Below are 54,652 nucleotides of genomic sequence, written 5' to 3' on the forward strand. Positions count from 1 at the left end.
CGGCGCCCGCGCCCGCGCCGCAGGCAGCGGTCCCGGCCAACGCCCCGCAGCCGGTGACGGGTCAACACCTCGTCCCGCGTGCCGAACCGACGGCGCCTCCGTCCCCCGCCCGCTCGCACCATGGCCCGCTAGCGATAGCGCTGGCCGTGCTCGCCATCGCGCTGGGCGCCCTCCGGGAATGGCGTCGGGCGCGGCGCGTGGCCTTGCCGGCTGTCGATGGACAGCCACCCCACATCTCTTTATCCTGATCGCCTTCAAGCGACCCGCCCCCGCTCATCCACTGGATTTCCGCATGCAAACCTCCAAGATCCCCGCCACCATCGTCACCGGCTTTCTCGGCAGCGGCAAGACCACCTTGCTGCGCCACATCCTCGACAACGCCAACGGCCGCCGCATCGCGGTGATCGTCAACGAATTCGGGGAGCTGGGCATCGACGGCGAGATCCTGCAGGGCTGCGGCATTGGCTGCGATGACAACGGCGAGCCCACTGGCCAGCTCTACGAACTGGCCAACGGCTGCCTGTGCTGCACGGTACAGGAGGAGTTCTTCCCGGTGATGGAGCAGTTGCTGGAGCGGCGCGGGAAGATTGACCACGTGCTGATCGAGACCTCGGGCCTGGCGCTGCCCAAGCCGCTGGTGCAGGCGTTTCACTGGCCGAGCATCCGCAACGCCTTCACGGTAGATGCCGTGGTGACCGTGGTCGACGGCCCGGCCGCCGCCGCCGGCCAGTTCGCCGCCAACCCGGTGGCCGTGGACGCCCAGCGCCGCGCCGACCCGAATCTGGACCACGAATCGCCGCTGCACGAGCTGTTCGAGGACCAGCTGGCCAGTGCCGACCTCGTGATCCTGAACAAGACCGACCTGATGGACCCGGCGCAGATCGCCGCCGTGGAGGCGCTGGTGCGCCCGGAGATCCCGGCCGAGGTCAAGATCGTGCCGGCGCAGGCCGGCAAGCTGGACGTGGCGATGCTGCTGGGCCTGCAACGCGCTTCGGAGGAGACCATCCATCTGCGCGTCGATCATCACGGCAATGCCGAAGACCCCGACCATGCCGACCATCATCACGATGAATTCGATTCCGTGGTGGTGGAAGCGGGCACCGTGGAGCGCGACCAGCTGATCGGCGCCCTCCAGCAACTGGTGGCAGCCAATACGATCTACCGCATCAAGGGCTTTGCCGCGCTGCCGGGCAAGGCGATGCGGCTGGTGCTGCACGGGGTTGGCCAGCGCTTCGACAGCTATTTCGACCGCGCCTGGCGCGCCGCCGAGCCACAGGGTACGCGCGTGGTGCTGATCGGGCAGGATCTCGACCGCGCCGCGCTGCAGGCGTCGCTGGACGCTGCGCTGGACGCTGCACTGCCGGCCCGCTGACCCCATGCACCTGCTGTCCACCCGGCCCGGCGGCTTTGTCGAGGACAGCGCTGTCGTGCTGCGCATCGTGCAGACGCCGGGGGAGATCGTCGTCCTGAGCGCGGCGGACACCACGCTGTCGCTGCTGGCCGGCGCGGTGCCGCGCCTCGGCCCCGGTTACCCGTCCGTGCGGCTGGCCAACCAGATGTACCTGCGCCAGCCGGCCTCGCTCGACCTCTATATCGACGAAGTGCTCCAGCACGCGCGCGTGGTGGTGGTGGACCATCTGGGCGGCGTCAACGACTGGGCCTACGGGCTGGAGCGGCTGCCGGAGCTGGCCCGCGCGCGCGGCCAGCTGCTGGTGATGGGTTCCGGCGACCTGGCCGAGGACGACAACCTCGCCCGGCACGGCAATGCGCCCGCCGCGCTGTCCCACCAGTTGTGGCACTACCTGCGCGAAGGCGGCGCCGGCAACGCCGAGCAGTTCTTCCGCTGCCTGGCGCACCATGCCTTCGGCTGGGGCGCGCCCGCGCTGCCGCCGCAGGTGCTGCCCGAGGCCGCCATCTATCACCCGGAGAGGACGGTCGCCACCGTCGAGGACTGGGCCGCGCGCTGGGCCGCGCACGGGCTGGCCGACCACGCCCCCGTGGTGGCGCTGCTGTTCTACCGCTCGCACCTGCAGGCCGGCAACACGGCCGTCTTCGACGCCATCGCCGATGCCTTGCTCGATGCCGGCCTGCGCCCGCTGCCGCTGGCGGTGACGTCCCTGAAGGCGCCGCTTTGCCGCGAAGTGCTCCAGCGCCTGTGCGATGCGCACGAGGTGGCGCTTGTCCTCAACACCACCGCGTTCGCCGTGGCGTCGCTCGACAGCGAAGGCGGGGAAGGGGATGCCCCGCTCGCCAACGATGCCCCGGTACTCCAGGTGATCCTCAGCGGCGGCAACCGGGAGGACTGGCTGGCCGACAACCAGGGGCTCGGCACGCGTGACGTGGCGATGCACATCGCGCTGCCCGAAGTCGATGGGCGGATCATCACGCGCGCGGTCAGCTTCAAGGGGCTGGCCTACCGCTGCCCGCACACCGAGGCGGACATCGTGCAATACCAGCCGGACGCCGAGCGCGTGCGCTTTGTGGCGGAACTGGCGCGCCGCTGGTGCCGCCTCCGCACGCTGCCCAACGCCGGGAAGCGCGTGGCGCTGGTGCTGGCCAACTATCCGGCCAGCGAAGGGCGCATCGGCAACGGCGTGGGGCTCGATACACCGGCGTCGGTCGTGCGGATCCTGGCCGCCCTCCATGCCGAGGGGTACGCCATCGACGCGCTGCCCGAGAACAGCGATGCGCTGATGCAGGGCCTGACGCGCGGCATCACCAACGACCTGGATCAGCACGCCGTGCGGCCCGCGTTCCAGAGCGTGACGGTGGAGGACTACCGGCGCTGGCTGGCGGCACTGCCGGCGGCGCTTCAGGACGCCATTGCGGCGCGCTGGGGTGCGCCCGAGGCCGACCCGATGGTGCGGCAGGGCCGCTTCATGATCGCCGGCGTGCGCACCGGGCGGGTGTTCGTCGGCATCCAGCCGGCGCGCGCCTATGGCTTGGACGGCTACGCCAGCTATCACGATGCCGAACTCGTGCCGCCGCACGGCTACCTCGCGTTCTACTTCTGGCTGCGCCACGTGTTCGGCATCGACGCCATCGTGCATGTGGGCAAGCACGGCAACCTCGAATGGCTGCCGGGCAAGAGCGTGGCGCTGTCCGACGCCTGCTGGCCGGACGCCATCCTCGGCCCGCTGCCGCATCTGTACCCGTTTATCGTCAACGACCCGGGCGAGGGCGCGCAGGCCAAGCGCCGCACGCAGGCCGTGATCATCGACCACCTGATGCCGCCGCTCACGCGCGCCGAGAACTACGGGCCGCTGCAGGACCTGGAGCGGCAGGTGGACGAGTACTACGAGGCGCTCACCGTGGACCCGCGCCGCGCCCGGCTGCTGCGCAAGGAGATCCTGGCGTCGATTGTCGGCCAGCAGTTGCACACGGAACTGGGGCTGGCGGCGCCCACCGGCGGCGAGGAGGAAGACGCGCTGCTGAATCGCACCGATGCGTGGCTGTGCGAACTCAAGGAGTCACAGATCCGCGACGGCCTGCACGTGTTCGGCCAGTCCCCGGCTGGCGTGCAGCGCCGGGACACGCTGGCGGCGCTCGCGCGTTTTCCGGTGGGCGATGGCCGGGACGCCCGGGCGGGGCTGCTGACGGCGCTGGCCGCCGACCTGTCATTGGGCGACGACTTCGACCCGCTCGACGCCGACTGGGCCGCGCAATGGCTGGGGCCGCGTCCGACGCTGCTGGCGGACATCGACGCCGGCCCGTGGCGCCACCACGGCGACACGCGCGAGCGGCTGGAAATGCTGGCGCTGCGCTTGCTCGATGGGGGACTGGACGCCGAAGCAATGCTGCCGCACACCGCGCAGGTCCTCGCCCGGCTGCGCCAGGACGTGGCGCCACGGCTGGACGCCTGCGGCGCACAGGAACTGACGCAGCTAATGCGCGGCCTCGCCGGGCGCTTCGTGCCGCCCGGCCCGAGCGGGGCGCCGTCGCGCGGCCGGCCGGACGTGCTGCCCACCGGCCGCAACTTCTATTCGGTGGATACCCGCGCGGTGCCCACGCGCACGGCGTGGACGCTTGGCCTGCGCGCGGCCAACCTGCTGATCGAACGGCATGTGCAGGAGCATGGCGAGTATCCGCGCGCGGTGGGCCTGTCCGTGTGGGGCACGGCGACCATGCGCACCGGCGGTGACGACATCGCCCAGGCCATGGCCCTGCTGGGCGTGCGGCCCAAGTGGGCGCAGGGCAGTCATCGCGTGGTGGACTTCGAGATCCTGCCGATGGCCAACTTCGGCCGCCCGCGCGTGGACGTGACGCTGCGCGTGTCCGGCTTCTTCCGCGATGCCTTCGCCAGCCTCGTGGCGCTGTTCGACGCCGCCGTGCGCGCCGTGGCAGACGTGGACGAGCCGGCGGACGTCAACCCGATCCGCGCGCGCGTGCTGGCAGAGCAGGCGCGGCTGCAAGCCGGGGGCGCCGCGCCGGACGATGCGCGCGAACGTGCTGCCTGGCGCGTCTTCGGCGCCCGGCCCGGCGACTACGGCACCGGCCTCCAGGCCCTGATCGACGGCCGCCAGTGGCAGGACGACGCGGACCTGGCCCACGCCTACCTGCACGCGGGCGGCTACGCCTACGGGCAGCGCGCCGATGGCATCGACGCGCGCGACGCCTTCGCCACCCGGCTGGCCGAGATCGACGCCGTGGTGCAGAACCAGGACAACCACGAGCACGACCTGCTCGACGCCAACGACTACTACCAGTTCCAGGGCGGCATGGTGGCCGCCGTGCGGCATCTGGCAGGCGAGCAGCCGGCGATCTATCACGGCGACCACGCCAACCCGGCCGCGCCGCGCGTGCGCACGCTGGGCGAGGAAATCGCCCGCGTGATCCGGGCGCGGGTGGTCAATCCCAAGTGGATCGACGGCGCGCGCCGGCACGGCTACAAGGGCGCGTTCGAGATGGCCGCCACCGTGGACTACCTGTTCGGCTACGATGCCACGACCCGCGTGGTGGGCGACCACCAGTACGCGCTGGTGGCGGACGCCTACGTCAACGACCCCGCCAATCGCGCATTCCTTGCCCGGCACAATCCGCGCGCGCTGCAAGGCATCTGCGAGCGGCTGCTGGAGGCCATGGAGCGCGGACTCTGGCAACAACCGGGCGCCCAGCGCGGCCGGATCGAACAACATCTGCTCGACAACGAGCAGCGCATCGAAGGTTCTTCCGAAGGTTAATGCTCATGAGCCCCGTCACCGTGGTGCGTCATCCGTTTCCGTTCAGCGCCCTGGTCGGCCAGGCGCGGCTGCAACAGGCGCTGCTGCTGGCTGCCGTCGATCCCGGCATCGGCGGCGTGCTGGTCACCGGGCCGCGCGGCACCGCCAAGTCCACGGCGGCGCGTGCGCTGGCGGAACTGCTGCCGCACGGCCACTTCGTCACGCTGCCGCTAGGCGCCAGCGAGGAGCAGCTGACCGGCACGCTGGACCTGAGCCACGTGCTGCAACAGGGCGAGGTGCGCTTCGCGCCGGGCCTGCTGGCGCGCGCGCACGAGGGCGTGTTGTATGTGGATGAAGTCAACCTGCTGCCGGACCCGCTGGTGGACCAGTTGCTCGACGTGGCGGCCAGCGGTGTGAACGTGGTGGAGCGCGATGGCGTGTCCCACCAGCACGCGGCGCGCTTCGTGCTCGTCGGCACGATGAATCCGGAGGAGGGCGAGCTGCGCCCGCAACTGCTGGACCGCTTCGGCCTTGCGCTGGCGCTCGACAACTACGCCGACCCGGTCACGCGGCAGGCCATCGTGCGCGCCCGGCTGGCCTTCGATACCGACCCGGAGGCGTTCCGCGCCGCCATGGCGACGGCCCAGCAGGCGCTGGCGGCGCAGGTCGTGCAGGCGCGCGGGGCGCTCGGCGGGCTGGATTTCTCCGATGCCGTGCACGCCCATGTCAGCGCGCTGTGCCTGGCGGCGGCGGTGGATGGCGTGCGGGCGGATCTCGTCATGCTGCGCGCCGCGCGCGCGCTGGCCGCGTGGGACGGTGCCCCGGCGGTGACCGTGGCGCATGTGGATGCCGTGGCGGAACTGGTGCTCCATCATCGTCGCCATGCGGGTTCGCCGGCATCCCCCGAGGCTGGCGACGCGGAATCGGCCGGGGAGCGTGCCACGGCGCCCGCGCCGCAGGACAACCCGTGGGGTGCCATGCCGCCGCCGGCTGACACGGTCGCCGGCATCGCCAGCATCAAGCCGCTGCGCGCCTTCGGGAATCGTCCGCCAAAAAAAGCCTGAGCCACCGGCAGGCCGCCGGGCCGGTCCGGCAAGGCGGCAACCGGTGGCAGCCCCCTCGCTCTATGCCACGTTCTATGCCACGTCCGGCCACGCCGGGCGCGGGCGTGCCCGGGGCCCGCATCCACTGGCCGCGCACGCTGGCGGCCAAGCGGCAGGCGCGGCTGGCCGCCGAGCATCTGCGCCACCGGCGTGCCGACGCGCGCGCCGGGGTGCTGCATTGCGTGGCGCTCGATTGTTCCGGCTCGATGACCCAGGGCGAGCAACTCGCGCTGGCCAAGGGCGTGCTCGTGCGGCTGCTGGAACGCGCCTACCAGTCCCGTGCAGATGTGGCGCTGGTCTGCTTTGCCGGGCGGCAGGCCGAGATCCGGCTAGCGCCGTCGCGCGCACGCTACTGGAACGCCGACTGGATCCGCCCGATTGCCGGCGGCGGCGGCACCCCGCTGGCGCTGGGCGTGGCGCGCGCCGGCCAGTTGCTGGCGGCGCAGGCCCGACACCGGCCGATGCAGCGGCGCTGGCTCTGGCTGCTGACCGATGGCCGCAGCAGCGAGCTGCCGCCCCGGCCCGCCTGGGCCGATCACGTGGTGGTGGTGGACGTGGAGCGCCGCGCCGTGGCGCTGGGCCGCTGCCGCACGCTGGCCTTGGCGTGGAGCGCCGACTATCGCGATGCCGCCGCGTTGATCGAATAAAAGTAACGCCCGCGCCACATCCCCCTTCCGTAGGGCATGTCCGGCCTAAAGTCTCGCGCCTGCCTGACCGTTAGCCCATCGATAGCCCCGGCACGCAGCAACGAAACAGCGGGGCATTACGAGGAGCGGACGGCATCATGGCTTGGGACAACTTGAGTATGCGCACGCGGCTGGGCGCGGCGTTTGGCGTGGTCGTGCTGTTGGTGGCGGTCATGATGACACTGGCGCTCGAGCGTATTGGCGAGCTGGAGCAGCGCGCGGCGGCCGTGCCGGACAAGCCGGCGGCTACCGCCCAGGCTGTACCCCTGACTGGCGACAACACCCGTACCTGGATCTGGGGCCTGGGCGGCGCGGTGCTGCTGGCCAGCGTGGTGTGCTGGTTCCGTCTCACGCGCGCCATCGAGATCCCGCTCAAGGAGGCCGAGTTCATCGCCGAAACCGTGGCGGCGGGCGACCTCAGCAAGGAATTCGAGACCGAGCGGGGCGGCGATTTCGGCCGCCTGCTGGGCGGGCTGGGCGAGATGGAGGACATGCTGACGGACCTGGTCACGCGCATCAAGGCGTCTAGCGATTCGATCTCGTCGGCGTCGCACCAGATTGCCGCTGGCAATACCGACCTGTCCCAGCGCACCGAGGAACAGGCCGCCACGCTTGAGGAAACGGCATCGAGCATGAGCGAGCTGACCGCCATGGTGAAGCAGAACACCGAACGCGCGCGCACCGCCAACGGGCTGGCGGCGTCCGCGTCGGGCGTGGCCGAGCGCGGCGGCGCCATCGTCGGCAATGTCGTGGAGACCATGCAGGCCATCAGCGCCAGCTCCCGCAAGGTGACGGACATCATCGCCGTGATCGAGGGCATCGCCTTCCAGACCAATATCCTGGCGCTGAACGCCGCCGTGGAAGCGGCCCGGGCCGGCGAGCAGGGGCGCGGCTTCGCTGTGGTGGCGGGCGAGGTGCGCACGCTGGCCCAGCGCAGCGCGGCGGCGGCCAAGGAAATCAACGTGCTGATCAACGATTCGGCGCGGCAGGTGGAGTCGGGCTCCTCGCTGGTGGGGCAGGCCGGCCAGACCATGGCGGAAATCGTGCAGTCGGTGCGGCATGTGACCCAGATCCTGGGCGAGATCGCCGAGGCGTCCGAGCACCAGAGCGGCGGCATCGAGCAGGTCAACGAGGCCGTGGCGCAGATGGACGAGGTAACGCAGCAGAACGCCGCGCTGGTGGAAGAGGCCGCCGCGGCATCGGCGGCGCTGGCCGAGCAGGCCCAGCAGCTCCAGCAGGTGGTAGGCGAGTTCAAGCTCGACGACGACGAGCCTGCCCGCCCGGCGGCGCGCCAGTCGCTGGGCTTCCAGGCCAGGCTGGCCCGCGCCTGACTAATATCTAAGCGGGCGGACGGACGATGTCCGGTGCGGCGGCCACGCCCAGGTCGCCGCTCTGGAGATAGGCGATCACCGGCGCCCAGAACGCCTGCGCGTGCGCAGGTTCGATGGCGGCGTTGTGGGGCAGGTCCTCGAAGATCTCGAGCCGGCTCGGCGCGCGGGCCATCCGCGCCAGATACTCGCCATGACTGAACGGGATGGTCTGGTCCTGCCGGCTGTGGATCAGCAGCAGCGGCATGCGCAGCTTGCGGATGCGCGCGGCGTTGTTCCACGGCTCCGGCAGCATCCACGCCAGCCACGCGGGCACCCGCCCCGTGACCACCGCCGCCGCGCGCGCGGAGCGGAAACCGGCGCCAATCACGGCGCCGTCCGGGCTGGGCCGCAGCCGGCCAATCACATCGAGCAGAATCCCACTTCCCAGCGAATAGCCCATCACGTGGCGCCGCGCCGCAGCCGGCGTGGCGGCGATGAACTGGAGATAGCCGGCCAGCGCGTCCTGACGCAGGTTGCGCACCGAGGGCCGCCCGGTACTCGCGCCATAGCCGCTGTAGTCGAACACGAAGGAGCCGATGCCGGCCGCGTGGAGCATGGCTTGCACGGGCGCCCAGTCGGTCAGGCATTCCGAATCGCCATGGAACACGCACAGCGCCGGGCCGGTTGGGTCAGGCGCGGCAACGAATGAGGCATGCAGTGTGCGGTCCCCGCTGGCGAAGGTGTACTGGCGGGACGGCACGCCGAGGTGGTCGGGGGTGACGTCTCCGACCGGGATGGTGACGAAAGCATCACGTTCCATCGCCCGGAAGACCAGCCATCGGCCCAGCCCAGCGGCCACGGCAACGCCAGCAACGCCGGCCGCGCCGGCAAGCCAGCGTTTCAGGGGACGGGAGGCGGCAGCGGGCGGGGTGGACAGCGGAGCGGACATGGCGGGCCGGGGCGCGGGGGATGTGATAAGCCTAGCACCCGATTGGGCAGGGCGCCGGTCGCAAGAGAGTCAGGCTATCGGCCTCATAAATAAGTTTTCGGCGCGATCGGCAGATTCGCCTTGCTTGTCTATCTACCAGTAGATATTATCCAGCCCATGGACTCGCCGCACAAACCGAGCGGTGGTCTGAGCAAGACCTCGAACGGGGCCTTTCAGAGCCAAGATATCTATCTAGTGGTAGATAGCATCGGAAGATAACCCCGGCAAACGCAGCCAATACAAGGAGCTTCACCATGAACGCCAAGACCATCCTCAGTGCCGCCGCTCTCGCCGCCGCCTTCGTGACGGGCGCCGCCCAGGCCGCTCCCGCCAGCAACCAGACCGGTGAAGCCTACGGCTACGGTTACCGCGTGAACGACGCACGCAACCCGTACAGCGACGGTGCCCGCGACGTACATCGCCCCCGCAACCCGTTCGTGGACGGCGCCCGCGTGAATGACGCACGCAGCCCGTTCTCCGATGGCGCCCGCGCCGGCAAGTTCGACCCGTACACCGACGGCGCCCGCACCGTGGCCGGCCGCGACCGCACCGGCGTCTCCGCCGAACCGGGCCGCACCGCTGATACGGCTGTTGAAACTGCCTAAATTATCGCTCCGCCGCGGATCGCGGCATGCGGTACCGGCCGGCGCCCCAAAAAGGTGCCGGCCGCCTTTGCGTTGACATCGGGGTAATCCCGGTTGAGTATCTATCTTCGTGTAGATAAACTTTGCCCCATGAAAACCCAACCCGTCCGTGAGCAGCTGCTCGAACACACGCTGGTACTGATTCGCCGCCGTGGTTTCAATGGCTTCAGTTATCGCGATCTGGCCGAGCTGGTGGGGGTCAAGACCTCCAGCATCCACTATTACTTTCCGTCGAAGGACGACCTCGTCCTGGAAGCGGTGAAGGAATACAGCGCGCGCATCGTCGAGCGCCTGCGCAATATCGACCCCGAACTGCCGGTGCTGGAACAGGCCCGCCAGTACCTGGAGCCGCTGCGCGCTACCTGCGGATCTGACCAGATCTGCCTGGCCGGCATGCTCTCTACCGAGGTGCTGTCGCTGCCCGAGCCTGTGCACAACGTGCTCAAGGATTTCTATCACATGAACGAGGCCTGGCTCGCCAAGCTGCTCGAGCGCGGGCAGCAACAACGCGAGACCCTGTACCCCGTGCCGCCCGAAATGCTCGCGCAAGTGCTGTATGGTGCGCTCCAGAACGGCCTGATCGCCGCGCGGCTGTTTGGCACGCAGGAGCGCCTGGAAGCCGCCGCCGAAACCCTGCTCGGCGCCCTGTGCAACAAGCGCGCCGCCGCACTGTTGGGCAAGACCTGCGCCTGACGTAGACGCTGCATAAAAAACCGCCGGATGGCCGCAAGGTCTCCGGCGGTTTTTCTTTGTCAGATTGTTAAATCGGCGTGCGATCTGATGGGGCTCAATTTTGTCGGGAAAAGATCACGTTACATCTGTGCTTCCAGAGGCAGCGGGGCCGTGTGACCGTTGTGCACGGAACTGCCTTGGTATAAAATTTTGTACAGATGGGGCAGCATGGATCGTGAAAGAGAAATCCGTTGGGTAGGGTCAGCCTATGCAGATCTGCTTTTGTTTCCCGACGACGCCAGACGGCAGGCGGGCTTTCAACTCGCCAAGGTGCAGGCGGGGCTAGATCCCACCGACTGGAAACCGTTTGGCGACATCGGGCCCGGCACGCGCGAACTGAGAATTCGTGAGGCGAGTGGGATCTATCGGGTGATGTACGTCGCACGATTCGACGACGCGGTCTACGTACTGCATTGCTTTCAGAAGAAGACCCAGGCCACCAGCCTGGGGGACCGTGCGATTGCACGCGCGCGCTATCGGGCGCTGGATATAGGATGGAAACACTAGTCATGACGATCGATACCAAGATCCGACACGTCACCAAGCCGGGTGCGAACCTGTTTCTCGAGCTGGGATTTGCCCCGGACGAGGCCGAACGGCTCCATGCCGTTTCCCAGAAGGAGATTAACGACACCCGTCTGCTCAAGCAGCAACTGATGCGCGAGATCAGCGGCTGGATCGACGAACACAACCTGCGGCAGGCGGATGCTGCCGAGATCCTGATGGTGTCTCGCCCCCGCGTGTCCGACGTCGTGAATCAGAAAACCGCGAAGTTCACGCTCGACACGCTGGTGGAGATGCTGAGTCGCATCGGCAAGCCGGTGACGATCGCGGTGGGCTAGGCAGTCGCATCCCCTGACGCAAGGCCAGACCCGGCCACCACCCCGCACAACCACCCCCCATCGTCATGCGGCAGGTCATGTCCTGCCCACGGATGGCGCAGGTGCCGCGCCCCCCAGGCCGCTGCGATGCGGACCGAGCAGACCGGGTTGACGAGGCGGTCGGCGTCCGAGGAGAGGATCAGCGTGGGGCAGGGCGGGGCGGAGGGGGCGGCGCGGTAGCGGGCGGCGGCCAGCAGTTGGCGGAGGGCCGCCGCGCGGGTGACCGGGGCGGTTTGGCCGATGGTGACCCACGCCGCCAGGTCGGCGTCCCGCGTATCCATCCGCTCGCAGGTCAGGCGGTGGACCGTGCGCTCGCAGCGGGCGCGGTCGTGCCAATGGTTGGCCATGCCGATGAGCGCGGCCCAGTTCTGGGGGCGCAGGCGCTGCGGCAGGGTGTTGAAAGGGCGCATGCTGGTGTTGATCAGCACCAGTCCGGCCACTTCCCCGGGGTAGCGTTGGGCCCATTCGGTGGCGACCATGGCGCCGAGCGACATCGCCAGGATGCGGCATGGCGCGGCCACCCCATCGGCGCGGGCCGTGGCGCGCACCGCTTCCATGATGCCGTGCACGTCGACGGGCACCGTCGCGTGGTGGGCCGTGCCGTTGCCGGGCAGGTCGATCAGGGTCGGGCGCCCCAGGCCGCGGGCGGTCCACAGCGCGGGCAGGTCGCCCCAGTGGCGCGACTCGCGGGTCAGGCCGCGCAGGAAGATCCACGGGCTCATGGCGCAGGTTTCCGGTCTTGCCAGTGCGCGCGCGCCTGCGCCAGCAACTGCTGCCGATGGACGCCCTCGGGCAGCCATCGCTCCGGAGCGAAGGCGGTGCGGCCGAGGAAGTCGAACAGGCTCACGTGCCGGCGCAGCACGCGCGCCGTGCGATGGGCCTTGATCGGATTGAAAATGCCCGCGCGCGAGAAGAGCTGGCGCGGATTCTTCTTGATCCACAGCCACGAGCCCAGTTCCAGCGTCATCGGCAGGAACAGCGTGCCCGCCGGCGCGCGGTCGTAGGCGTAGTCCCACAGGTCGCCGTGCAGCAGGTACTGGTGGCTCTGCGGCTCGAAGGCGTAGCCGTGGTGCGGGTGGGCCTGCTCGAACATGGTCTTGAGCAGGTACATCTCCGGCAGGTGCGCCATGGGCGTGTGGGTGCGCGCGTAGGGAAACCAGATGCTGTCGCGCCAGCCATAGCCGGAATGGCAATCGACCGCGAAACTGAGGGGCCGGCCCAGCAGTTCTTCCTCCACCACGCGCAGCAGCGCGGCGGCCTCGGGCTCCATCGGCGCACCGGCGCGGCCGCGATACCACGGCAGCCACGCGCCGAGGCGCTGCCCGCCGGCCAGGAAGGGCACGCGCGCATCGGCGTTCTGCGGCGCGTTGCGCATCAGATCCACGCCCCGGGGGTTGGCGCGCGTGGCCGCATGCATGCCGCCCGGGTTGACGATCGGCATGAAGACCAGCTTCACGGCCTGCAACTCGCGGTGGAGCAGCTCGTCCCATTGCAGGCGGCACAGCAGCGAGCGCATGTAGTCGAGCACCAGCTGGGTGCCGATCCGTTCGAGCCCGTGAATGCCGCCGAAGATGCCGATGGCCGGCGCATCGGGCGCGTCCGTGCCCAGCGCCGCCACATGCACCCCGAACGAGCGGCCGTCCACGGCTACCTCGCACGCCACGCGCGACCGGAACCACGGGGCGCCCAATTCCAGCAGCGCCAGCAGCTGGTCGTACTCGGGAAAGCTGGGGCGGCCCGGGTCGGTCATCGGCGGAGGGGGTCCTTGGGGGCGGTGCGGTGGGGGCGCGAGGCTCAGGTCAACTCAGTTCAATATAGGTGCAGGTTGCGGAACCTCGCAATGCCGCTGCGCGGCGCTGCCCGGCAGCACCAGGCAGTCCAGCAGCGCGCGCACCAGCCGCGTCCCGCTGCGAATCTTGAGGCTGTAGAGATATTCGTGGATGACCGGCGCCTGGCTGGCGAACGGCACCACGCAGAGCGCGGGGTCGCGCGGCACCTCGCCCACGGGCATCACGCTGGCGCCAAGGTTGTGCCGGATCGCCTCGCAGATGGCTTCGCGGCTGCCGATCACGGTATGCGGCGGGAGGTCGATGCCCACCGCGCCCAGCGCGGCCTCGGTGGCCTCGCGGGTCATCGACCCTTGTTCGCGCACGATCAGGTGGCAGGTGGCCAGTTCGGCCACCTCCACGCGCGGGCGGCGCGCCAGCGGGTGGAGCGGATGGGCGACCAGCACCATCGGGTCGGCGGCGAGCATGACGCGGGAGAGCCGGTCGTCGTCCACCGCGTGCGACGACACCGCGGCATCGATCCGGTATTCGAACAGCGCGTCGAGCATCTGCCGCGAATTGCCGATCTCGATGCTGACCGCCACGGCCGGGTAGCGTTCCCGGAACGCGGCCACGCTGCGCAGGATGTAGTAGGGGCCGGTGGCGCCAATCCGCAGGCTGCCCAGCCGCAGGTTGCCGGCGTTGCGGAGCAGGAAATCGGCCTCGCCCTCCTGCTGCATCATCTGTTCGGCCAGCGGCATCAGGGCCACGCCGACGTCGCTGAGGTCAAGCCGGCTGGCGCGGCGGTGGAACAGTTCCACGCCGTAGAGCACTTCCAGCTGGCGGATGCGGCCGGTGACAGTGGGCTGGCTGAGCCGCAGTTGCCGGGCCGCGCTCGTGATGCTGCCTTGCCGCGCCACTTCATAGAACGTCATCAGCAGATCGCCAAGCATGGGGCTCCCATCGAATTCAGGACGAACCCGCGAGCGTAGCCTGGCAATGTGACAGTGGTGGGTACGGCGGCGCCCCTCTCCCAAGGGGACAGGGGCGCCGACCAGGCCCAGGCGGGCTTAGCTCCCCATCGCCGGATCGGACACCGTGTGGGTGCCGTTCTCCACGCGGCCGGCAAAGCGCCGCGAGAAGCCGCCCTGCGTGGTGGTCACCGTGAAGTCATACCAGTTGCCCTGCGACTTCACCGGGAAGGGCTGGTCGAGTTCCTTGCCGGCGGGCAACTCGAAGGTCCACGGGCCGTCCGTGCGGTAGGCGTTGGGCACCACCGTGAACGTGCAGGCTGCCTTGCCACGGTTGATCAGCGTCAGCCAGACCTTGGGCTCGTCGGATTCCTCGTAGCACACGCGGATCTCCGGCGCGGCGCCGCCGCCGGCTTCCTGCTGGGCGCTCACGTCGCCGATGAAGGCGCGATGGTAGCCGTTCGGGCCCAGTACCCAGAGGTCGTAGCGGCCGCTGTCGGTGGCGTAGACATCCCAGGTGGCGTCGATGTCCTTGCCCGGCTCCACCGCGTAGCGGCGCGGCACGCTGCCCAGGTGCAGGCGGTCGTAGACATGGAACACCGCCGCCTGGGTGCCGTCATTGCGGAACTTCAGGATCATGGCGCGGTTGACCGGATCTTCCAGGCCGCTGGTGTGCAGCGTGTACGGCAGCGCGCGCGAGGGCCGCGTGCCGCTGGCCTGCGTCGGCATGGTCTGCGCCGCCACGGTCGGGGTGGGAATCTGGGCCAGCGCCTCCTGCTGGGTGCGCTGGGTGTCCGCGCCGGTCTTGTCGATCCCGGCGAAAGAGATCGACGTGGTGCCGTTCGGGTTGACGAAGTCGAACGCAGTCATCATGTCGCCCATCACCGCGCGGCGATAGGGGCTGATGTTGGTCTCCTGCACGCCGAAACGCTGCTCGAGGAAGCGCAGCACCGAGGTGTGGTCGAACACCTGCGAGTTGACCCAGCCGCCACGGCTCCACGGCGATACCACGTACATCGGCACGCGCGGGCCGGGGCCGAACGGCGTCTTGTCCACGCTGTAGTACTCGGCGGCGGCGTCCATCGTGGTGGCGCCGACGGGCTTGCCCGCGCCATCCAGCGCCGGGGCGCAGGGCGGCGGCACGTGGTCGAAGAAGCCGTCGTTTTCGTCGAAATTGATCAGCAGGACGGTCTTGCTCCAGATGTCCGGGTTGGCCGTCAGCGCGTTGAGCACCTCCTGGGTGTACCAGGCGCCCTGCACCGGGCTCGACGGCCCCGGGTGCTCCGAGTACGTGGCCGGGGCCACGATCCACGATACCTGCGGCAGCGTGCCGGCGGCGATGTCGTCGCGCAGTGCCTGCAGGAAGCCGCCATCGGGCATGGTGTTGGCGATGCCCTTGAACAGCGGGTTCACGGCGTCGTTGGCCGGCGTGTAGGCCGGGTAGGGCGCACCGTTGGCCGCGTTGCCGAGCGCGGCGTTGGCGGCGCGGTACTGGGCGAAGCCGGCCAGCGGGTTGTCGGTGAAGTTGTCCGGCATGTTCTGGTAGACCTTCCAGGTCACGCCGGCGGTCTGCAGGCGCTCCGGGTAGGTGGTCCAGGTGTAGTTGATGCCGGTGGCGTCGAGCGAGTCGCCGCTGTTGTCGATCACCGGGCCGCCCTTCTGGCCGAACGGGTCGTTGGTGCCGGTCCAGTGGAACAGGCGGTTGGTGTTGGTGCCGCCGTGGAAGCTGCAGTGGTAGGCGTCGCACAGCGTGAAGGCGTCCGCCAGCGCGAACTGGAATTCCAGCTCCTTCTGCTTGTAGTAACCCATCGACTGGCGCTGCTTGGAGGTCGGCCACGCGCTCATGCGGCCGAGGTCCCAGGCGGCCTGGCCGTCCGGCTGGCTGTGCGGGGTGCCGCTCACGCGCTGGGCGTTGCCGGCGGTGCTGTCCAGGTGGTACGGCAGCACTACGCGATTGGTGTTGCCGCTGGCGTAAGTCTGCTGGAACACGTTGCGGCCGCCCGGCAGCGGGATCGGGAAGCGGTCACCGAAGCCGCGCACACCCTTGAACGTGCCGAAGTAGTTGTCGAACGAGCGGTTTTCCTGCATCAGGATCACCACGTACTGCACGTCCTGGATCGATTTGTTGACGTTGTTGGCCGGAATGGCCAGCGCGCGGCGAATGGCCGGCGGAAACGCGGCGAGCGCGGCGGTTGCGGCGGCGCTGCCGCCTGCCATCTTGAGGAAATTGCGTCGGCTGCTGGAGTTCATGTCGAGTTCTGCCCTGAGCGGTTCTGGATTCGAGGAGGTGGGATCGCGGCGCTTCAGGGCGCGCACTTCAGCTTGGGCGTATCGGTGGGCTGGCCCGGCTGGGTCGGCGTGCCGCCAGGTTGCCCAGTGGTGGGCGGGGTGTCGTCGCCGCCACAGGCGGTCAGCGCCGCGCAGAGCAGCAGGGTGGCGGCCAGCCCGGCCAGGGGGCGCGGGGCTTTGGGCGGCCGCACGTGGGCAAGGCTGGCAAGGGTGCGGATGTCGTGCATGGTCTGGATTCTCTTGCGGAGGGGTGGGGTGGGTGCCGTCAAGCGCCCTATGCGTTGCTCGCGTCGTTCGCGTGGCTCGCGATGCGCTTCGCAGCGTACGGTCCCGCCTTGTCCCGGCGGTGACATATGCCCCAAGAATCCTGATACGGACATTCGCCGATTTGGCCCCGAAGGGCGCTGAATGCACATTGGCTGGCGTCGGTTGCTGCGTCGCACCAAGTCCTGTGCTATGGTGTTTGGAAGGTTTCCTCCAATTTGCCCCCGAATCCCGTTTACCTGTCAGACTGCCGGACTCGGGAAGATCCTTGCCCAGACCGGGTTGCAGGACCGGCGCATCGGATAGCCCCCCATCAATGCATTTTTGTTGCACTTGCAACGTGGCATGACCTTGCTTGTCGGCAAGGCTTTCCGCCCCCATTCTGCAATGCGGAAGGGCTTGCAGGAGCGGTACATGAACACCGAATCACGTTACGTCTGGCATTACACCGTGGGTACGCCGCTGGCCGCGATTGCGCGCTCGGGTCGGCTCAAGCCCGCGATGGCCCATGGCCGGCCCGCGCGTCCTGGCGAGCAGGACATCCTATGGTTTTCGCGCAACCAGCAATGGGACCCATCCGCCACTCAGGACGATGGCCTGAGCGAGGCGCGCCACGCGCTTTCGCGCGCCGCCCTGCATGCGCGCTTTGGGCTCTACCGGTTTGGCATCGCGGCCACTGACCCGCGCCTGCTGCCGTGGCCGACGGTCACGCGCGTGGCCGATATCGAGGTGCCCGATGCCATGGCGATGGTGGCCGCCGGCCTGCGCTGCGGCGCCGCACCCACTGACTGGATCGGCACGCTGAACGAGATTCCGCTGTCCGAGCTGCGCTTCGAGGCGTGGACCGGCCGCGAATGGACCACCGCCGATCTCAACGAGCTGGCCGCCCAGCTCGCCTAGCTCACACGTTCAGCGACTCAGCCCGCGCGCGGCCACCGGCCACACCGCTTCCACCACGCCGCCGCGCACCGCCACCAGTGCATCGTAGAGATTGAGGGTCGGGTCGCAATGGCCCGGCACCAGCAGCACGCGGCTGCCCAGCGCGGGCAGGGCGGCGAGGTTGCCGGCCTGCCGGGGTTTGACGATGCCATGCTCGTCGTTCGCTGCCACGTATTCCAGCGCCCCGGACGCCGCGCCATCGGCCCAGATCCACGGCAACCCTGAATCCACCGCCATCGACTTCAGCCCCGCATCGAGGATGACGCGGTCGCCGGCGGCCACACTCATCACCGTCGTGGCGATAAACAGGCTGTGCTCGAAGCGCAGGGCGCCCGGATAGGCGTTGCTGCCGTAGTCGGCGTCCATGAACACGTACGAGCCCGGCTGGATCTCGGTGTACACGCCGCTGCCCACGTCGAACTCCACGCTGCCGCTGCCGCCGCCCGTTACCACCTCGCATTGCACGCCCGCCACCGCCAGCTTCGCCAGCACGGCGCCGGTGCGTTCGGCGGCTTGCGCGGCGGCGTCGCGGCGGGCCGCCCAGTCGCGCAGATGCTGGATGCCGCCGTGGTACGCCTGCAAGCCGCGCAGGGACAGGCGGGGATGGGCGGCAATCCGTTCTGCCAGGGCGATGGCCGCCGGCGCGTCGGCCACGCCGCAGCGGCCCTGGCCGACATCGATCTCGATAAAGACGTCCAGTTGCGTGCCGGCGGCCTCGGTGGCTGCCGCCAGGGTGTCAATTTGTGATGCATCGTCCACACACACGCTGAGGCGCGCATGGCGGGCCAACTCGGCCAGCAGCGCCGCCTTGGTCGGCGACGCAATCTCGTTACTGATATGGATGTCGGTCACGCCGGCCGCCACGAAGGGCACGGCCTCGCTGACCTTCTGGCAGCAGATGCCCACTGCGCCGCGCGCGATCTGCGCCAGCGCAATCTCGGGGCACTTGTGCGCCTTGGCGTGCGGGCGCAGTTTCACGCCGGCGCGGTCGGCGGCGTCCTGCATGCGCGCCACGTTGCGCGTGAAGGGGGCGAGGTCAAGGATCAGGGACGGCGTGTCGATGGCATCGACGGACTGGCCGGGGATGGCGGCGGGCGGCAGATCAAAAGACAGGGGCATGGCGGCAAGGATGTGATGGATGGGGCCGGGGAGCGGAAGCGTAGCACGCGCGATTCCACTACGATGAGGAAGTCCGCGCCGATGCGGACCCAAACCAGGAGGGCGCCATGGCAACCGATGCAAGAGGCCTGGAAGTCACATCCAATCATCCCGCCGCGCTCGCGCACTATGAGACCGGGCTGGCGCTGCTGCATGGCTACTACGGCGACCCGCTGGCGGCGGTGGATGCCGCGCTGGCCGACGACCCCGACTTCGCCATGGGCCACGCACTGCGCGCCGCGCTGATGGTGACCTCGGGCGACGGCACCGCCGTGCCCCTGCTGCGCGAGAGCGTGGAGGCCGGCGAGGCCCTGGGCGACCGCGCCAACCTGCGCGAGCGCCGCCATCTGGCCGCCGCGCGCGCCTGGCTGGACGGGCGATTCGCCGAGTCGGTGCAGGCGTACGGTGACATCGCCATCGACTATCCGCGCGACATCCTCGCCGTGCAGGTGGCCCATCTGGGCGATTTCCTGCTCGGCCAGTCGTCGATGCTGCGCGACCGCGTCGCGCAGGTGCTGCCCCATTGGGACAGGGATGTGCCCGGCTACGGCTACCTGCTCGGCATGCATGCCTTCGGGCTCGAGGAATCCAATCGCTATGAAGACGCCGAGGCGCGTGGCCGCGAGGCCGTGGCGCTGAACCCGCGCGATCCGTGGGCGATCCACGCCGTGGCGCATGTGATGGAGATGCAGGGCCGGCTGGACGACGGCGCGGCATGGCTGCGCGCGCACGTATCGGACTGGTCTGAAGACAACATGCTGGCGGTGCACAACTGGTGGCATCTGGCCCTGTTCCTGCTCGAACAGGAGCGCTACGACGAAGTACTGGCGCTCTACGACGCGCACATCAACCGGCCGGCGCCGGCCATTGCGCTCGATCTGGTCGATGGCGCCGCGCTGCTGTGGCGGCTGCACCTGCGCGGCGTGGATGCAGGCGCGCGCTGGGCCGCGCTGGCCGACGACTGGTACACGCGCGGCGCGGCCGGCTACTACGCCTTCAACGATGTGCACGCCATCATGGCGTGCCTGGGCGCGGGCCGCGACGACGCCGTGGCAGAGATCCGCGCGGCCATGGCGGGCGCGGCGATCGGGCAGGGCACCAACGCGATGATGTCGCGCGACGTGGGCCTGCCCGTGGCCGACGCGATGATCGCCTTCGCGCGCGGCGACTATGCCGCCACGGTGGCGCTGCTGATGCCGGTGCGCATCCTCACCCATCGCTTCGGCGGCAGCCACGCCCAGCGCGACGTCTTCGCGCTGACCCTGATCGAAGCGGCCCTGCGTGGCCGCCACGCCAACCTCGCCGCCGCGCTGGTGGCCGAGCGCGCCGCGCTCAAGCCGATGAACCCAAGCCTCGCCGCGTTAGCCGGCCGCGCACGGCGGACATCGCAGGCCCAGGAAACCCGTTCGACGCTGCACTGATCCATCCCCCTGCATCCACCTTGTCGCCAACCTGGAGGTCACCATGCATCAACCGACGTTCCGCTCGAAGCCCCTGCGTCTCGCCGCCGTCCTGCTGGCGATGGCCAGCCTGCCGGCCATCGCCCACCATGGCTGGTCCACCTATGACCAGACCAAGCCGCTGACCGTGACCGGCAAGGTGGTGGAGAGCCACTACGAGAACCCGCACGCCACGATCCGGGTGGATGCGCAGGGCAAGCGCTGGTTTGCCGTGCTGGCGCCGGTGTCGCGCATGGAGTCCCGCGGCGCCACGCAGGAGAAGGTGGCCGTGGGCAAGCAGGTAACCCTTGTCGGCTACCAGAGCAAGGAAAAGGCCGACGAGATGCGCGTGGAGCGCATCACGGTAGACGGCGGCCAGACCGTGGAACTGCGTTGAGTGTCGATGGAGGCACTTGGCGAGCTGGGCGCCACGCTCGCCGCGTGGCCGTTCTCGGTGGCGCTGCGGGCGTCGTCCTGGGCGTATCCGATCATCGAGATCGTGCATCTGGCCGGCATGGCGCTGCTGTTCGGGTCCATCGTCGTGGTGGACCTGCGGCTGGCCGGGCTGGGGCGGCAGTTGCCGGTCACCACGCTGCTGCGCCATGCGCTGCCGGCCTCGGTGGCGGGCTTCCTCGCCGTGGTGGCCAGCGGGGCGCTGCTGTTCCTGGCGCATGCCGATGAACTGATCGTCAACCGCGCGTTCCTGATCAAGATCGTGCTGATCGGGCTCGGGCTGGCCAACGCGCTCTGGTTCCATCAGGGGCCTTACCGGCAGTTGCATGCCGCGCCAGCCGGCGCCAGCTGGGATATCGGCCAGCCACCGCCCACGGGCGCGCGTGCCTGCGCCATGGTGTCGCTGCTGACGTGGGGGCTGGTGATCTGCGCGGGCCGGCTGATCGCCTATGTCTGAGCCGCTGCAGGGCTGTCTGGACCACGCAATTTGATGTAACGCAAATGGCGTGCAGGCGTTGCTCAAGGTTTAAGGGGGCGGGTCGTTAAGCCTGATCGGTACTCCATCGATCCAACGAACAACCTGCCCCATGAACAACCTCAGTATTCGCCATGGCCTGCTGGCCACCCTGGTGGTCTTCGGACTGATGATCCTGTTTGGCGCCGCCCTGGGCGTGACCGAGCTGCGTGCAGCAAGCGGCGCTTCCGAGCGCATTCACGTGGTGGCCACGCGCGCCATGCTGATCAACGACGCCTACAAGGACATGACGCGCGCGCGCTCGGCCCTGACCCGCGCCTATAGCTCTGCCAAGGAGTCTGGCGCGGTGAACGCGGACGCCATCGCCAGCGCCGAGAAGTCGATGCGCAAGTCCGCCGATGAGCTGAACGCCTTCGAGAAGGCCGCGCCTATCGAAGGCCAGGACGCCGGCACGCGAGAGGAGATCATCGGCGCGGGCCGTGCCCATATGGATGCCGTGCAGCGCGCGCTCGAGGCGCTGCGCAGCAATGACCCGGCGGGTTACGCGGCGATCAACGACAAGGACATCACCGCCTCCGGCGCGAAGTACTCGGCTGGCGTGGAGCGCTTCCAGAAATTCGCCGAGCAGCATAACGACGCGGCCGTGGCCACGGGCCGCAGCCGCTTCCATCGCGTACTGGTGCTGGTGGGGATTGGCCTGGCGGCGTCGGTGCTGCTGATCGTAGCGGTGCACGTGGCACTGCGCCGGCTGGTGGTGGCGCCGCTCAACGCGGCCTGTCAGCTGATCATGCGCGTGGCCGATGGCGACCTGACCATGACCGTGCCGCCGGCGGGCCGCAACGAGATTGGCCAGTTGCTGGACGCGCTGGCCCGCATGCGCGCCGGCCTGACCGAGACCGTGCGCAAGGTGCGCGCGGGTTCCGATGCCGTGACCACCGGCGCGCGCGAGATCGCGGCGGGGAACACGGACCTGTCCTCGCGTACCGAGGAACAGTCGTCGGCGCTGGAGCAGACCGCCGCCAGCATGGAGGAACTGACCTCCACCGTCGGCAACAACGCGGAGAGCGCCAGCCGGGCCAGCGCGCTGGCGCGCGACGCGGCGGACCTCGCCCAGCGCGGCGGCGATGTGGTGCGCGGCGTGGTGCAGACCATGAGCGACATCAACACGAGTTCGCAGAAGATCGTCGACATCATCGGCGTGATCGACGGCATTGCCTTCCAGACCAACATCCTCGCGCTCAACGCCGCCGTGGAAGCCGCGCGCGCGGGCGAGCAGGGCCGGGGCTTTGCCGTGGTGGCGGGCGAGGTGCGCGCGCTGGCGCAGCGCAGTGCCGGGGCGGCCAAGGAGATCAAGGCGCTGATCGATTCGTCGGTGGAACGCGTGGACGCCGGCAGCACCCAGGTGGAGCAGGCCGGCAACACCATCGGCGAGATTGTTGGCGCGGTGCAGCGGCTGGCGGCTACGGTCAACGAGATCTCGGCGGCGTCGCAGGAGCAGTCCAGCGGCATCACGCAGGTCAGCGAGGCGGTGTCCCAGATGGAGCAGGTCAACCAGCAGAACGCCGCGCTGGTGGAGCAGGCCGCCGCAGCGGCCGACTCGCTCGAGGCGCAGGCCAACCAGCTGGCGGCGGCCGTGACGGTATTCCGTCTGGCGGCTTGACCCTTCCACGCATTGGCAGACCTCAGGCCGCCAGCCGTTCCTCCACGAACAGCAGGCGGTCGTTGCCCCAGAACAGTTCCCCATCGACGATAAAGCTGGGCGCGCCGAAAATGCCGCGCGCCACGGCTTCCTCCGTCACGCGCTTGAGTTCGGCCTTGACCTCGGGGTCATCGAGCATGGCCAGCGCCTGCCGGGGGTCCATCCCCGCATCGACCAGCACTTTTCCGATCTCCTGGGGATCGTTGAGGTTGCGGCCGTCCTCCCACATCGCACGGAAGATCGCCTCCACGTAACGCGCGAAGGCGTCCGCGCCCTGGCGCTGGTAGCCGATGGCGCCGCGCATCAGCGCCAGCGTGTTGACCGGGAAATAGGGGTTGTGGCGGAACGGCACGTCGTAGCGGCGCGCCCAGCGCTCGGTGTCTGTCTTCGACCATTGCGACTTGAGCGGGATGTCGGCCGGGCTGTGGTTGCCGGTGGCCTTGAACACGCCGCCCAGCAGCATCGGCCGCCAGACGATGGTGGCGCCGGTGCGCGCCGCCACGCGCGGGAGTTCCTTGTAGGCCAGGTAGGAATAGGGGCTGCCGAAGTCGAAGAAAAACTCCACCTGCTTGGTCATCGCATGTCTCCGTTGTAGTTTGTGACAGTTGTCCGGGGCGGGGCGGGGCTACCAGTGCTCGATCCAGGGGCGGATGTCCAGTTCGTGGGTCCAGGCGTCGCGCGGCTGCTGGTGCAGCATCCAGTAGGTATCGGCGATGTGCTCCGGATTGACGATGCCATCGCGCGCCTTGGCCGCGTAGCGGTCTGGAAAGTTCTCGCGGATAAAGGCGGTGTCGATGGCGGCATCGACAATCAGGTGGGCCACGTGAATCCCCTGCGGCCCCAGTTCGCGCGCCATGCTCTGCGCCAGCGCCCGCAGCGCGTGTTTGGCGCCGGCAAACGCAGACATGCCGTCGCGCCCGCGCACGCTGGCCGTGGCGCCGGTGAAGAAGATCGAGCCGCGCTGGCGCGGCAGCATCGCGCGTGCCGCCTCGCGGCCCATCAGGAAGCCGCCGAAGCAGGCCATCTCCCACACCTTGAAGTACACGCGCGAGGTGGTTTCCAGGATCGGAAAGTTGACGTTGGCGCCGATGTTGAACACGGCCACTTCCAGCGGGGCGATGTCGCGCTCGATGCGTGCGATCAGCGCCACGGTGTCTTCTTCCTTGCGGGCGTCGCAGGCGAAGGCGTGGGCCTCGCCCCCTTCGGCGCGGATCTGGTCGACCAGATCCGCGAGCTTGTCTGCGCTGCGCCGGGTCACGCAGGCGATATAGCCCTCGCGCGCAAAGCGTCGGGCAATGGCACCGCCTGTGGCGTCTCCGGCACCTACTACCAGGATGGCTTTCTTGTCGGGCATCGCGTCTCCTCCGTGGTTTGCGTCGCATTGTGACAGCAAAGGCAGAATCGCTTCGGGCTTGACTTTATATCGTACGATATATATCTTACGATACGTCTTACGATGGATTCGTGAACCCGACAACGGAGTGCAGCATGCGACATCTCTTTGGATTTCCCTTCGGTTCCCCCTTCGGTGAGCACCATCATCACCATGCCCACGACGGCTGCGGCCATCGTTTCGGCAAGCACGCCATGTCCCGCCGGGGCGGCGGTTTCTGGTCTCAGGGCGGCGGCCCGGACTTTGAGGGGGGCGATGGCTTCGATGGCGATAGCTGGCGCCGGGGCCGCAAGTTCAGCGCGGAAGACCTGCAGCTGCTGCTGCTGTCGCTGCTCGAGGAAAAGCCGTCGCACGGCTACGAATTGATCAAGGCGCTGGAGGCCCGCACCGGCGGCTTCTACAAGCCGAGCCCGGGCGTGGTCTATCCCGCGCTGACCTTCCTCGAGGACCTCGGCTACGCCACGGTCATCACCGAAGGCAACAAGAAGCGCTACGAACTGGCCGATGCGGGCCGCGCCTACCTGGCCGAGAACCGCGAGCGGCTCGAGCACATGGTCGCCCGGCTGCGCCACGTGGCGCGCAAGATGGACTTCATGCGCCGTGCCATGAGCGGCGAGCCCCAGCGCGAGCCGGAGCAGGGCGGCTGGCTGCCCGAATTCGTCGAGGCGCGCCTGCGCATCAAGCGCGCGCTGACCCAGCGCAGCGAGGCCTCCGCCGACGAACAGCGCCGCATCGCCGCCATCCTGGCCCGCGCCGCCGACGAGATCGAAGCCGGCCAGTCCTGAACCCTAATACAAGGTATTCCATGACGATTTCCCGTGACCTGACGGTCCAGCGCGTGCGCCATCCGCTCAAGATGCGCCTGCTCCAGGTGCTGCGCACCCAACTGGTGTCCCCGCAGCTGCTGCGCGTGACGCTCGGCGGCGACGATCTGGCCGATTTCACCTCAGGCTCCTTCGACGACCATATCAAGGTGTTTTTCCCCGCGCCCGGCGCCGAGCGCCCGGTGCTGCCAGTGGTGGGCCCGGACGGCATCGTGTTCCCCGAGGGCCAGCCGCGCCCGCAGGCGCGCGACTACACGCCGCGCCGCTACGACCCCGTGGCGCGCGAGCTGGACATCGAATTCGTGCTCCATGGCGATGGCCCCGCCTCCACGTGGGCGGCGCAGGCCCGGCCGGGGCAGTACCTGCGCGTGGGCGGGCCGCGCGGCTCGTTCGTGATTCCGACGGCGTTTGACTGGCACCTGTTGATCGGCGACGACACGGCGCTGCCGGCCATCGCCCGCCGCGTGGAGGAACTGGGGCCCGATGCCCAGGTGATCGTGGTGGCCGAGGTGACCAGCGCCAAGGCGCAGATCCCGCTCGCCGTGGGGCCGCGTGCGCAGGTGCATTGGCTCCATCGGGAAGATCAGCCCGAAGTTCGCGTCCCAGAAGGCAGCCTGCTGGCCCCGGCGCTGCAATCGGTGAACCTGCCCGCAGGCGAAGGCTATGTCTGGGCGGCCGGCGAGGGTGCCGCGATGCGCGCCGTGCGCCAGCACCTGGTGGGCGAGCGCGGCGTGGACAAGGCCCGCATCCGCGCATCGGCCTACTGGAAGCGCGGCAACGCGGCGGTGCACGAGACCCTCGACGATTAAGCTCGCCGGGTTTGGACGGGCGGCGGGCGCCGGCTACACTGGCTGGATGCCAACCGCCCGGGATGTGCCATGCCGCTGAAGCGCCTGACCCTGCTGTCGATTGCTGCTGCCGTGGTCATGACCGCCGCCGCCTGTGCCCCGGATGCGGTGCGCAACGTCGAGGCCAAGGGCTTCAACGCCTATCTCGATACGGTCCAGACGGCCTGCGCCAATGCGCGCCTGGGCTCGCACCCGCTGGGCGAGTGGCTGCGCAGCGGCGGCGACGACAGCGACAGCGACTACGTGTTCTGGCTCGACCAGACCTCCCGGCTCTACTACCAGCGCATCAGCGTGCCGCAGTACCGGAGTTCGATCGCCGGGGCCATGGGCGGCGACAAGGCCAACGCCGCCGCGCTCGACTGCATCGTCCGCCACCTGCCGGCGGATCGTCCCACCAAGGTGCCCGGCGGGCTGCTGTAGCGGCTGTAGTAAAAAAGCCCGTTGTGCAAACGGGCAAGGCTGGATAAGATCGATTCCCGGTGGCCGAGACAACGGCCGCCGACGTCGCTCGGACGGTTCCGGGCGCTTACGTAAAGGACTCCCGCCATGACTGCCGATTCCGGCAAGCGCCGATTTGCGCGCATCGATCGCCTTCCCCCGTACGTCTTCAACATTACTGCCGAGCTCAAGATGGCCGCCCGCCGCCGTGGCGAGGACATCGTCGACATGAGCATGGGCAACCCCGATGGCGCCACGCCGCCCCATATCGTGGCCAAGCTCGTGGATGCCGCGCAGCGGCCGGACACGCACGGCTATTCGGCCTCCAAGGGCATTCCCCGGCTGCGCCGCGCCATCTCGCACTGGTACCGCGAGCGCTACGACGTGGAGATCGATCCGGACAAGGAGGCGATCGTCACCATCGGCTCCAAGGAGGGCCTCGCCCACCTGATGCTGGCCACGCTGGACCGGGGCGACACCGTGCTGGTGCCGGACCCGAGCTACCCGATCCATATCTACGGCGCGGTGATCGCCGGCGCCGACATCCGCTCGGTGCCGCTGACCCCGGGCATCGACTTCTTCGCCGAACTGGAACGCGCCATCCGGGGCAGCTACCCGAAGCCCAAGATGATCGTGCTGGGTTTCCCGTCGAACCCGACGGCGGCCTGCGTGGAGCTGGACTTCTTCGAGCGGGTGATTGCGCTGGCGCGCAAGCACGACATCTTCGTGGTGCACGACCTGGCCTACGCCGATATCGTGTTCGATGGCTGGAAGGCCCCGTCGATCATGCAGGTGCCGGGGGCGAAGGACATCGCGGTGGAGTTCTTCACGCTGTCCAAGAGCTACAACATGGCGGGCTGGCGCATCGGCTTCATGGTCGGCAACCCGGACCTCGTGGCCGCCTTGACGCGCATCAAGAGTTACCACGACTACGGCACTTTCACGCCGCTCCAGGTGGCGGCAATTGCCGCGCTGGAGGGCGACCAGCAATGCGTGAAGGACATCGCCGCCCAATACCAGTCCCGCCGCGACGTGCTGGCCAAGGGCCTGATCGAGGCCGGCTGGCCGGTGGAAATTCCCAAGGCGTCGATGTACATCTGGGCCCGCATCCCCGAACCCTACCGCGCGCTGGGCTCCCTCGAATTCGCCAAGCAGCTGCTGGCGAAGGCCAAGGTGTCGGTCTCGCCGGGCATCGGCTTTGGCGACTACGGCGATGAATACGTGCGCTTCGCCCTGATCGAAAACGAATCCCGCATCCGCCAGGCCGTCAGGGGCATCAAGTCGATGTTCCGGGCGGATGGGTTGGTTGGGGTGGGGGGGTAGCCCCACCCCTACACCTCAATCGATCCGCGCCCCCGACTGGATCACCACGGGCTTCCATTGCTCGTATTCCGCCAGCACGAACTTGCCGAAGGCTTCCGGGGCCAGTTGCATGGCCTCGGCGCCTTGCTGGGACATCTTCGTGCGCACTTCCGGCTTGTTCAGCGCATCGCTGACCGCCTTGTTGAGCGTGGCGACGATGGCCTTCGGGGTGCCCTTGGGGGCGAACAGCCCGAACCACGCGCCGGTAACCAGGTTCGGCACGCCGGCTTCGGCCATGGTGGGGATGTCCGGCAGGGCGGCGGAGCGCTTGCGCGAGGTCACCGCCAGCGGGCGCAGCGCGCCGCCCCGGATGTGCGAGATTACCGAGGGAATCGTCGCGAACATGAACTGCACGCGGCCGGCCAGCAGGTCGTTCAGCGCATCGGCGCCCTTGTACGGCACGTGGGTAGTCTTCACGCCGGTGCGCGCGTTGAACAGCACGCCGGAGAGATGCGCCGCGGTACCCACCCCAGTCGAACTGAAATTCAGCGTGTTGGGGTGCGTCTTGGCATAGGCCACCAGTTCCTGCACGGACTTCACCGGCAGCGTGGGGCTCACCACGAGCACGTTCGGCACGTCCGCGATGGGCGCCACGGCGGTGAGGTCCGTCTGCGGATTGACCTTGAGCTTGCTGTAGAGCGTGGGATTGATTGCCACTGGGCCGACCGAGGTGGCCAGCAGCGTGTAGCCGTCCGGGTCGCTGCGGCCGACGTAGTCCGTGCCGATATTGCCGCCGGCGCCGGGCCGGTTCTCCACCACCACGCTCTGGCCGAGCGTCTGGCCAAGCTGCTGGGCGACTTCGCGCGCCAGGATGTCCGTGGTGCCGCCGGCGGTGAAGGCCACCACCATGCGTACCGGCTTGGACGGGTAGGGTTGCTGGGCGCCCGCCGTGGCGGCGCAGCACAGCAGCAGGCCGGCGGCCGTGCGCCGCAGGATCTTGTTCATGGCTGTCTCCGAATCGTGTCGTTATGTCAGCCATGTTAGGAAGCCGCCAGCCGCCAGCTTTGAAAAAAGAGCAACGCAGCGTTCTTTGCGCGCATGGCGGAAAACCCTGAGCCCGCCGCCGGCTGAATGCCGCCTACCTCGGCTTCTGGAAGTGCTGCTCCATCGCCGCGCAGCGGCTCAGGTACTCCAGCAGCCGTCCCACGCCCGCCGGCAGGCAGTCCTTGTCGCGCACACACACGTAGAAATCCCGCACGGCCCAGGCATCGTTCAGCGTCAGCAGGGACAGGCCCATCATCGTCAGATAGTTCCGGGCGATGCCCTCGGGCACCACGGCAATGCCGAGCCCCTCGCGCACCATGCGGCAGCGTGCCTCGAAGTTCGACACCTGGGTCTTCACGGTCAGCGGCCGGGAGATGGTGCCGGACACCAGCGTCAGGAAGGCATCGAAGGTATGGCGCGGAAAGTAGCCGAGGAAGTCGTAGTCGAGCGCCTCTTCCAGCAGCAGCGCGCCCTTGGCCTCCAGCGGATGCCCGCGCGGCACCACCAGCCCCACGCGGTCCTTGCGGTACGGCAGCGAGTACACGCCGGGGCTGGGGCTGCGCGCGTGATAGATGCCGATGTCCACGTCGCCGTTGGAGACCATGCGCGGAATATCCACGCTGAAGGACTCCACCAGGTCGATGCGCGCCTCCGGGTCGTGCTTGAGATAGCCGCTGATGTCGGTGGGCAGGAACTGGAGCACCGTGGAGCGGTTGGAAGCCAGGCGGATCTTGGCGATGCCGTCCGTCGAGTAGGCCGCCAGCGCATCCTGCGCCAACTGCACGCTGCGCACGATGGCCTTGGCGCGCTGGTAGAGCATGGCGCCGGCCGGCGTGGGCTCCACGCCCCGGCCATGGCGACGCAGCAGGGCGGTGCCGGCGCGGCGCTCCAGTTCGGCAATGCGCTTGCTGGCGGCGGAAGTGACGAGGTTCTCGCGCTCCGCGGCGCGCGAGAGGCTTTTTTCCTCGACGGCGGCGATCAGGATGGCGAGCGAGGGGATATCCATGTCCATGGGCGCGGGCGTTCTCCAGACGGAAAGGGTTCCGGGGGGGGCGCGGCCGGGCGGCGGATCTGGCGATGCGGGTTTTCCCGGAATCGCACGGCATCGGCACACGGCGCGCCTGCGGAGTATGCACCGGCCCCGCACGCCCCGGAATACACGGTGCGGCGCGGGAGCGTTCTCCAAATGTCAAAGCTCGCGCCGGCGGCGTCCCTACCATGTGAAGCATTCCCATGAGGAACCCGAACGAGGAGCCGCTGCAATGCTGATAGACGAATTCGCCGCCTATGTGGGCCGTGCCGCCACGGCGGAACTGCCCGGCCCGGTGCTGCATCACGCACGCCGCGCCGTGATCGACTGGTTTGCCGCGCTGCTGGCCGGCGTGCCGATGGCGCCGGGGCAGCCGCTGGTGCGGGCCCATCGCGCGGAGCTGGGCGTGGGGGCGTCCACGGTGATTGGCCACGCCACCACGGCGTTTCCGGCGCTGGCGGCGTGGATCAATGGCAGCGCGTCCCACGCGGCCGAGTTCGACGACATCTTCCGCGATGCCGTCTACCACCCGGGCTGCCCGACCATCGCGGCGGCGCTGGCACTGGCCGAGCAGGCCGACGCCAGCGGCACTGACTTCCTGCGTGCCGTGATTGCCGGCTACGAAGTCTCCACGCGCATCGGCGCCGCGATCCAGCCGGCGCACTATCGCTACTTCCACACCACCGGCACGGTCGGCTGCCTGGGCGCGGCGGCGGCCGGCGCGCTGCTGGCGGCGCCCGGCGATGCGCGCGTGGCCGCCGACGCCATGGCTACGGCCACGACCTTCGCCTCGGGCCTCCAGCAGGCATTCCGCTCCGATGCCATGACCAAGGCGCTCCACGCCGGCCATGCCGCGCAGGTGGGCGTGCAGGCGGCCCAGGCCGCCGCGCACGGCGTGAACGGCGTGCACGACATCCTCGAAGGCGACGCCGGCTTTGGCGCTGCGCTGTGCGGCCAGCCCGACTGGCGCGACGTCACCGCCGGCCTCGGCACCGACTTCAATATCACGCGGATGACCCAGAAGAACCACGGCTGCTGCGGCCACACCTTCGCCGCCATCGACGCCGCGATGCAGATCGTGCGCGACCACGGGCTGGACCCGGCGCGCATTGCCGCCGTGCGCGTGGCGACCTACCAGGTGGCGCTCGACGTCACCGGCAATTTCCAGCCGACCACCGCCTTCGAGGCCCGCTTCAGCCTGCCTTACGTGGTGGCGCACGGCCTGCTGCACGGCGCGGTGCGGCTCGACGCCTTCCAGCCCCAGCGCATGGCCGACCCCGCCATCCGCGCCCTGATGACCCGCATCACGCTGACGGCCGACGCCGACCTGACCGCCGCCTTCCCGCGCCAGCGCGCCGCGCGCGTGGAGATCGAGATGGCCGATGGGAGCCGGCATGCCCACTTCGCCCCGTACCGGCGGGGCGACCCCGAGGCGCCGCTCGATGACGCCATGCTGACCGACAAGTTCATGGAACTCGGCGCGCCCGTGATCGGCGCCGGCCCCGCCGCACGCCTGCTCGACGCGCTCTGGCAACTCGGCGACCGCCCGGTGCGGGCGCTCGGCCTCGGCCAGCTGCGCGCCGGCTGACCCGCAACCCTTCAGACAGATACCGATATGACGAGAGTGGACGAACACGTGGCGCCGGACGCGACGGTGACCGGCAGCGCGCTGGCCCGGGCGCTGTTCACGCCAGCCGCCGTGGCGCTGGTGGGCGCCTCGGCCGACGAGAGCAAGAACACCGCGCGGCCGCTGCGCTTCATGCGCAAGCACGGCTATTCGGGCCGCATCTTCCCGATCAACGCGGGCCGCACCGAGGTGATGGGCCTGCGCGCCTACCCGAGCGTGGCCGCGCTGCCGGAGGCCATCGATCATGCCTTTGTGATGGTGCCGGGCCGCCATGTGCCCGAGGTGCTGGAGCAATGCGCGGCGCGCGGCGCCAGCGTGGTGACGGTGTTTTCCGATGGCTTTGCCGAACTGGGCGAGGCCGGCATGGCCGCCCAGCAGGCGCTGGCCCTGCGTGCCAAGGAACTGGGCGTGCGGTTGCTCGGCCCGAACAGCATCGGCGTGGTGGACGTGCACAGCGGCGCCATCCTCTCCGTGAACGCCGTGCTGGAGACCGACACCCTGCACGCAGGCGGCATCAGCGTGATTTCGCAGAGCGGGTCGATGCTGGGCGCGCTGCTGTCGCGCGGCGCGGCACGCGGGCTGGGCTTCGCCAAGCTGGTGTCGGTGGGCAACGAGGCGGACATCGGCGTGGGCGAACTGGTGGACCTGATGGTCGATGACAGCGCCACCGAGGTGATTCTGCTGTTCCTGGAGACCATCCGCGACGCCGCCGTGCTCGGCCCGGCGCTGCGCCGCGCCCGCGCCGCCGGCAAGCCGGTGCTGGTCTACAAGCTGGGCCGTTCCGCGCAGGGCGAGGCGCTGGCGCAGTCCCACACCGGCGCGCTGGCCGGCAACGACGCCGCCGTGGATGCCTTCCTGCGCAAGCACGGCGCGATGCGCGTGGAGATGCTGGAGACGCTGTTCGAGGCCGCCCCGCTGGCGCGCCGCTACGCCACCGCCATCCCGGCGCTGGACCGCAATCCGCGCATCGCCGTGGTCACCACCACGGGCGGCGGCGCGGCCACGGTGGTGGACCGGCTCGGGCTGGCCGATGTGGAGGCCGTGGCGCCGCCCACGGCCTTCATCGAACACATGGCCGCGCGCGGCCTGAAGATCCGCCAGACGCCGATTCTCGACCTGACGCTGGCCGCCTCGCCGGCCCAGTACCGTGACCTCGTGGAGCAGATGCTGCAGAGCGACTGGTGCGATGCGGTGCTGTGCGTGGCGGGCTCGTCGGCGCAGTTCCACCCGGCGTACGCGGTGCGGCCGATCGTCGAGGCTTCGGCGGTGCAGGGCAAGCCGCTGCTGGCGTTCCTGGCGCCGGAGGCCGGGCAGTCCCTGACGCTGTTGCAGGAAGCCGGCGTGCCGGCGTTCCGCACGCCCGAGTCCTGCGCGGACGCGCTGGCCTGCCTGTTCCGCGCCGCGCGCACGCCGCTGGCCACTGGCACGCCGCCCGAGCCCGTGACCTGGCCGGCCGGCCTGCCGACGCATGGCGACCTGTCCGAATTCGAAGCCGCCGCCGCGTTTGGCGAACTGGGCGTGCCCATCGCCCCGATGGCGCTGGTGCAACCCAACGCGCTGCAACACGCGGTGCCGTACCCGGTGGTTGCCAAGATCTGCTCGCGCGACATCCTGCACAAGACCGAAATCGGCGGCGTGGAGGTGGGCGTGCGTGACAACGAGGAACTGGCCCGCGCGGTGGCGCGGCTGGTCGACAACGCCGGGCGGGGCGCCCCCGCCGCGCGGCTCGACGGCATTCTGGTCCAGCGCATGGAACACCGGCTGCTGGAACTGATGCTCGGCTATCGGCACGACCCGCTGGTCGGCCCGATGGTGATGCTCAGCGCGGGTGGCATCACGGCGGAACTGCACCGGGACGTGAGCCTGCGGCCGGCGCCAGTCAGCCTTGAGGAAGCTCGCGACATGATCGGCGAGGTGCGTTCCACACGCCTGATCCGGGGCTTCCGGGGCCTGCCGCGTGGCGATGTGGATGCGCTGGCGCGCGCCATCGTCGATTTCTCGCGGCTGGCGGTGGTGCAGGGCGTGCGCATCGACGAAGCCGAGATCAACCCCTTGTTCGTGCGCGCCGAGGGCGTGGTCGGTGTCGACTGCGTGCTGCGGCTCAGCGCCACGCCAGATGCGGCGTAATCATCACAAATTTCTAAAATTCGGAGACTGAACATGAATTTCACCCTCACCCCGGAACAGCAGGAGTTTCAGGACGCCGTCAGCCGCTTCGCCGAGAAGGAGTTGCGTCCTGGCGCCCACCAGCGCGCCCACACGGATGCCTACCCCTGGGACGTGGCGAAGAAGATGGCCGCGCAGGGCCTGCTCGGCATCACCATTGCCGAGGCCGACGGCGGGCAGGGCGGCACGCTGATGGACGCCATCATCGCCATCCAGGCCGTGGCGGCGCACTGCCCGCGCAGTGCCGATGTGATCCAGGCCGGTAACTTCGGCGCGATCCGCGTGCTGGCCGAGTACGGCTCGGTGGCGCAGAAGGCCAGGTGGCTGGCCCCGCTGCTGGAAGGTGGCGCGCTGATCTCGGTGGGCATGACCGAGCCGGAGGCCGGCTCCGCCGTGACCGAGCTGAAGACCAGCGCCACGCCGGACGGCGCGGGCTTCCGCATCAACGGCAGCAAGGTCTTCACCACGCACGGCCCCCATGCGGACGTGATCCTGGCCTACGTGCGCTTCGGCCCGGGCGTGGGCGGCATCGGCTCGGTGCTGATCGACACCAAGGCGCAGGGCGTACGCATCGGCCAGCGCTCGAAGTTCATGTCGGGCGAGGAGTGGGCGCAGATCTATTTCGACGACGTGTACGTGGCGCCGGAGGACGTGCTGCTGGGCGAGGGCGGCTTCAAGAAGCAGATTGCCGGCTTCAACGTGGAGCGGATGGGCAACACGGCGCGCTCGCTGGCGCTGGGCCGCTATGCGTACGAGGAAGCGCGCCAGTGGGCCATGCAGCGCAAGCAGTTCGGGCGCCTGCTGTGCGAGTTCCAGGGCCTGCAATGGAAGTTCGCCGAGATGAAGATGAAGCTCGACGCCGGCCAGTTGCTGCTCTACCGTGCCGCCGCCAATGCCGACAGCGGCATCCCGTCCGCCGAGGAAACCGCGATTGCCAAGGCGTTCTGCAACCAGGCTGGCTTCGACATCGCCAACGAGGCCATCCAGGTGATGGGCGGCATGGGCTACAGCCAGGAAGCGCTGGTCGAGTACTGCCAGCGCCGCTGCCGCGGCTGGATGATCGCCGGCGGGTCGATCGAGATCCTCAAGAACCGCATTGCCGAATCGGTGTTCGAGCGGACGTTCTCGCAGCGGCCCGAGCGCGCGCGGGCCTGAGGCCGGCCCCCGGCCCGTCGGATCAGAAATAGCCGACAAACCGCGCCATGATCGGCGACAGGGCGCCGGCGCGGTGGGCCATCAGCACCCGGCTGCCGGCGTCCGGGCCGGCCAGCGGCAGGTAGGCCACGCCGGGAATCCCGGTGCGCGCGTAGATCTCGGGCAGCACCGACACCCCGGCGCCGCTGGCCACCAGCCCGATGATGGTCGTGGCCTCGCGCGCCTCCTGCGCGACGTTGGGCGCGTAGCCGGCCCGGTTGCACAGCGTGGTCACATGGTCGAACAGCCCGCAGCCCAGCCCGCGCGGGAACAGCAGGAAGCGTTCGGCGGAGAGTTCGGCGATGTCGATGCCCGGCGCGCCGCCCTCGTCATGGTTGCCTTCGCGCGCCAGCGCATGGCTGACCGGCAGCACGGCCACGAGACGGTCTGCCAGCACCTCCCGCACCGTAATGCTGGCTGGCGGCCGGAACTGTGGCGACGGCCGCAGGAAGCCAATGTCGATCTCGCCCTGCTCGAGCTGTTGAAGCTGCTGCCCGGTCGACATATGCACCAGTTGCAGCGTGGCATTGCGGTGCGCCTCGCGGAACTGATGCACCGCGCGCGGAAAGACATCGTGCATCGGCACGGATGCCGTGAATCCCACCCGAATCTCCCCGGCATCGCCCGATGCCACCTGCTTCACCACCTCGCGCGCCTGATCCAGCGTAGCCAGCGCATCGCGGGCCTTGTCCAGGAACAGCGCCCCGGCGGGCGTCAGCGCCACGTGATGGCGGGAGCGTTCGAGCAGCGCACTGCCCAATTCCTCCTCCAAAGCCTTGATCTGGATGCTGAGTGGCGGCTGACTCACATGCAGCTTGCGGGCAGCCTCGCTGAAGCTCAACGCCTCGGCGACGGCCACGAAATATCGGAGTTGGCGAAAGTCCATGATTCGAAATCGAAATAACAAGCCATCTGAAAACATATTGGACAGTATCACGACGGCTGCACAGAATGGGCGCACTTAAAAGAAACCTGGAGAAGACAATGCGCGGGTCCGCTCGTCGTCGTGTTTCGCAGGGCGCGCGCCGCCCGTTCTTGATCAATTCGCTCGCCACGCTGCTGGCCGCCACCCTTGGCCTGGCCGTCTCGGCCCCGCAGGCCGCCGAGGTGTATCCGGACAAGCCCATCCGTCTGGTCGTGCCGTACGCCGCCGGTGGCGCGGTAGACATCGTGGCGCGGGCCGTGGGCCAGAAGATGGGCCAGGTACTCAAGCAGCCGATCATCGTCGACAACCGCCCGGGCGCCAGCACCAATATCGGCCTGGACATCGTCGCCAAGTCCCCGGCGGACGGCTACACGATCATGATGGCGTCCAACAGCCTCGCCACCAATTCGGCGCTGTTCGCCAAGCTGTCCTTCAACCCCGCCACCGACTTCGCGCCCGTGGCACGCGTGGGCGAGGCCTCGCTGGTAGTGGTGGTGCCGGCCAAGTCGAAGATCGACTCGCTGAAGACCCTCGTCGCCCAGGCCAAGGCCCAGCCCGGCAAGCTGGCGTACGCGTCCGCCGGCAACGGCAGCTCCGGCCATCTGGCCGGTGAAATGCTCAAGGACACCGCCGGCATCGACGTGCTGCACGTGCCCTACAAGGGCGGCGCCCCGGCCATCACCGACCTGCTCGGCGAACGGATCACCTTCATGCCGATCAACCCGCTCGAGGTCATCACCCATATCCACGCCGGCACGCTGCGCCCGCTGGCCGTGGCCAGTGCCAAGCGTTCGGCCCTGCTGCCGGACGTGCCGACCTCGCGCGAGGAAGGTCTGCCCAACTTCACCGCTTCGGTCTGGTGGGGTCTCGTGGCGCCTGCCAAGACGCCGCCCGCGATCATCAAGCAGCTCAACGCCGCCGCCAACACCGCGCTGGCCGACGCCGACGTGCGCAAGCAGCTCACCCAACTGGGCGTGACCATCCTGCCCGGCACGCCGGAAGCCTTCGGCCAGTTCGTGCGCACCGAAACCACGACCTGGGCGGGCGTTATCCGCAAGGCCGGCATCACGGCCGACTGAGTCTCACCCTGACTGGTATTACGTATGTCCCAAAACACCGCTCCTTCCACGGCCCCCGCGACCCGGCCGTCCATTCTGGTTGTCAGCGCCCACGCGGCTGACTTCGTCTGGCGCGCCGGCGGCGCCATCGCGCTCTACGCGGAGCGCGGCTACCACGTGCGCATCGTCTGCCTGTCGTTCGGCGAGCGCGGCGAATCGGCCAAGATGTGGCGCCAGCCGGGCATGACGATGGACCGCGTGAAGGCCGCCCGTCATGAAGAGGCGCAGCGCGCCGCCGAGATCCTCGGTGGCACGCTGGAGTGCTTCGACCTCGGCGACTATCCCTTGCGCGTGCCCGACGAGGCGCTGCTGCGTCTGGCCGACATCTACCGCGACATCCGTCCCGAACTGGTGATGAGCCACTCGCGCGAGGACATCTACAACTTCGACCATCCGCTCGCCACACATGTGGCGCAAGAGGCGCGTGTGATTGCCCAGGCCCACGGCTACAAGCCCGAGGTGCCGGTGATCGGCGCGCCGCCGGTGTTCCTGTTCGAGCCGCACCAGCCCGAGCAGTGCAACTGGAAGCCGGACGTGCTGCTGGATATCTCCGCCGTCTGGGAGAAGAAGCAGCGCGCGTTCACGACCATGGCCGCGCAGGAGCACCTGTGGGAGTACTACACCCGGGTGGCGCTCCAGCGCGGGGCGCAGGCCACGCGTAATTCCGATCGCAAGGTGCAGTACGGCGAAGGCTACGCACGCGTGTTCCCCCAGGTTTCGGAGGTGCTGGCATGAAGACGATTGCTTACCGCAATATCCTGCGCGCGGCGCCCGCCGCGATCGAGTCGCTCGGCAAGCTGGGCGTGGCCACGGTGCATGAGGCGCAGCGCCGCACCGGCCTGATGAAGCCGTATCTGCGGCCGATCCAGTCCGGCGCGGCCATCGCCGGCAGCGCCGTGACCGCGCTGATGCACCCCGGCGACAACTGGATGATCCACGTGGCCGTGGAGATGATCCAGCCGGGCGACGTGCTGGTCGTGGCCCTGACCAGCGACTGCACGGACGGCCTGTTCGGCGACCTGCTGGCCACGTCCCTGAAGGCGCGCGGTGCGCGCGGCCTGATCATCGACGGCGGCGTGCGCGATGTCAGCACCCTCAACGCGATGGGCTTCCCGGTCTGGTCCCGCGCCGTGCACGCGCAGGGCGCCGTGAAGGAAACCGTGGGCGCCGTGAACGTGCCGGTGGTCTGCGCCGGCGCCACTGTGCGGCCGGGCGACGTGATCGTGGCGGACGACGACGGCGTGGTCGTGGTGGCGCGCCCGCAGGCGCAGGACATCGCGCAAAAGGCGGCCGAGCGCGAGGCGCTGGAGCTGTCCAAGCGCGACAAGCTCGCCTCCGGCGTACTCGGCGTGGACATGTACAACATGCGCCCGGCCCTGGCGGCGAAGGGTCTGGTCTACCTCGACCAGACCGTGGACTGGTACAGCGGCGCCGACGAAGCCTGACGGCGCCCGGGGTGCCCGCGCCACGCGCGGCCCCCGCACATCTGGTATAAGACCCCGGAACAACAGGTCGAATCCCGCCGGCGCGGCAGGGATCCGCGAGAACGGGGGAGACAGATGGAACTGCGCCAGCTTCAGTATTTCGTCCGGGTGGTCGAGCTTGGCAGCATGAGCCGTGCCGCGCTCGAGCTGGACATGGTGCAGTCGGCCGTCAGCCAGCAGATCAGCCGGCTCGAAGGCGAGCTTTCCACCCGGCTGTTGCGCCGAACGCCGCAGGGCGTGACCCCCACCGAGGCCGGCCTGGCCTTTTTCCACGAAGCCCAGCTGACGCTGCGCCACGCCGAGCAGGCGCGGCGCGCGGCCCATCACGCGCGCCTTTCCGGCACCGTGAGTGTGGGGCTGGCGCCGACCACGGCATCGGTGATCGGCGTGCCGCTGATCCGCGCCATGCGGGAGCGTTACCCCGATGTGCGCCTGCATATCGTCGAAAGCCTGTCCGGCCACCTGACCGCCATGCTCAACGCCCGCCAGCTCGACCTCGCGGTGCTGTTCGACACGCATGCCGCCCGGCGCTGGACCGTGCTGCCGCTGCTGGAGGAGACGCTGTTTCTGATCCAGTCCCGCCAGACGCTGCCCCAGGGCAAGGCGGAGCCGCCCACCCAGCTTGGCATGGCCGACCTTGCCGAGGTGCCGCTGATCATGCCGACCGGCGTGCACGGCCTGCGCAGCACGCTGGACGCCGCGTTCGCCCGCGCCAAGGTGGCGCCGCGCGTGATCCAGGAGGTGGACTCGCTGGCGATGCTGATGTCCGCCGTGGACATGGGCTTCGGCGCCACGCTCCAGCCCTGGGCGGCAGTGGGGCGGTACCCGGACGCCGCGACGCGCTTCCACCTTGCCCAGATCGACGACCCGAGCGTGGGCCGGCGCAACCTGCTGTGCAGCCTGTCCGACGACGAACTGTCGCCCGCCGCCCTGGCGCTGCGGGTGGTGCTGGCCGACACCGCCCGCGGACTGGTGAAGTCCGGGGGGTGGAGAGGGGCGCGGTTGATCGAGGGGTGACATGCGCGTCAGTCTGGAACGCGGCGGAAGCCAGGCACGCGTGACGCGCGCCTGTCGAACGTGTAGATGAACCTGCATCTCATGCTCTGGCAGCTTTCCAGAATGACGCAATCGCCGAAGTCGATGCCTGTCTTCCCGTAGCGGACCATGGCACGGCATACGGTTGCGTACGATTCCAGGACGATCCAGTGGGATTCGAGGAAGGCCACCAGCACGCGCGTGATGCGCTTGCGGGTGAAGGCGTAGCGCTTCTTAAGGACCCAGACGAGTTCAACGAGGGCGGCCAGCGGCACAAAACCGCGGCACCCACTGGAAAACGATGCGATCACGCGGCTGGCGTGTCGAGCCTGAGGGGTATCGTCCTGCGTGAAGTGCCGGACTAACACACAAGTGTCGAGTCCTATCATTGGCGCTCCTCCGCAGCATATCTCTGCAACACCTTTTCCAGCCGCGCCTCAATATCCGCGATTTCCTCGGGGCTCAGCGGCCCGTCATCCGGGTCGTCCTCGTACGGCCCATTGAGTTTCCGGAGCACCGATTCGACGATGGCGTCACCGATGGCATCGTCTATCTCCTCAATCGTCAAGGGTTTGGGCGGCTCGGGAAGGGTGGCCGGGTCGGTGGGATGTTCGTTCATGGTCCTGGACTCCAAAAGTTGGGGAAACGAACACCTGCAAGGTGCCGTCAACGCAACTTTCCCTCACCGCAAGCCCCTTGCCTATGAGACAGCTCTGAAATTTCCCCGGACCGGCCCCGGACCGCCCGGACCCCCATCACAAATCGTGATACCCCCATGCCCGTCAAGGGGTTAGCAGCGGTCCGGCGGGCGGATACAGTCCGGCACAGACTCCCGAAGCCATAGAAAAAGTCGTGTCCAACCCCACTCAACCTTCCCGAAAGGGCGCCCGGCCATGATCGACGTCCTTGTGATTGGCGGCGGCAATGCCGCCCTGTGCGCCGCGCTGATGGCCCGCGAGGCCGGCGCCAGCGTGATGCTGCTCGAATCCGCCCCGCGCGAATGGCGCGGCGGCAACTCCCAGCACACCCGTAACCTGCGTTGCATGCATGACGCGCCGCAAGACGTGCTGATCGATGCCTACCCCGAGGAGGAGTACTGGCAGGATCTGCTCAAGGTCACCGGCGGGCTGACTGACGAACGGCTGGCCCGGCTGGCCATCCGCGCCTCGTCCAACTGCCGTGACTGGATGCGCAGCCATGGCGTCCATTTCCAGCCGCCACTCTCGGGCGCGCTGCACGTGGCGCGCACCAACGCCTTCTTCATGGGCGGGGGCAAGGCCCTCGTCAACGCCTACTACCGCAGCGCCGAGCAGCTCGGCGTGCAGATCCGCTACAACGCGCCGGTCGATGCCATCGAGCTGGATGGCGGCCGCTTCGTGGCGGCGCGCATCGGCAGCGAGCGGATCGAGGCGCGCGCCTGCGTGCTGGCCGCCGGCGGCTTCGAGTCGAACCGGGAATGGCTGCGCGAGGCCTGGGGCCAGAACGAGCGCGGCGAATGGCCGGCGGACAACTTCCTGATCCGTGGCACGCGCTTCAACATGGGCGTGCTGCTGAAATACATGATCGAGGCGGGCGCGGATGCCATCGGCGATCCGTCCCAGTCGCACTGCGTGGCTATCGACGCCCGCGCGCCGCTCTATGACGGCGGCATCTGCACGCGGATCGACTGCGTCTCGCTGGGCGTGGTGCTGAACGCCAACGCCGCGCGCTTCTACGACGAAGGCGAGGATTTCTGGCCGAAACGCTATGCGATCTGGGGCCGGCTGGTGGCCCAGCAGCCGCAGCAGATCGGTTACTCGATCATCGACGCCAAGGCCGTGGGCCGCTTCATGCCGCCGGTGTTCCCGGGCGTGAAGGCAGACACGCTGCCCGAACTCGCGCGCAAGCTCGGCCTCGACGAGGCCACCTTCATGCGCACCATCAACGACTACAACGCCGCCTGCCGCGTGGGCAAGTTCGACCACACCGTGCTCGACGACTGCCACACCGAGGGCGTGACACCGGCCAAGACCCACTGGGCCCGCCCGCTGGACACCGCGCCGTTCTACGGCTACGCGCTGCGCCCCGGCATCACCTTCACCTACCTGGGTTTGAAGGTGAACGAGGCGTCGGCCGTGCATTTCGGCGGCCAGCCCAGCGACAACCTGTTCGTGGCCGGCGAGATGATGGCCGGCAATGTGCTGGGCAAGGGCTACACGGCCGGCGTGGGGATGGCCATCGGCACGGCGTTCGGCCGTATCGCCGGCACCCAGGCGGCCAAGGCGGCACTCGCCCCGGCAAAGGGCCAACGCGCCCGCGCATCACAGGAAATCGAACATGCAACATCTTGAAGCGCTGACGCGCGAGGCGGCGGCGCTGGCACAGGGCGTGCTGCCGCTGACCGCCGACGAGGGCGAAGTCGCCCGCACCCTGCAGATCTGCAACGCCTGCCGCTATTGCGAGGGCTTCTGCGCCGTGTTCCCGGCCATGACGCGCCGGCTGGAGTTCCCCAAGGCGGACATCCACTACCTGGCCAACCTCTGCCACAACTGCGGCGCCTGCTACCACGCCTGCCAGTACGCGCCGCCGCACGAGTTCGCGGTGAACATTCCCCAGGCGATGGCCAAGGTGCGGGTGCAGACCTATGGCGACTACGCGTTTCCGGCTGCGCTGGGCGGGCTGTACCGCCGCGCCGGCCTGACCACCGCGCTGGCGCTGGCCGGCGGGCTGGCGCTGTTCCTGCTGATGGTGCTCGCCATGCGCGGCAGCCTGCTGCACGCGCCGCTGGCCGGCAATTTCTACGCGATCTTCCCGCACAACCTGCTGGCGGCGATGTTCGGCGTGGTGTTCCTGTTTGCGATCGGCGCGCTGGGCGTGGGCGTCACGCGCTTCTGGCGGCAGGTTTCGCCGGGCACGCGGCCGGGCGAGTCGCGTGGGGCGGCCGTTGGCGGCGCCGCGCACGACGCGCTGCGGCTCAAGTATCTGGACGGCGGCCATGGCCAGGGCTGCAACAACGCCGACGACGCCTTCACGCTGGCGCGCCGCCGCTTCCACCATTTCACGTTCTACGGCTTCATGCTGTGCTTCGCCGCCACCACGGTGGCCACGCTGTACCACTATCTGCTGGATTACCACGCGCCGTATCCGGTGACGAGCCTGCCGGTGCTGCTGGGCATCGCGGGCGGCATCGGGCTGCTGGTCGGCCCGGCCGGGCTGCTGTGGCTGAACCTGCGCCGCGACCCCAACACCGGCGATGCCAGCCAGCGCCCGATGGACCGCGGCTTCATCGCGCTGCTGTTTCTGACCAGCGCCAGCGGCCTGGCGCTGCTGGCCTGGCGCGACTCCGCCGCCATGGCCGCGCTGCTGGCCGTGCATCTCGGTATCGTAATGGCGCTGTTCCTGACGCTGCCGTATGGCAAGTTCGCCCACGGCATCTTCCGCAGCGCGGCATTGCTGAAATGGAATATCGAAAAACGCCGGCCCAGTGATCTCGCGCTTGGCGCCGACTGACCCGCTCACACCAGATCCAACCATCCCCAAAGGAGACTCATCATGACAAAGCCCGGTGTGCTGAACATTCCGTCGATGCGCGGCCAGTGCAGCGAGGCGGAGTGGCAGGCCCGCGTGGACCTGGCCGCCTGCTACCGCCTCGTGGAGTTGTATGGCATGGCAGACATGATGGCCAACCATATCTCCGTCCGCGTGCCGGACGAGGAGAACGCCTTCCTGATCAACGCCTACGGCATGATGTACGAGGAGATCACCGCGTCCAGCCTGATCAAGGTGGACCACGACGGCAAGATCCTCGCCAAGCCGGATTTCGGCGCGCTCGACTACGGCATCAACAAGGCCGGCTACGTCATCCACAGCGCCGTGCACCACGCGCGCCCGGAAGTGGCATGCGTCATCCACACCCATAGCTGGGCGTCGATGGCCGTCTCCTCGCTCGACTGCGGGCTGCTGCCGATCACCCAGACCGCCATGCGCTTCCTGAAGATTGGCTACCACGAGTACCAGGGCGTGGTGCTGGACACCGCCGAGCAGGAATCGCTGATTGCCGACCTGGGCAAGGGTGAGGCCCTGATCCTGCGCAACCACGGCGCGATGACGGTGGGCAACACCGTGGGCGAAGCCTTCAACTGGATGCACCGCCTGGAGCTGGCCTGCCGCTCGCAGGTGGCGGCGATGTCGTGCAGCACGCCGCTGCGCGATGTGCCGGCGGAGGTCCTCCAGGAAACCTGGAACAACTACCAGCCCGGCACGCGCCGTCCGTACGGCGTGATGGAGTGGCCGGCGCTGCTGCGCAAGCTCGATCGCCTGGACCCCAGCTACCGCGACTAAGACGGAACAAGACGGCAGCGGAGTCCCCCAGGGGCCGCATGGAACGGGATTGCAGGGCGGCCTCGCCTTGAACGATGAATCAGGTCAGAAGAAAGCCCTGAACGGAGTGAGATGATGAAACGCAGAACCCTGCTGGCGCAAATGCTTGCGCTCGGCGTCGCCCCCTATGTCATGTCGGCCCGCGCGCAAGGCGGCCTGCCCAACAAGCCGATCACGCTGGTCGTGCCGTTCGCCCCGGGCGGCAACCTGGACGTGGTGGCGCGCGCCATCGCCCCGGCGCTGGAGCAGAGCCTCGGCCGCAACGTCATCGTCGATAACCGGCCCGGCGCCGGCGGTGTGATCGGCGCCACGGCGGTTTCCCGCGCCGAGCCGGACGGCAGCACGCTGCTGGTGACTACCCCCAACGCCATCGTGGTGCTGCCGAAGATGACGCGCACCAGCTACAAGCTGGCCAGCTTCAGCCCGGTGGGGCTGGTGTCCACCACGGCGCTGGTGATCGTGGTGAAGGGCAACGACACGCGTTTCAAGGACATCGGCGCGCTGCTGGCCCATGCGCGCGCCAACCCGGGCAAGACCACCACCGGCCATGCCGGCCCCGGCACCACCAACCACATGGCCACGCTCCAGCTCGAGGACGCCGCCAAAATCCAGCTGAACGAGGTGCCCTACAAGGGCTCCGCGCCGGCGCTGATCGACCTCATGGGCGGCCAGATCGACATGGTGGTGGACCAGCTCACCAGCTCGGCGCCGCATATCCAGTCCGGCGCGCTGCGCGCGCTGGCCGTGATGTCGCGCGAGCGCGATGCCGCGCTGCCGAAGGTGCCCACGCTGCGCGAATCCGGGCTGGCCAACTTCGAGGCGACCACGGCCACGGGCCTGCTGGCCCCGGCTGGCACGCCGGCGGCGGTGGTCGAGACGCTGAACAGCGCGCTGCGCAAGGTGCTGGCCGAAGGCGCCGTCAAGAGCCGCCTGCTGACCGTGGGCAGCGTGGCGCAGGCTTCGTCGCCACAGGAACTGCTGGCCTCGCTGCAACGCGAGGACGCCCGCGCGCAGACGCTGGCCGCCGCCGGGCGCCTGAAGGCCCCGGAATAACGCCGAACGTATCGACCGGACGCCATCGACCATGACCCGCCCCTGCCTGCCCCCGCTCCAGACCCTCACCGCACCGGTGTTCCGCGCGCCCGCCGGCGCCTGTGACAGCCATGCCCACGTGTTCGGCCCGTTCGCGCGCTATCCGCTCGCGATGGACCGCAGCTACACGCCGGCCGAGCATCCCGCCGACGCCTTTATCGCCCATCTCGATGCACTCGGGCTCACGCGCGGCGTGCTCGTCACGGCCAGCGCCAGCGGCACCGACAACAGCGTGGTGACCGACGCCCTGCGCCAGTACCCCACGCGCCTGCGCGGCATCGTGGTGCCGTCGCCGGACACCACGGATGCCGAGCTGGACGCCTGGCACGCCGCCGGCGTGCGCGGCGTGCGCATCAACCTGTATCAGGTGGATGGCCACGCGGTGTACCGCAACGGCGTGGGCATCGAGGTGCTCGAGGCGCTGGCCCCGCGTCTGGCCGCGCGCGGCTGGCACGCGCAGATCTGGATCCACGCCCCGGACCTCGTCACGCTGGGCCCGCGCCTCAAGGCGCTCGGCCTGCCGCTGGTGATCGACCACATGGGCCGCATGGCCACCTCGCGCGGCGTGGCGGACCCCGGCTTCCAGGCGCTCTGCGCGCTGCTGGCGGAAGGCGTGGCCTGGACCAAGATCTCCGGCGCTGACCGGCTCCAGCCGGCCGGCGCGCCGTACGAGCAGGTCGATCTTTTCGTCGCGGCACTGATGCGCGCCAACCCGGAGCAGGTGGTGTGGGGCTCCGACTGGCCCCACATCAACTATTTCGAGTCCGCCCAGATGCCCGACGACGGCGTGCTGTTCAACCTGCTGGCGCGCTGGCTGCCGGACGCCGCCAGCCGCGAGCGCGTGCTGGTGCACAACCCGGCACGGCTGTACGACTTCGGCTGAGCACCGCCTCCCCCATCCATAACCACGACGGCGGCCGCGAAGACGGCTGCCGCATCAACAGGAGAACCACCATGCCTCGATTCGCCCCCGGTCGATGGTTGACCCCCCATCTGAGCGCGGCACTGGCTGCCGGCGCCACGCTGGCCGCCCTGGCCAGCCCCGCGCACGCCGCCGACGAATACCCGGCCAAGCCCGTGCGCGTCGTAGTGGCCTTCACCGCCGGCGGCACCACCGACATGCTGGCCCGCAGCGTCAGCCAGCACCTGGGCCAGCGCTTCAAGCAATCGTTCGTGGTGGAGAACCGCCCCGGCGCGGGCGGCAATATCGGCACCGAGTACGTGGTGCGCGCCCCGGCGGACGGCTACACGCTGCTGGTGGACTCGGTCGGCCCGATCTCGATCAACCAGACGCTCTACAAGAAGCTGAACTACGACCCGCTGACGGACCTGGTGCCGGTGGTGCAGATCGCCGACGTGCCGAACGTGCTGGTGGTGCATCCGTCGGTGCCGGCCAAGACCTTCGAGGAGTTCGTCGCCTATATCAAGGCCAACCCGGGCAAGCTGAACTATGGCTCGACGGGCGTGGGTACCTCGTCGCACCTGTCCGGCTTCATGCTGTCCGAGCGCATCGGCGCACCGGCCACGCACGTGCCGTACAAGGGCGCCGATGCGCTGAACGACCTGCTGTCCGGCCGCATCCAGTTCATGTTCGCGACGATTCCGTCGGTGATCTCGCACATCCAGGCCGGCAAGCTGCGCGCGCTGGCGGTGACCAGCGCCAAGCGCTCGCGCTCGCTGCCGGAGGTGCCGGCGGTGGCGGAGAAGGGCTTCCCGGGATTCGAGGCCGGCTCGTGGTTCGGCATCTTCGCGCCCAAGGGCACGCCGAAGACCGTCATCACGCAGGTCAACCAGGCCGTGAACGAGGCGCTGCCGTCGCTGCAGGCGCAGATGATCCGCGAGGGCGCCGACCCGGTGGGTGGCACGCCCGAGCAGTTCGGCAAGTTCACGCGCAAGGAGTATGACAAGTGGAAGGTGGTCGTTAAGGCCTCGGGAGCGACGGTAGACTGACGCCATGACTGCATCCGCTGCCTCCTCCGCCTCCGCCTCCACTGCGCCCGTGCGCATCCTGCTCTCCGAAGCGGCGCTGCGCGCCCATGGCGGCGCCATCACCGCCACCATCGCCGCCGCCATGGCGGGCCGGGACTGGGTGCCCGTGGCCCCGCCGGCCGTGGACGACGCCCGGCCCATCGACGCCGACATCGCCTTTGTCTCGCGCGATGTGACCGGGCGCTCGACCAAGCACGAAGTACAACCGGCCACGCGGCGCTTCTACACCGCGATGCTGGAGGCGCCCTCGCTGCGCTGGACCCACACGCACTCGGCCGGCGCCGACCGCCCGGTGTTCGGCCAGCTGCGCCAGCAGGGGGTGACGGTGACGACCTCGTCGGGCGCCAATGCCAGCGTGGTGGCGCAGACGGCGCTGGCCGGACTGCTGGCGCTGGCGCGGCACCTGCCGCAGATGCTGGCCACCCAGCGCGAGCGCCGCTGGGCCCCGCTGATGGGCGCCGACATGCCGCGCGACCTGCACGGCCAGACGGCGACCATCGTCGGCTGGGGGCCGATCGGCCAGCAGATCGGCACGGTGCTGCGCCTGTTCGGGATGTCGGTGGTGGTGGTGCGCCAGCGCGCCACGCCGGCGGGGGAGGGCTTCGAGACCGTCACCTTCGCCGATGTGCCGGCGGTGCTGCCGCGCACGGACTGGCTGGTGCTGGCCTGCCCGCTGACGGACGAAACGCGCGGGTTGCTGAGCGCCGCCGCGCTGGACAGCCTGCCGAAGGGCGCGCGGCTGGTCAACGTGTCGCGCGGCGAGGTGGTGGACGAGCCGGCGCTGATTGCCGCACTGCAAGGCGGCCAGCTGGCGGGTGCCTACCTCGACGTCTTCGCCCACGAGCCGCTGCCGGCAGATTCGCCGCTCTGGACCCTGCCCAACGTTATCGCCACGCCGCACAGCGCGGGCTTTTCCGATGGCAACGCCGCGCGCGTGGTCGAGATCTTCCTGGACAACCTGGGCCGCTGGATCACGCAGGCGCCGCTCCGCAACGCCGTGCCGTAACAAATCGGACACCATCTTCGGAAATTTCCGCAGCCATTTGCAGAAATTTCCGCAACTCTGCGGCGACTTCCGCAGGCAGGATGACAGCATGTTCTGCCACCTGCCTGCCGCCGTGCCTGCCCCCTCCGTTTCTTCCCAGCCACTGGTTCCCCGCATCGTCGTTGCCGAGGACCATCCGGTCAGCCTGCTGGTGCTGGAGGACCAGCTCGCCGGCATCGGCGGCTGCGTGGCCCAACCCTGCCGCTCCGGCGAGGAAGCGTGGGCCGCCGTGCAGCAGGACCCGCGGCCCGCCTTGCTGCTGACGGACCTGGGCCTGCCCGGGCTGGACGGGCTGGAACTCGCCCGCCGGATCCGGGCGGCGGAGGGCGGCCAGCGCGCCGGGCGGCTGCCCATCGTCGCCATCACGGCCACGGCCGGCCCGGAGGAGCGGCTGGCCTGCCTCCAGGCCGGCATCGACACCGTGCTGTCCAAGCCGGTCAGCTTCCAGACCCTCCGCGCCGTAGTGCGCCGCTATCTCTCTATATAGATATAGAGCGCGGGGCGCGCGCCGGCCTCAGCCGTGCCAGTGCGAGCAGCGGATCACGCTGCAGAAATTGCCGCGATGGAAGTGCGGGTCCTTGTCGGCCAGCACATCCGCCTTCACGTTGCCGAACGTGGTGTCCGGCTTGTGGCGGATGCCATCGTAAAACGCTTGAATAATGTCTTCCTTGAACTGCGGGGTGCGCGGATACGCCTGCACCACGCGCTCGCGGTCTTCATCGGCAAACGTCTCGTAGCGGATGCCCAGCACGTCCATCTCCACGCCAGCCGTCACCAGCGCCACCACCGGGTCCATGAACTCGGGAATGCCGGGCGTGGTGTGCAGGGCGATGCCGGTCCAGACCTTGTCGATATCCGCCTGCGCGATGCCACGGCTGCGCAGGAAGTCAGCCGCCGCGTTGGCGCCATCCACCTCGAAGCGCTTGTCCGGGCTGCTGTGCGCCGGCGTCAGGCCCATGTCGTGGAACATCGTGCCCGCGTAGAGCAGTTCCGGGTCGACCTTCAGGCCGCGCTGCTTGCCGGCCAGCGCCGCGAAGTAGTACACGCGGCTCGAGTGGTTGAACAGCAGCGTGGATTCGGTATCGCGGACCAGTTGCGTGATGTCGCGGGCCAACTGGCTGTCGGGAATGGCGATGTCGCCCAGGGTGAATTGCATGGCTGACTCCTTTCGGTTTGGGGTTGAAACGAGTGTAGGAGCGGGAGTACCATGTCTTCAATCGTCGCAGTACGACGATTTGGGCCAAATCGGACAGATCGCGACGCGACAGCATGACTCAGGGATTTTTCACCATGACTACCCCACGCACCATCGTGCTGCTGGCCATCGAAGGCGTTCAGTTGCTGGATGTCTCCGGGCCCCTCGACGTCTTCGCCGAAGCCAATGCCCAGGCCGGCAGGCAGGTCTATGCACTCCAGGTGGTGGGCGTGCGGCGCGGGCCGATCCGGGCCTCATCGGGCGTCCGGCTGCTGCCTGATCTGCTGGTGGAGGATGACCCGCTCGGGGCGCAGTTGCCCCGTCCTCATACCGTGCTGGTGGCCGGTGCGCCACATGCGGGCGATAGCCCGACCGAACCGATGGTGCTGGACTGGATTCGCGCCGTGGCGCCCCGCGCGCGCCGCTATGGCTCGGTGTGCAGCGGTGCCTTTTTGCTGGCCGATGCCGGCCTGCTGGAGGGCCGGCGCGTGACCACGCACTGGGCCGGCGCTGACCGGCTGGCGGCGCGCTTCCCGGGTGTGACCGTGGATGCCGATGCCATCCACGTGCGCGACGGCAAGCTGCGCACGGCGGCCGGCGTCACGGCGGGGCTGGACCTCGCGCTGGCGCTGGTCGAGGAAGACCTCGGGCGAGAGCTGGCGCTACGCGTGGCCAGCCAGCTGGTGATGTTCTTCAAGCGGCCCGGCGGGCAGGCCCAGTTCAGCCGCAGTGCTGCCCCGGCGCTGGCCAACCGTTCGGCCTTGCAGGAGCTGCAGCGCTGGGTGGCCGCGCATCCGGCCGATTCCCACGATGTGCCCAGCCTTGCCGCGCGCGTCGGCGTGAGTCCGCGCCACCTGACGCGCCTGTTCCGCGAGGAAGTGGGCATCACGCCCGCCAGCTGGGTGGAAGCAGCGCGCGTGACCGCCGCGCGGCAACTGCTGGAGGTCGGCCACCTCGCGCCCAAGCAGGTAGCGGCCGAATGCGGGTTCTCGAGTGTCGATACGCTGCGCCGCGCGTTCATGCGCGTGGTGGGGGTCACGCCTGCGGACTATCGCAAGCGTCACGCCTCGGCGCCCGATTGAGGGAGGGCGCTACATGTTCAGCGCGCGCTTCTGCACCGCCAGCGCGGCCTCGCGCATGACCTCGGACAGCGACGGATGCGGATGGCTGATCATGCCGATGTCCTCGGACGCCGCCTTGAACTCCATCGCCACCACACCCTCCGCGATCAGGTCGGAGGCATTGGCGGCGATGATATGCACCCCCAGCAGCTCGTCCGTCTTCGCGTCGGCAATCATCTTGATAAAGCCGTCCGGCCGGCCCATGCCCAGCGCGCGCCCGTTGGCCGACATCGGGAACTGGCCGGTGCGGATCTCGCGGCCCTCGGCCTTGAGCTGCGCCTCCGACTTGCCCACCCAGGCGATTTCCGGCTCGGTGTAGATCACCCACGGAATGCAGTTGTAGTCGATATGCGGCTTCTGGCCGTCGATCACCTCGGCCACCATCACGCCTTCGTCCTCGGCCTTGTGGGCCAGCATCGGGCCGCGCACCACGTCGCCAATCGCGTAGATGCCGGCCACCGGCGTGCGGCAAAGATCGTCCACGGGCACGAAGCCGCGCGCGTCGGCGGCCAGCCCCACGGCCTCCAGCCCGAGGTTGTCCGTGTTCGGCACCCGGCCGATGGAGACGATCAGCCGGTCCGCGTCCAGCGTCTGCGCTTTGCCGTCCTGGTCGGTGTAGGCGATGCTCACGCCCTTGCCGCTGCGCTTGATCTCGCCGATCTTCACGCCAAGGTGGATGGCCAGCCCCTGCTTCTTGAACTGCTTGGCGGCTTCCCGGGCGATGGCTTCGTCCACGGTGCCGAGGAAGGTCGGCAGGGCCTCCAGGATGGTCACTTCCGAACCCAGCCGGCGCCACACCGAGCCCAGTTCCAGGCCGATCACGCCGGCGCCGATCACGGCGAGCTTCCTGGGCACGGCATCGAAGGACAGTGCGCCCTCGTTGTCGGAGACGATGACGTTGTCTACCGGCACGTTGGGCAAGTGGCGCGCCCGGGAGCCGGTGGCGATGATCACGTTGCGCGCGGTGTAGGTCTTGGCCTTGGCCGCCCCCTCGCCCCCGCCCCCATCTTCACTGGCTTCCACGGTGACCACGCCGTTGTCCGCGCGGCCCTGGAACTTGCCGTGGCCCTTGATCCAGGTCACCTTGTTCTTGCGGAACAGGAACTCCACGCCGCCCGTGAACTTGTCCACGATGGCGGCCTTGCGCGCGATCATCGTGCCGAGGTCCAGCGTCACGCCCTTGACCTGTACGCCGTGCTCGGCCAGCCCGTGCTGGGCCTGCTCGAAGTGCTCGGACGAAGCCAGCAGCGCCTTCGACGGAATGCAGCCCACGTTCAGGCAGGTGCCGCCCAGCCGGGGCTTGCCGGCCGGGTCCTTCCATTCCTCGATGCAGGCCACGGTCTTGCCGAGCTGCGCGGCGCGGATGGCGGCGATATAGCCGCCGGGGCCGGAGCCGATCACGATCACGTCGAAGTCAGCGGTGGCGGAAGCGGCAGCACCGGCGCCGCCGCCCTGCACGGCCGGGGCGGAGGCCGCAGCGGGGGCGGGAGCGGGTGCGGCCTTGGGCGGCGCTGCGGCGGTAGCCGGGGCCGAAGTCACCCCCGGCTTGCCTTCCGTATCGATGGTCGCAATCACCTCGTCGGCGTGCACGGTGGCGCCGTCCGGCTGGACGATGCTGGCCAGCACGCCACTGGCGGGCGCGGGCACCTCCAGCGTGACCTTGTCCGTCTCCAGTTCCACGAGGATCTCGTCGCGGGTCACGGCCTCGCCGGCCTGCTTTTTCCACTGGATCAGCGTGGCTTCGGAAACGGATTCGGAGAGCTGCGGCACCTTCACTTCGATCGCGGCCATGGTCTTCCTTTTCTAGGGGGAGTGACAAAGACCTTCAGTCTAGGAGAGGCCCGAGACAGACATGGCGCGGACACGGCTGCCGATGATAGGGGTTTACCCTCGATCAGGCCGAGAACTTGTCCACCAGGAAGTCGACGAGGGCCCGCACCCGGCGCGAGACATGCCGCGCGTGCGGGTAGAGCAGCAGGAAGGGCCGCGTGCAGCCGCCATAGGCTTGCAGCACCTCCACCAGCGTGCCGTCGCGCAGGTCCTGCTCCACCACGAAGCGGTAGGTCTGGAACAGGCCGGCGCCGGCGCGGGCCAGCGTGGCACCGCCCAGCGCGTCTTCGGCCGTGCCATAGGCGCCGGTCGTCACCATTTCCAGGGTCTCGCCCTCGTGCCGGAAGATCCACGGCAGGCGCCGGCCGCTGCTCGGCACATCGAACTGGATGCATTCGTGCGCCGGCAGGTCGTCCGGCGTGGCGGGGGTGCCGTGCTTGCGCAGGTAGGCGGGCGTGGCCACCACCACCATCTCGGCGTCTTCCAGCTTGCGGGCGATCAGCGTGGAGTCGTCGGGCGCCCGGCCGCGCACGGACAGGTCGTAGGTATCGTCGGCAAAGTCCACGTTGCGGTTGCTGATGTGGACGTCGAGTTCCACCTCGGGAAACCGCTCCCGGAAGGCCGGCAGCACGGGCAGCACGCGGTAGTGGGCGTAGGGCGTGGGCAGGCTGATGCGCAGCCGCCCGGCCGGCGTGCCGTGCTGGCCGCTGATCTGGCGTTCGGCGTCCACCAGCTGCGCCAGCGCCGGCCGGCTCTGCTCGAAATAGATCCGGCCCTCATCCGTCAGCCGGATCTGCCGGGTGGTCCGCACGAACAGCCGCACCCCCAGGCGCTCCTCCAGCCGCGACACACTGCGGCTCACCGCCGCTGGCGTGACCCCCGCCGCCACCGCGGCCGCGGTAAAACTGCCGAGTTCCGCGGCGAGGCAGAACAGTTCGATGCTGCCGAGCTGGAGGTCGTCGAATTGGCGCTTCATGGGGCGAGGGGCAGGTGGTTAGCGGGCGATGACGTCGAGAATCCGTTGGCCGATGTACGCGCCGTGGGTCTCCAGTGCGAAGTGGCCGGTGTCCAGCAATTCCACCACGGCACCGGGGTTGTCGCGGCGGAACGCCTCGGCACCGGGCGGGATGAAGAACGGATCGTTCCGGCCCCAGATTACCAGTGTAGGCACCTGCGCCTGGCGGAAGAACGCCTGGAAATCCGGGTAGCGCTTGAGGTTGTTGGCGTAGTCGAGGAACAGGTCGAGCTGGATGTCCTTGTTGCCGGGGCGTTCCAGCAGCGCCGCGTCCAGCGTGTACGACTCGGGCTCCACGCTGTCCGGGTCGGCCACGCCGTGCAGATACTGCCACTTCGTGCCTTCCAGGTGGAGCATGGCGTCGTGCAGCACCTGCCGGTTGGCCGCGCTGGGCTCGGCCCAGTACTGGCGCGTCGGCGCCCACGCGTCGCCCAGGCCATCGAGATAGGCGTTGCCGTTCTGCGAGACGAGTCCCGTCACGCGCTCCGGATGGGCCACGGCCAGCCGCAAGCCGGTGGGCGCGCCGTAGTCGAACACGTACATCGCATAGCGTTCCAGCCCGAGCGCATCGACAAAGGCGCCAAGCGTGGTGGCGAGGTTGTCGAAGGTGTAGGTGTACTGGCGCGCGGCCGGGACTTCGGTGAAGCCGAAGCCGGGCAGGTCTGGGGCGATCACCCGGAAGTGGCCGGCGAGTTGCGGAATCAGGTGGCGGAACTGGTGCGAAGACGTTGGAAAGCCGTGCAGCAGCAGCATGACGGGCGCCTGGGGGTCGCCGGCTTCACGATAGAACACGCGCACGCCATCGGCGTCGGCAAAGCGGGTGGAAACCTTGGGGCTGGCAGTCATGGCAATTCTCCGGAGGCGAAAGCGGGAACGAGGGCCGTCATCGGCTTGGTTCCGAAGTGTATGCGAATTTAGTAACCCGTAATAGTTAATTTTAACGGTTACATTGGGGTGTCCGATGGCGTACCGGATGGCTCGGCCTCATGCGGCGCCCTCGTCGGCAGCCGCCTCGCGCTTGCGAAAGGCCGCTACCTTGTGGCGATTGCCGCAGAGCGCCATGCTGCACCAGCGGCGCCGGTGTGACTTGGTCCGGTCATAGAACCAGAGTGTGCATTCGTCGCTCTCGCATTGGCGCACCCGCCTGAAATCGCCATGGGCGAGCAGGTCGGCGGCGGCTTCCGCCAGCGGCACCAGGCATTGCGCGGCGTTGGCGGCGGCGTGGATGCGGGCGATGCGGACGCCGCCCTCGGGCAGCGGATGCACGGCCAGATGGCTGCCACCGGCCGCCAGCGCGTCGTTCAGCGGCGCCAGGTCCGGCTTGGCGCCGGCCTTTCCGGCAGCCTTGTGGGCCACGATCAGCCGCACGGCCTCGCGCAGCGCGCGTGCCGCCGTGGCCAGCCCCTTGGGCGGCGCGGCGCGATCATCGCCGGGCCAGAGCGCCACCTGTTTCAGCCAGGCGAGTACATCGGCATCGGTCTGCCAGTGGTCGTGCGGCGTGGTATCGGCCCGTTCGATGGTATTGAGCAGGTCCAGTGCGACGTGATCGGCCAGCAGGCGGGGACCGGATTCCGGGGTGGCCGCAGGATTGGCAGGATTGGCAGGATTGGGGGGAGCGGTGT

General features: G+C 69.0%; 53 protein-coding genes (1 of these 53 cut by a window edge). 34 read left to right on the forward strand and 19 right to left on the reverse strand.

The window, feature by feature from the left end; all coding sequences use genetic code 11:
* Positions 1 to 292 precede the first annotated feature (292 nt).
* From cobW to KHO18_RS03715, 5 genes are all read left to right on the forward strand, one after another.
* Positions 293 to 1,372 (forward strand): cobalamin biosynthesis protein CobW, encoded by a 1,080-nt coding sequence (gene cobW / locus KHO18_RS03695; protein WP_211942788.1) that lies wholly within the window; start codon positions 293 to 295, stop codon positions 1,370 to 1,372.
* Between the two features lie 4 nt (positions 1,373 to 1,376).
* Positions 1,377 to 5,180, forward strand: a complete 3,804-nt coding sequence (gene cobN / locus KHO18_RS03700; protein WP_211942789.1) for a cobaltochelatase subunit CobN — start codon at positions 1,377 to 1,379, stop codon at positions 5,178 to 5,180.
* 5 nt (positions 5,181 to 5,185) lie between these two features.
* Complete coding sequence (locus tag KHO18_RS03705) at positions 5,186 to 6,223, forward strand: ATP-binding protein (RefSeq protein WP_144196959.1); 1,038 nt, start codon at positions 5,186 to 5,188, stop codon at positions 6,221 to 6,223.
* Positions 6,224 to 6,297: 74 nt separating this feature from the next.
* Positions 6,298 to 6,909 carry a vWA domain-containing protein gene (locus KHO18_RS03710; RefSeq protein WP_144196960.1) on the forward strand — a complete coding sequence of 204 codons (612 nt, stop codon included), beginning with the start codon at positions 6,298 to 6,300 and terminating at the stop codon, positions 6,907 to 6,909.
* Between the two features lie 137 nt (positions 6,910 to 7,046).
* On the forward strand, positions 7,047 to 8,279 hold the full coding sequence (locus tag KHO18_RS03715) for a methyl-accepting chemotaxis protein (RefSeq protein WP_377731563.1): 1,233 nt from the start codon (positions 7,047 to 7,049) through the stop codon (positions 8,277 to 8,279).
* Between the two features lie 7 nt (positions 8,280 to 8,286).
* Here the strand turns inward: KHO18_RS03715 and KHO18_RS03720 are convergent, their stop codons facing one another.
* Positions 8,287 to 9,207: an alpha/beta hydrolase gene (locus KHO18_RS03720; protein WP_144196961.1), complete on the reverse strand. Its 921-nt coding sequence runs from the start codon at positions 9,205 to 9,207 to the stop codon at positions 8,287 to 8,289.
* A 293-nt stretch (positions 9,208 to 9,500) separates the two neighbouring features.
* On the opposite strand from KHO18_RS03720, the gene KHO18_RS03725 reads away from it, so the two are divergent.
* The 4 genes from KHO18_RS03725 to KHO18_RS03740 all read left to right on the forward strand — a co-directional run bounded on the left by KHO18_RS03725 (position 9,501) and on the right by KHO18_RS03740 (position 11,464).
* Positions 9,501 to 9,851 (forward strand): copper resistance protein CopQ, encoded by a 351-nt coding sequence (locus KHO18_RS03725; protein WP_144196962.1) that lies wholly within the window; start codon positions 9,501 to 9,503, stop codon positions 9,849 to 9,851.
* Between the two features lie 129 nt (positions 9,852 to 9,980).
* Positions 9,981 to 10,583, forward strand: coding sequence for a TetR/AcrR family transcriptional regulator (locus KHO18_RS03730; protein ID WP_144196963.1), 603 nt, complete (start codon positions 9,981 to 9,983; stop codon positions 10,581 to 10,583).
* A 207-nt stretch (positions 10,584 to 10,790) separates the two neighbouring features.
* On the forward strand, positions 10,791 to 11,129 hold the full coding sequence (locus KHO18_RS03735) for a type II toxin-antitoxin system RelE/ParE family toxin (RefSeq protein ID WP_144196964.1): 339 nt from the start codon (positions 10,791 to 10,793) through the stop codon (positions 11,127 to 11,129).
* A 2-nt stretch (positions 11,130 to 11,131) separates the two neighbouring features.
* Complete coding sequence (locus tag KHO18_RS03740; protein WP_144196965.1) at positions 11,132 to 11,464, forward strand: helix-turn-helix domain-containing protein; 333 nt, start codon at positions 11,132 to 11,134, stop codon at positions 11,462 to 11,464.
* Here KHO18_RS03740 and KHO18_RS03745 read toward each other — a convergent pair.
* From KHO18_RS03745 to KHO18_RS03765, 5 genes are all read right to left on the reverse strand, one after another.
* Positions 11,461 to 12,225: an alpha/beta fold hydrolase gene (locus KHO18_RS03745; RefSeq protein WP_144196966.1), complete on the reverse strand. Its 765-nt coding sequence runs from the start codon at positions 12,223 to 12,225 to the stop codon at positions 11,461 to 11,463. The two genes, KHO18_RS03740 and KHO18_RS03745, sit on opposite strands and share 4 nt — an antisense overlap.
* Positions 12,222 to 13,253: a M14 family zinc carboxypeptidase gene (locus KHO18_RS03750; protein ID WP_144196967.1), complete on the reverse strand. Its 1,032-nt coding sequence runs from the start codon at positions 13,251 to 13,253 to the stop codon at positions 12,222 to 12,224. Before KHO18_RS03750 ends, KHO18_RS03745 begins: the two co-directional genes overlap by 4 nt.
* A gap of 54 nt (positions 13,254 to 13,307) precedes the next feature.
* Complete coding sequence (locus KHO18_RS03755) at positions 13,308 to 14,222, reverse strand: LysR substrate-binding domain-containing protein (protein ID WP_144196968.1); 915 nt, start codon at positions 14,220 to 14,222, stop codon at positions 13,308 to 13,310.
* Positions 14,223 to 14,339: 117 nt separating this feature from the next.
* The gene (locus tag KHO18_RS03760; RefSeq protein ID WP_144196969.1) at positions 14,340 to 16,490 is read right to left on the reverse strand and encodes a phosphocholine-specific phospholipase C; all 2,151 of its coding nucleotides are present in this window, start codon (positions 16,488 to 16,490) and stop codon (positions 14,340 to 14,342) included.
* Positions 16,491 to 16,543: 53 nt separating this feature from the next.
* Positions 16,544 to 16,756 carry a hypothetical protein gene (locus KHO18_RS03765; protein WP_144196970.1) on the reverse strand — a complete coding sequence of 71 codons (213 nt, stop codon included), beginning with the start codon at positions 16,754 to 16,756 and terminating at the stop codon, positions 16,544 to 16,546.
* 451 nt (positions 16,757 to 17,207) lie between these two features.
* On the opposite strand from KHO18_RS03765, the gene KHO18_RS03770 reads away from it, so the two are divergent.
* Complete coding sequence (locus KHO18_RS03770; protein WP_144196971.1) at positions 17,208 to 17,693, forward strand: hypothetical protein; 486 nt, start codon at positions 17,208 to 17,210, stop codon at positions 17,691 to 17,693.
* Positions 17,694 to 17,702: 9 nt separating this feature from the next.
* Here KHO18_RS03770 and KHO18_RS03775 read toward each other — a convergent pair whose 3' ends face one another.
* On the reverse strand, positions 17,703 to 18,851 hold the full coding sequence (locus KHO18_RS03775; protein ID WP_144196972.1) for a DSD1 family PLP-dependent enzyme: 1,149 nt from the start codon (positions 18,849 to 18,851) through the stop codon (positions 17,703 to 17,705).
* 107 nt (positions 18,852 to 18,958) lie between these two features.
* Between KHO18_RS03775 and KHO18_RS03780 the strand changes: the two genes are divergently transcribed.
* The 4 genes from KHO18_RS03780 to KHO18_RS03795 all read left to right on the forward strand — a co-directional run bounded on the left by KHO18_RS03780 (position 18,959) and on the right by KHO18_RS03795 (position 22,917).
* Positions 18,959 to 20,311, forward strand: coding sequence for a tetratricopeptide repeat protein (locus tag KHO18_RS03780; protein ID WP_211942790.1), 1,353 nt, complete (start codon positions 18,959 to 18,961; stop codon positions 20,309 to 20,311).
* 43 nt (positions 20,312 to 20,354) lie between these two features.
* Complete coding sequence (locus KHO18_RS03785; RefSeq protein ID WP_144196974.1) at positions 20,355 to 20,726, forward strand: DUF6152 family protein; 372 nt, start codon at positions 20,355 to 20,357, stop codon at positions 20,724 to 20,726.
* Between the two features lie 6 nt (positions 20,727 to 20,732).
* Positions 20,733 to 21,239 carry a hypothetical protein gene (locus KHO18_RS03790; RefSeq protein WP_144196975.1) on the forward strand — a complete coding sequence of 169 codons (507 nt, stop codon included), beginning with the start codon at positions 20,733 to 20,735 and terminating at the stop codon, positions 21,237 to 21,239.
* A 130-nt stretch (positions 21,240 to 21,369) separates the two neighbouring features.
* Positions 21,370 to 22,917 carry a methyl-accepting chemotaxis protein gene (locus tag KHO18_RS03795; RefSeq protein ID WP_144196976.1) on the forward strand — a complete coding sequence of 516 codons (1,548 nt, stop codon included), beginning with the start codon at positions 21,370 to 21,372 and terminating at the stop codon, positions 22,915 to 22,917.
* A 22-nt stretch (positions 22,918 to 22,939) separates the two neighbouring features.
* On the opposite strand, the gene KHO18_RS03800 is transcribed toward KHO18_RS03795, so the two are convergent.
* Positions 22,940 to 23,533: a 2-hydroxychromene-2-carboxylate isomerase gene (locus tag KHO18_RS03800; protein ID WP_144196977.1), complete on the reverse strand. Its 594-nt coding sequence runs from the start codon at positions 23,531 to 23,533 to the stop codon at positions 22,940 to 22,942.
* Between the two features lie 48 nt (positions 23,534 to 23,581).
* Positions 23,582 to 24,310 (reverse strand): SDR family oxidoreductase, encoded by a 729-nt coding sequence (locus KHO18_RS03805; protein ID WP_144196978.1) that lies wholly within the window; start codon positions 24,308 to 24,310, stop codon positions 23,582 to 23,584.
* Between the two features lie 134 nt (positions 24,311 to 24,444).
* On the opposite strand from KHO18_RS03805, the gene KHO18_RS03810 reads away from it, so the two are divergent.
* From KHO18_RS03810 to alaC, 4 genes are all read left to right on the forward strand, one after another.
* Positions 24,445 to 25,134: a PadR family transcriptional regulator gene (locus KHO18_RS03810; RefSeq protein ID WP_144196979.1), complete on the forward strand. Its 690-nt coding sequence runs from the start codon at positions 24,445 to 24,447 to the stop codon at positions 25,132 to 25,134.
* Between the two features lie 20 nt (positions 25,135 to 25,154).
* Positions 25,155 to 25,982, forward strand: a complete 828-nt coding sequence (locus tag KHO18_RS03815) for a siderophore-interacting protein (protein WP_211942791.1) — start codon at positions 25,155 to 25,157, stop codon at positions 25,980 to 25,982.
* A gap of 69 nt (positions 25,983 to 26,051) precedes the next feature.
* On the forward strand, positions 26,052 to 26,441 hold the full coding sequence (locus KHO18_RS03820) for a hypothetical protein (protein ID WP_144196981.1): 390 nt from the start codon (positions 26,052 to 26,054) through the stop codon (positions 26,439 to 26,441).
* Between the two features lie 126 nt (positions 26,442 to 26,567).
* Positions 26,568 to 27,782, forward strand: coding sequence for an alanine transaminase (gene alaC / locus KHO18_RS03825; protein ID WP_144196982.1), 1,215 nt, complete (start codon positions 26,568 to 26,570; stop codon positions 27,780 to 27,782).
* 15 nt (positions 27,783 to 27,797) lie between these two features.
* On the opposite strand, the gene KHO18_RS03830 is transcribed toward alaC, so the two are convergent.
* Both KHO18_RS03830 and KHO18_RS03835 read right to left on the reverse strand, forming a co-directional pair.
* Positions 27,798 to 28,766, reverse strand: a complete 969-nt coding sequence (locus KHO18_RS03830) for a Bug family tripartite tricarboxylate transporter substrate binding protein (protein WP_144196983.1) — start codon at positions 28,764 to 28,766, stop codon at positions 27,798 to 27,800.
* Between the two features lie 133 nt (positions 28,767 to 28,899).
* Positions 28,900 to 29,811 carry a LysR family transcriptional regulator gene (locus KHO18_RS03835; protein WP_211942833.1) on the reverse strand — a complete coding sequence of 304 codons (912 nt, stop codon included), beginning with the start codon at positions 29,809 to 29,811 and terminating at the stop codon, positions 28,900 to 28,902.
* A 256-nt stretch (positions 29,812 to 30,067) separates the two neighbouring features.
* On the opposite strand from KHO18_RS03835, the gene KHO18_RS03840 reads away from it, so the two are divergent.
* From KHO18_RS03840 to KHO18_RS03850, 3 genes are read left to right on the forward strand one after another with little or no spacing between them, the layout of a single operon-like run.
* Positions 30,068 to 31,423, forward strand: a complete 1,356-nt coding sequence (locus KHO18_RS03840; RefSeq protein WP_144196984.1) for an MmgE/PrpD family protein — start codon at positions 30,068 to 30,070, stop codon at positions 31,421 to 31,423.
* A gap of 27 nt (positions 31,424 to 31,450) precedes the next feature.
* The gene (locus KHO18_RS03845; RefSeq protein ID WP_211942792.1) at positions 31,451 to 33,589 is read left to right on the forward strand and encodes an acetate--CoA ligase family protein; all 2,139 of its coding nucleotides are present in this window, start codon (positions 31,451 to 31,453) and stop codon (positions 33,587 to 33,589) included.
* A 33-nt stretch (positions 33,590 to 33,622) separates the two neighbouring features.
* On the forward strand, positions 33,623 to 34,783 hold the full coding sequence (locus KHO18_RS03850; RefSeq protein WP_144196986.1) for an acyl-CoA dehydrogenase family protein: 1,161 nt from the start codon (positions 33,623 to 33,625) through the stop codon (positions 34,781 to 34,783).
* A 22-nt stretch (positions 34,784 to 34,805) separates the two neighbouring features.
* Here KHO18_RS03850 and KHO18_RS03855 read toward each other — a convergent pair whose 3' ends face one another.
* Positions 34,806 to 35,708, reverse strand: a complete 903-nt coding sequence (locus KHO18_RS03855) for a LysR family transcriptional regulator (protein ID WP_144196987.1) — start codon at positions 35,706 to 35,708, stop codon at positions 34,806 to 34,808.
* Positions 35,709 to 35,806: 98 nt separating this feature from the next.
* On the opposite strand from KHO18_RS03855, the gene KHO18_RS03860 reads away from it, so the two are divergent.
* The 4 genes from KHO18_RS03860 to KHO18_RS03875 all read left to right on the forward strand — a co-directional run bounded on the left by KHO18_RS03860 (position 35,807) and on the right by KHO18_RS03875 (position 39,366).
* Positions 35,807 to 36,826 (forward strand): Bug family tripartite tricarboxylate transporter substrate binding protein, encoded by a 1,020-nt coding sequence (locus KHO18_RS03860; RefSeq protein WP_211942793.1) that lies wholly within the window; start codon positions 35,807 to 35,809, stop codon positions 36,824 to 36,826.
* Between the two features lie 24 nt (positions 36,827 to 36,850).
* Positions 36,851 to 37,600 (forward strand): PIG-L deacetylase family protein, encoded by a 750-nt coding sequence (locus tag KHO18_RS03865; protein ID WP_144196989.1) that lies wholly within the window; start codon positions 36,851 to 36,853, stop codon positions 37,598 to 37,600.
* Positions 37,597 to 38,310, forward strand: coding sequence for a 4-carboxy-4-hydroxy-2-oxoadipate aldolase/oxaloacetate decarboxylase (locus KHO18_RS03870; protein ID WP_144196990.1), 714 nt, complete (start codon positions 37,597 to 37,599; stop codon positions 38,308 to 38,310). The genes KHO18_RS03865 and KHO18_RS03870 overlap by 4 nt, the downstream gene beginning before the upstream one ends.
* A 114-nt stretch (positions 38,311 to 38,424) precedes the next feature.
* Positions 38,425 to 39,366 (forward strand): LysR family transcriptional regulator, encoded by a 942-nt coding sequence (locus KHO18_RS03875; protein ID WP_144196991.1) that lies wholly within the window; start codon positions 38,425 to 38,427, stop codon positions 39,364 to 39,366.
* 8 nt (positions 39,367 to 39,374) lie between these two features.
* Here the strand turns inward: KHO18_RS03875 and KHO18_RS03880 are convergent, their stop codons facing one another.
* Positions 39,375 to 39,773, reverse strand: a complete 399-nt coding sequence (locus KHO18_RS03880) for a PIN domain-containing protein (protein ID WP_144196992.1) — start codon at positions 39,771 to 39,773, stop codon at positions 39,375 to 39,377.
* Complete coding sequence (locus tag KHO18_RS03885) at positions 39,770 to 40,003, reverse strand: hypothetical protein (protein WP_092297239.1); 234 nt, start codon at positions 40,001 to 40,003, stop codon at positions 39,770 to 39,772. The genes KHO18_RS03880 and KHO18_RS03885 overlap by 4 nt, the downstream gene beginning before the upstream one ends.
* A gap of 274 nt (positions 40,004 to 40,277) precedes the next feature.
* On the opposite strand from KHO18_RS03885, the gene tcuA reads away from it, so the two are divergent.
* From tcuA to KHO18_RS03925, 8 genes are all read left to right on the forward strand, one after another.
* Entirely contained in the window at positions 40,278 to 41,714 is a 1,437-nt protein-coding gene (gene tcuA / locus KHO18_RS03890; RefSeq protein WP_144196993.1) for an FAD-dependent tricarballylate dehydrogenase TcuA, read from the forward strand.
* Positions 41,701 to 42,873, forward strand: a complete 1,173-nt coding sequence (gene tcuB, locus KHO18_RS03895) for a tricarballylate utilization 4Fe-4S protein TcuB (protein WP_144196994.1) — start codon at positions 41,701 to 41,703, stop codon at positions 42,871 to 42,873. Before tcuA ends, tcuB begins: the two co-directional genes overlap by 14 nt.
* 42 nt (positions 42,874 to 42,915) lie before the next feature.
* A complete protein-coding gene (locus KHO18_RS03900; protein WP_144196995.1) occupies positions 42,916 to 43,704 on the forward strand; it encodes a class II aldolase/adducin family protein in 789 nt (262 codons plus the stop codon).
* A 111-nt stretch (positions 43,705 to 43,815) separates the two neighbouring features.
* Positions 43,816 to 44,796: a Bug family tripartite tricarboxylate transporter substrate binding protein gene (locus KHO18_RS03905; RefSeq protein ID WP_244844513.1), complete on the forward strand. Its 981-nt coding sequence runs from the start codon at positions 43,816 to 43,818 to the stop codon at positions 44,794 to 44,796.
* Between the two features lie 31 nt (positions 44,797 to 44,827).
* On the forward strand, positions 44,828 to 45,718 hold the full coding sequence (locus KHO18_RS03910; protein ID WP_211942794.1) for an amidohydrolase family protein: 891 nt from the start codon (positions 44,828 to 44,830) through the stop codon (positions 45,716 to 45,718).
* Between the two features lie 71 nt (positions 45,719 to 45,789).
* Complete coding sequence (locus KHO18_RS03915) at positions 45,790 to 46,785, forward strand: Bug family tripartite tricarboxylate transporter substrate binding protein (protein ID WP_144196997.1); 996 nt, start codon at positions 45,790 to 45,792, stop codon at positions 46,783 to 46,785.
* A 4-nt stretch (positions 46,786 to 46,789) separates the two neighbouring features.
* On the forward strand, positions 46,790 to 47,830 hold the full coding sequence (locus KHO18_RS03920) for a D-2-hydroxyacid dehydrogenase (RefSeq protein ID WP_144196998.1): 1,041 nt from the start codon (positions 46,790 to 46,792) through the stop codon (positions 47,828 to 47,830).
* Positions 47,831 to 47,918: 88 nt separating this feature from the next.
* Complete coding sequence (locus KHO18_RS03925; protein WP_211942795.1) at positions 47,919 to 48,356, forward strand: response regulator; 438 nt, start codon at positions 47,919 to 47,921, stop codon at positions 48,354 to 48,356.
* 27 nt (positions 48,357 to 48,383) lie between these two features.
* On the opposite strand, the gene KHO18_RS03930 is transcribed toward KHO18_RS03925, so the two are convergent.
* Complete coding sequence (locus KHO18_RS03930; RefSeq protein ID WP_144197000.1) at positions 48,384 to 49,025, reverse strand: HD domain-containing protein; 642 nt, start codon at positions 49,023 to 49,025, stop codon at positions 48,384 to 48,386.
* A 134-nt stretch (positions 49,026 to 49,159) separates the two neighbouring features.
* Here KHO18_RS03930 and KHO18_RS03935 point away from each other — a divergent pair, with 134 nt between their 5' ends.
* Complete coding sequence (locus tag KHO18_RS03935) at positions 49,160 to 50,146, forward strand: GlxA family transcriptional regulator (protein ID WP_144197001.1); 987 nt, start codon at positions 49,160 to 49,162, stop codon at positions 50,144 to 50,146.
* 9 nt (positions 50,147 to 50,155) lie between these two features.
* On the opposite strand, the gene lpdA is transcribed toward KHO18_RS03935, so the two are convergent.
* The 4 genes from lpdA to KHO18_RS03955 form a co-directional block, all read right to left on the reverse strand.
* The gene (gene lpdA, locus KHO18_RS03940) at positions 50,156 to 51,976 is read right to left on the reverse strand and encodes a dihydrolipoyl dehydrogenase (RefSeq protein ID WP_144197002.1); all 1,821 of its coding nucleotides are present in this window, start codon (positions 51,974 to 51,976) and stop codon (positions 50,156 to 50,158) included.
* Positions 51,977 to 52,079: 103 nt separating this feature from the next.
* Positions 52,080 to 52,991 carry a LysR family transcriptional regulator gene (locus KHO18_RS03945; RefSeq protein ID WP_144197003.1) on the reverse strand — a complete coding sequence of 304 codons (912 nt, stop codon included), beginning with the start codon at positions 52,989 to 52,991 and terminating at the stop codon, positions 52,080 to 52,082.
* 18 nt (positions 52,992 to 53,009) lie between these two features.
* Positions 53,010 to 53,876 carry an alpha/beta fold hydrolase gene (locus KHO18_RS03950; protein WP_211942796.1) on the reverse strand — a complete coding sequence of 289 codons (867 nt, stop codon included), beginning with the start codon at positions 53,874 to 53,876 and terminating at the stop codon, positions 53,010 to 53,012.
* A gap of 138 nt (positions 53,877 to 54,014) precedes the next feature.
* Positions 54,015 to 54,652 carry the 3' portion of a CGNR zinc finger domain-containing protein gene (locus tag KHO18_RS03955; RefSeq protein ID WP_211942797.1) on the reverse strand. The gene runs 13 nt beyond the window's last position, so the window shows 638 of its 651 coding nt (coding positions 14–651); its start codon lies off the right edge, out of view; the stop codon is at positions 54,015 to 54,017.

Source organism: Cupriavidus campinensis (assembly GCF_905397395.1).
Lineage (GTDB): Bacteria > Pseudomonadota > Gammaproteobacteria > Burkholderiales > Burkholderiaceae > Cupriavidus > Cupriavidus campinensis.

What these genes read in the sequence shown, in the direction of transcription:
- cobW (WP_211942788.1), top strand. Translation starts at nt 293, where the DNA reads ATGCAAACCTCCAAGATCCCCGCCACCATCGTCACCGGCTTTCTCGGC.
- cobN (WP_211942789.1), top strand. Translation starts at nt 1,377, where the DNA reads ATGCACCTGCTGTCCACCCGGCCCGGCGGCTTTGTCGAGGACAGCGCT.
- KHO18_RS03705 (WP_144196959.1), top strand. Translation starts at nt 5,186, where the DNA reads ATGAGCCCCGTCACCGTGGTGCGTCATCCGTTTCCGTTCAGCGCCCTG.
- KHO18_RS03710 (WP_144196960.1), top strand. Translation starts at nt 6,298, where the DNA reads ATGCCACGTCCGGCCACGCCGGGCGCGGGCGTGCCCGGGGCCCGCATC.
- KHO18_RS03715 (WP_377731563.1), top strand. Translation starts at nt 7,047, where the DNA reads ATGGCTTGGGACAACTTGAGTATGCGCACGCGGCTGGGCGCGGCGTTT.
- KHO18_RS03720 (WP_144196961.1), bottom strand. Translation starts at nt 9,207, where the DNA reads ATGTCCGCTCCGCTGTCCACCCCGCCCGCTGCCGCCTCCCGTCCCCTG.
- KHO18_RS03725 (WP_144196962.1), top strand. Translation starts at nt 9,501, where the DNA reads ATGAACGCCAAGACCATCCTCAGTGCCGCCGCTCTCGCCGCCGCCTTC.
- KHO18_RS03730 (WP_144196963.1), top strand. Translation starts at nt 9,981, where the DNA reads ATGAAAACCCAACCCGTCCGTGAGCAGCTGCTCGAACACACGCTGGTA.
- KHO18_RS03735 (WP_144196964.1), top strand. Translation starts at nt 10,791, where the DNA reads ATGGATCGTGAAAGAGAAATCCGTTGGGTAGGGTCAGCCTATGCAGAT.
- KHO18_RS03740 (WP_144196965.1), top strand. Translation starts at nt 11,132, where the DNA reads ATGACGATCGATACCAAGATCCGACACGTCACCAAGCCGGGTGCGAAC.
- KHO18_RS03745 (WP_144196966.1), bottom strand. Translation starts at nt 12,225, where the DNA reads ATGAGCCCGTGGATCTTCCTGCGCGGCCTGACCCGCGAGTCGCGCCAC.
- KHO18_RS03750 (WP_144196967.1), bottom strand. Translation starts at nt 13,253, where the DNA reads ATGACCGACCCGGGCCGCCCCAGCTTTCCCGAGTACGACCAGCTGCTG.
- KHO18_RS03755 (WP_144196968.1), bottom strand. Translation starts at nt 14,222, where the DNA reads ATGCTTGGCGATCTGCTGATGACGTTCTATGAAGTGGCGCGGCAAGGC.
- KHO18_RS03760 (WP_144196969.1), bottom strand. Translation starts at nt 16,490, where the DNA reads ATGAACTCCAGCAGCCGACGCAATTTCCTCAAGATGGCAGGCGGCAGC.
- KHO18_RS03765 (WP_144196970.1), bottom strand. Translation starts at nt 16,756, where the DNA reads ATGCACGACATCCGCACCCTTGCCAGCCTTGCCCACGTGCGGCCGCCC.
- KHO18_RS03770 (WP_144196971.1), top strand. Translation starts at nt 17,208, where the DNA reads ATGAACACCGAATCACGTTACGTCTGGCATTACACCGTGGGTACGCCG.
- KHO18_RS03775 (WP_144196972.1), bottom strand. Translation starts at nt 18,851, where the DNA reads ATGCCCCTGTCTTTTGATCTGCCGCCCGCCGCCATCCCCGGCCAGTCC.
- KHO18_RS03780 (WP_211942790.1), top strand. Translation starts at nt 18,959, where the DNA reads ATGGCAACCGATGCAAGAGGCCTGGAAGTCACATCCAATCATCCCGCC.
- KHO18_RS03785 (WP_144196974.1), top strand. Translation starts at nt 20,355, where the DNA reads ATGCATCAACCGACGTTCCGCTCGAAGCCCCTGCGTCTCGCCGCCGTC.
- KHO18_RS03790 (WP_144196975.1), top strand. Translation starts at nt 20,733, where the DNA reads ATGGAGGCACTTGGCGAGCTGGGCGCCACGCTCGCCGCGTGGCCGTTC.
- KHO18_RS03795 (WP_144196976.1), top strand. Translation starts at nt 21,370, where the DNA reads ATGAACAACCTCAGTATTCGCCATGGCCTGCTGGCCACCCTGGTGGTC.
- KHO18_RS03800 (WP_144196977.1), bottom strand. Translation starts at nt 23,533, where the DNA reads ATGACCAAGCAGGTGGAGTTTTTCTTCGACTTCGGCAGCCCCTATTCC.
- KHO18_RS03805 (WP_144196978.1), bottom strand. Translation starts at nt 24,310, where the DNA reads ATGCCCGACAAGAAAGCCATCCTGGTAGTAGGTGCCGGAGACGCCACA.
- KHO18_RS03810 (WP_144196979.1), top strand. Translation starts at nt 24,445, where the DNA reads ATGCGACATCTCTTTGGATTTCCCTTCGGTTCCCCCTTCGGTGAGCAC.
- KHO18_RS03815 (WP_211942791.1), top strand. Translation starts at nt 25,155, where the DNA reads ATGACGATTTCCCGTGACCTGACGGTCCAGCGCGTGCGCCATCCGCTC.
- KHO18_RS03820 (WP_144196981.1), top strand. Translation starts at nt 26,052, where the DNA reads ATGCCGCTGAAGCGCCTGACCCTGCTGTCGATTGCTGCTGCCGTGGTC.
- alaC (WP_144196982.1), top strand. Translation starts at nt 26,568, where the DNA reads ATGACTGCCGATTCCGGCAAGCGCCGATTTGCGCGCATCGATCGCCTT.
- KHO18_RS03830 (WP_144196983.1), bottom strand. Translation starts at nt 28,766, where the DNA reads ATGAACAAGATCCTGCGGCGCACGGCCGCCGGCCTGCTGCTGTGCTGC.
- KHO18_RS03835 (WP_211942833.1), bottom strand. Translation starts at nt 29,811, where the DNA reads ATGGATATCCCCTCGCTCGCCATCCTGATCGCCGCCGTCGAGGAAAAA.
- KHO18_RS03840 (WP_144196984.1), top strand. Translation starts at nt 30,068, where the DNA reads ATGCTGATAGACGAATTCGCCGCCTATGTGGGCCGTGCCGCCACGGCG.
- KHO18_RS03845 (WP_211942792.1), top strand. Translation starts at nt 31,451, where the DNA reads ATGACGAGAGTGGACGAACACGTGGCGCCGGACGCGACGGTGACCGGC.
- KHO18_RS03850 (WP_144196986.1), top strand. Translation starts at nt 33,623, where the DNA reads ATGAATTTCACCCTCACCCCGGAACAGCAGGAGTTTCAGGACGCCGTC.
- KHO18_RS03855 (WP_144196987.1), bottom strand. Translation starts at nt 35,708, where the DNA reads ATGGACTTTCGCCAACTCCGATATTTCGTGGCCGTCGCCGAGGCGTTG.
- KHO18_RS03860 (WP_211942793.1), top strand. Translation starts at nt 35,807, where the DNA reads ATGCGCGGGTCCGCTCGTCGTCGTGTTTCGCAGGGCGCGCGCCGCCCG.
- KHO18_RS03865 (WP_144196989.1), top strand. Translation starts at nt 36,851, where the DNA reads ATGTCCCAAAACACCGCTCCTTCCACGGCCCCCGCGACCCGGCCGTCC.
- KHO18_RS03870 (WP_144196990.1), top strand. Translation starts at nt 37,597, where the DNA reads ATGAAGACGATTGCTTACCGCAATATCCTGCGCGCGGCGCCCGCCGCG.
- KHO18_RS03875 (WP_144196991.1), top strand. Translation starts at nt 38,425, where the DNA reads ATGGAACTGCGCCAGCTTCAGTATTTCGTCCGGGTGGTCGAGCTTGGC.
- KHO18_RS03880 (WP_144196992.1), bottom strand. Translation starts at nt 39,773, where the DNA reads ATGATAGGACTCGACACTTGTGTGTTAGTCCGGCACTTCACGCAGGAC.
- KHO18_RS03885 (WP_092297239.1), bottom strand. Translation starts at nt 40,003, where the DNA reads ATGAACGAACATCCCACCGACCCGGCCACCCTTCCCGAGCCGCCCAAA.
- tcuA (WP_144196993.1), top strand. Translation starts at nt 40,278, where the DNA reads ATGATCGACGTCCTTGTGATTGGCGGCGGCAATGCCGCCCTGTGCGCC.
- tcuB (WP_144196994.1), top strand. Translation starts at nt 41,701, where the DNA reads ATGCAACATCTTGAAGCGCTGACGCGCGAGGCGGCGGCGCTGGCACAG.
- KHO18_RS03900 (WP_144196995.1), top strand. Translation starts at nt 42,916, where the DNA reads ATGACAAAGCCCGGTGTGCTGAACATTCCGTCGATGCGCGGCCAGTGC.
- KHO18_RS03905 (WP_244844513.1), top strand. Translation starts at nt 43,816, where the DNA reads ATGATGAAACGCAGAACCCTGCTGGCGCAAATGCTTGCGCTCGGCGTC.
- KHO18_RS03910 (WP_211942794.1), top strand. Translation starts at nt 44,828, where the DNA reads ATGACCCGCCCCTGCCTGCCCCCGCTCCAGACCCTCACCGCACCGGTG.
- KHO18_RS03915 (WP_144196997.1), top strand. Translation starts at nt 45,790, where the DNA reads ATGCCTCGATTCGCCCCCGGTCGATGGTTGACCCCCCATCTGAGCGCG.
- KHO18_RS03920 (WP_144196998.1), top strand. Translation starts at nt 46,790, where the DNA reads ATGACTGCATCCGCTGCCTCCTCCGCCTCCGCCTCCACTGCGCCCGTG.
- KHO18_RS03925 (WP_211942795.1), top strand. Translation starts at nt 47,919, where the DNA reads ATGTTCTGCCACCTGCCTGCCGCCGTGCCTGCCCCCTCCGTTTCTTCC.
- KHO18_RS03930 (WP_144197000.1), bottom strand. Translation starts at nt 49,025, where the DNA reads ATGCAATTCACCCTGGGCGACATCGCCATTCCCGACAGCCAGTTGGCC.
- KHO18_RS03935 (WP_144197001.1), top strand. Translation starts at nt 49,160, where the DNA reads ATGACTACCCCACGCACCATCGTGCTGCTGGCCATCGAAGGCGTTCAG.
- lpdA (WP_144197002.1), bottom strand. Translation starts at nt 51,976, where the DNA reads ATGGCCGCGATCGAAGTGAAGGTGCCGCAGCTCTCCGAATCCGTTTCC.
- KHO18_RS03945 (WP_144197003.1), bottom strand. Translation starts at nt 52,991, where the DNA reads ATGAAGCGCCAATTCGACGACCTCCAGCTCGGCAGCATCGAACTGTTC.
- KHO18_RS03950 (WP_211942796.1), bottom strand. Translation starts at nt 53,876, where the DNA reads ATGACTGCCAGCCCCAAGGTTTCCACCCGCTTTGCCGACGCCGATGGC.